The following is a 56,982-nucleotide window of genomic DNA, read 5'->3' on the forward strand; positions in this document are numbered from 1 at the left end:
AGATAGTTCGCGGCTCCAAGACACCGAAGAAGGAGGTCGGGTAGAACATCAATCAGGACCAACCACCTGCGGAATACGTGAACGCGGGCACCGGGAATTGAGTGGACGCTGACATACATCGGTCGCTGGGTGAGGGTGTCGGGGGTACAGAGAGGTGGCGGGGGCCGCGATCGCTGAGCTCTCGCCCGAGCCCCGGGGCACCGCGCTACTTGCCCAGCTTTTTGCCCTCTACCGGGTGCGCGAGGACCGTTTCGGCGCCTTCGCCCACGGCGGACCCGACGACGGGGACGGGACGAATTCGTCGAACCCGAGTCGAGCCGACGTTTCAGCCGATCGACTTCAGCCTCCAGCGCCGCGATCCGCTCAGCCTGCCCGGTGATCTGCCGCGTAGCGCCTCGATCGCCTCGGCCTGACATCAGTAAAGCAGCGGGCTCCGCATACGGCGGGCCGTGATCATCAGGCACCGCAACATGATTCGACAGAGTGTCCCCAACTCGAGCCGACACGCCGTTCACTCAGTGAGTAGCTACGTCCGACGAAGCACCAGTGGGCCTACTGAATCCGAAAAACTCGAGGGATCCGACCAGGCGTCCAGGTGGAGCCTGCTACGCCGAATATGTCGTAAACCTCGGGATCGTGCCCCGGCACGAGACGCTCATGGGCCCCACCGATAAGTGCACGTATTCGATCGTAGGTGTCGTACATCACCGGGAGTTCGGAGAACACCGTGAATGGACGATTCTTGAATACCTCGTCGTAGTAATGCGCAGCATCGGCAGCCAATAGAAGGCCGTCAGCCCCACCCACCTGAAGTCCAATTTGCCCGACGGAATGACCAGGGAGATGTCGGACAGTAATATTTGGCGTGATGACATGCCCTTCTGAAACGAAGTCGACTCGACCAGCTCGGATCGCACGAATGAGTAACAAGATATCATCGAGTTCCACAATCGAGTTGAACTGTTGCCGAGACAGATTCGGCCCAGTCCAGAACTCAATCTCCGCAGGATGGATCGCAATGCGAGCTTCAGGGAAGTCGGTCAACCCTCCCGAGTGATCATAATGCAGATGCGACACAACTACCGTGTCGACATCGGAAATACCAATCCCCAGTTCCCTGATGCCATCCACGACCGAGCCCATGTAGTTGATCCCACGCTTGGCCGCAACGACTTGCGAAGCTCCGGTATCAAATAGGGTGACACCACCGGACTCAATAATCACCCAGGCAAAGAAGACGAGATGACGAGAATTGTCCGACTCATTGTACGTTTTGAACCTATAGAACTGATCGGAGTCCGTACGCACGTCCTCCGCCCAGGCAATCGCATATACTTGCGCGCCTGGTGCCTGGACTCCTTGCATTGCATTCACCTCAGAACGAGACTGCGGGCTTGATTTCGCCTTCAGCTGCCATGGCCGCGATCGCGTCGTTGATTTTCTCGAAAGGTCTCACACTGCTGATCATTCGATCCCAGTCGTACCTGTCCGCATGCTGAGCAAGGAATTGGAGCCCCCGAGCGTAGTGATTGACTGCACCCGAGATCGATCCGATCACCGAGGCTTGCTTCACCACGATCTGGCTCGGGTTGACCGCAATCTGGTTCGCGTGCAACTGTCCGACGAGCACGTACCTTCCACCACGGGCCAACATAGCGAGTCCTTCGGTGAAGGCCGTAGTAGCACCCGATGCCTCGATAACCACGTCTGCACCGCGACCTCCGGTCAGGCTGCGCACCACCGCCGTTCGGTCCTCAGCCGACGGCGTGCTCGCAATATCGATGACATTGTCTGCCCCCCATTCGACTGCCAGCGCAAGGCGAGCCGACGGACCACCGATCACGGTGATAGACGATGCACCGGCCTCGTTCGCGAGTGCCGTAGCGAAAAGACCGAGAGGGCCGGCTCCTTGAATCACTACCGATTGACGCTCCTCGATCCGTCCGAGCCGATCGAATGCGTGCACCATCGTCCGCAGCGCACAGGACGCAGCCGACGCTGCCGCATCCGTGACATTCGACGGGACACGAACACGCCCGGATGTCGGAAACACATACCCGTACTCGGCAAACGTACCGTTCAGGTTCGGGTACTCGTCGGGACCAGCCGCCATGTAGCCGCGACGGCGTTCGCACAATGTGGGCGAATTTTCTACCGTGCATTGCCGGCAACTGCCGCAGAAACCGTGCGTCCAAATTATCCGGTCGCCGACTCCGAGCCGATTGCCAACGGAATCGTATTCGGTACCGTTGAGGTCCACGATCTCCCCAACGGCCTCATGTCCCGCCACGATCGGGAGACACTTTCCGATGCTGGACGATGCCATAGCATGACCGCCACACAGATGCACATCGGTGCCGCACACGGTCGCCACGCGATTCTCGACCAACAACGCATTGCTCTCGAGCGTCGTAGGAACTTGCACCACTTGAATCTCGAGCGGAGCCCCATACTCGACAAGAACGGCAGCTCGGCACTCCAAAGGCTTCGTCATCAGTCGTCCCATACCTTAATTTGAACGCTCTTGGCTCGAGTCATCTCCGTGAACCCGTCAATTCCGCTCACCCGACCGTAGCCGCTCTCACCGTAGCCTCCGAAGGGGTACGCCGGATCCGTTCGGCGGTATTGATTCACCCAGACGGATCCAGCACGAAGATCACGACTGACACGAAATGCGCGACTGAGGTCCCGAGTCCAGACACCCGCCGCGAGTCCGTACGGTGTGTTGTTGGCGATCCGTACCGCGTCAGCCTCGGATGTCGCCGCCAAGCACACAAGCACAGGGCCGAACACCTCCTTTTGCGCAATCTCCGCATCCGGCTCGATATCGGACACAACGGTCGGGGGGTAGAAGTTTCCACCCAGTTCGCGCACGCCACCCGCTTCCACAACACGTGCACCCGAGCACCGCGCCCGGTCAACGAGGCCGGCCACATAATTACACTGGCCCGCACCGATCAAAGGGCCCACATCCGTTCGTGGGTCCCGCGGGTCGCCTACACGTGCTCCGACGACAGCGGACTCCAATCTCTCCGTCATCTCGTCGAAGACATCTACGTGGACAACGGCTCGTGAGCCGGCCACGCAACTCTGACCGCTCGAGCTGGTGATCCCGGCTGCGATAGCTGCGACAGCCCTGTCCAAGTCAGCGTCTGGAAATACCAAGTTTGCGCTCTTGCCGCCGAGCTCGAGTGTCGATGGCACCAAACGCTCGGCCCCCTTACCTGCAACTATCCGCCCAGCTTGCGGGCCGCCTGTAAACGCCAGTTTTGCGACCTGGGGATGGTCGCACAAGGCAGCACCGACGGATACGCCATCGCCCGAAATGATGTTGACGACGCCCGCTGGGAACCCCGCGTCGGAAAACAGCTCCGCCAAAGCCAGGAGCGAACACGGTGCAAGCTCGGACGGCTTGACCACGAGCGTGTTCCCAGCTCCCAGACACATGCTCGCTACCTGGGCAAAGAGCACCGATGGCGAGTTCCACGGAACCTGCACGCCAACCACGCCATATGGCTCGCGCATGGTCACGCTGACGACGGAGGGATCAGCACCACGTGGGCTCGTGAACGGGAAGGTCTCCGCCAGCGACGCAGCGTACCGATACCACTGACTGCTCTTGCCGATCGACCCGGACACCTCACGAATCGGCTTGCCATTGTCAGATGACTCCAGAACGGCGAACTCACGGACATGTGCGTCGATCAAGTCGGCGAAGGACCGCAGACAACGGACACGCAACGCGACATCCATCGCCCACCCGCTCGATTCGAATGCCCGCACCGCCGCGGTCACCGCCAGATCAACGTCTTGACTCGTGCCCGCTGGGTAGGTTCCGACGACAGCACCGGTGTACGGATCCAGCGACTGATCAACCGCTCCCGAGACTGCCGAGACCAGTTTGCCGCCGATCAACATATGGTAAGGGTTCGACGACATACTAGATCACCGTGCTACTCAACGGCATCCCAAAGCGCGTCTGCAAGTTGGGATCATTCGGAGGACCGGGCCAGTCGTCCGAGGACGACAAGACACGACCGCTTCCACTCACGACTTTGAATCCCGGATATCCGCCGTCAGCTACGGTGTCACAGATGATCCGGTAAACGTTGACACCTCCAATATATGCAAGGTAAACGCGAGGTTTCCCTGGAACATTTGCACCGACATACTGTGTATCATCACGCGCGATGAGGGTGCCATTCACGGCCTCGGCAACATGCTTCGTCCAGAGAGTCTCCGCAGCCTCAGCAGCCTCCACCTCTTCGCCACCAGCCAATTCAATTGATGCGACGAAGTCGGCGATCCATTCAACCTGCTGCTCAATCGAGATCAGTACATTGGCCCGGATCGAGGGGCTACCGGGTGCGGCAGTCATGAACATGTTCGGAAAGCCGGAGGTTGCCACCCCGAGATAGCTGTTGTGACCTTCCCGCCATTTCTCCGACAACGGCAGCCCACCTCGCCCCTGAGGGTCGATAGCAAGCAAAGCGCCTGTGCCGGAGTCGAATCCGGTTGCGAGAACGATCATGTCAAGTTCGATCAACCGACCGGACTCGAGAACAACCCCATTCTCAACTACGCGGGCGATAGGGTCCTCTGCGATGTCGACAAGGTGCACATCGTCATCGTTGAACACCTCGAAATAGTGATCTTCATTGAGATGCCGGCGCGAACCAATGAAGTGTGTCTTTGCACAGAGTTTTTCCGCCAGCTCCGGGTCCTTGACCCGCCGACGAATGTCGGCATGCATGTATGCCGCCACCCGACGGTTGGATTGTTCGTCGGTCACGAGGTCCGTGATACCGTTCAAGATCGCTGGGCCACCGATCTTCCACAGTTCGTTCAGCAACTCGACAAGCTCGTCGTCTGCCATGTCCTTGATGGGACCTACCGGAACTTCACACAAAGTTCCCGAGGACGACTTGTGGACCTTGTCCCAGAATTCCGGGTATTCGCGCTTCACCTCCCGCATATCGCCCTCGGAGAGGGGACGGTTCCCAGACGGCAGGGCATAGTTCGGGGTCCGCTGAAAGACGTACATCTCGTCGAACAGTTCGTCAGTGCCGAGCTGCGTCACGACCTGCATGCCGCTCGATCCGGTACCGATCACTCCGATACGCTTGTCCTCGTAGACGACAGCCTCGCTGGGCCATCGGGACGTGAGATACTTCTCGCCTCTGAACGATTCAAGGCCTTCGATAGCCGGTTCGATGGGCTGCGAATACGGTCCGGTAGCCAAAACCAGATACTTTGCCGTATATGTGCGGTCGCCGGCCGCGGAGGACGTGAAGACGCTCCAAAGACGACGGCCCTCGTCGTAAGCTGCACCATTCACACGCGTATCGAAGGTGAACACGCTTCGGACGTCGAGGCGCTCCGCCACGAAGTGTGCATATCTCTCGATCTCGGGCTGTGCGGCGTAACGCTCGGACCAGTTCCAGTTGCCCCAGATTTCCTCCGAGAAAGAAAACGAGTAGTTCACGCTCGGAATATCGCATCGTGCACCAGGATACCGGTTCCAGTACCATGTTCCACCGACATCCGAGCCCTTTTCGATCCCGAACACGGTCAGACCAGTTTCACGGAGCTTGTATGCAGCGTACATTCCTGCCCACCCGGCGCCCACAACTATGGCGCCAAAGTCGGTAGTACTCATTTCCTTGCCCTTTCGGTTCTGTCGATTCGATTCCGACAGGTCAGTTCTTGAACTGGATCAGCTTCTTCTCCAGGAATGTCTCCATCCCTTCGACGTTGCCTTCCCGACCGATGCCCGACTGCTTGAATCCCCCGAAGGGCTCAACCGTGCACATGTCCCAAGAATTCACAGATATCTGACCGGTTCGAATCCGGCGCGCGACACTTTCGGCCAGTTCGTCTTCACTGGCATAGACAGCTCCGGACAGCCCATAGTCGGAATCGTTTGCGATATCGATCGCTTCTTCGATCGAGTCGAACGGGATGATCCCCACCACCGGTCCGAAGATCTCCTCGCGTGCAATGCGCATGGAGTTGTCGACCTGAGCAAAGAGTGTCGGCGTAACAAACCATCCGGTCGGTAAGTCAGCCGGACGGCCTCCGCCCGTGATGAGCTTGGCTCCCTCCTCCTGACCTGTCCGGATGTAGCCTTCAACCCTGTCGCGCTGTCGTTCAGCGATAAGCGGCCCGAGGTGCGTGGCCGAATCACGAGGGTCGCCCACCACAACATTGCGGAATACCTCTGCGAACGCCTCTGTGACCTCGTCGTGACGACGCCGCGGTACGAGGACGCGGGTCAACGCGGCACACACCTGGCCGGAATGGCCGATGCCCGCGAACGCCAGTTGCGGCAACACCCGATCCAAGGGCACGTCATCTGCGATGATTCCGGCCGACTTCCCACCGAGTTCGAGGGTAACCCTGGTGATGTTCTGCCCACAAAGGCTCATCACACGTTTCCCGGCGACCGTGCTGCCCGTGAACGTCACTGCATCGACGGACTTGTGGGAAACGATGTATTCACCCAGTTCCCGACCGCCAGGAATGATGCTGACGACCCCTTCCGGCAGACCCGCAGCCTCGATGGCTTCCGCGAGAATCATTGTACTGACCGGACTCTCAGGAGCTGGCTTCAGCACCACAGTGCACCCGGCGGCGAGCGCCTGGCCCATCTTGCTCGATGCTGAGCAGATGGGTGCGTTCCATGGGATGATGACTGCCGCTACTCCGACCGGTTCTTTGACGAGCACACCATGTCCGCCGGGCCATTCCCGCCGGTCCTCCCATGTGGCGCGCTCGGGCAGGCTTGCTGTGTCGTCCCACATCTCCATCGCGCGGTCGTGAAACGCGGACGAAGTAGCCAAAGGCGCACCAACTTCGGAAACGAACGTGTCCTCGAGCTCAGCCCGGCGCTTTCGAACTTCCTCGCCGATTCTGCGCAGGTAAGTCGCGCGCTCCGCCGGAGCAAGCCTCGGCCATTCACCCTGGTCGAACGCATGGCGCGCGGCACGGATAGCCTGCTCGGCGTCCGCAGGCGAGCCATCGGGAATTCGTGCTATGACACGCTCGGTCACAGGCGAGACAACTTCGATAACGCCGTTGCCTGCAGGCGCCATCCACTGTCCACCAATGAACAGCTTGTCAAAGCTCCTGATGTTTTCCATCTTTCAGATCCTCCGCGTACTTCTTTACAGATCCAGGGTGAGGGTTTCTCCGACAGCCCGGGATACACAGGTAATTATCGTGTCGCCCGACGCTCTCTCGTTCTTTGACAGGACGGAATCCCGATGGTCCGGGACACCGTCGATTACTCCGGTCTCACAACTTCCGCACGTACCTTCGCCGCAGGAGAAGTCGAGGTCGTAACCGGAACTATTCAATGCTGTCAAAATCGAACATTGGGGCCCAACGGTGATCTTTTCACCAGTCGAGGCGATCGTGACGACAAAAGGATGATCACCGTCCCGAGACGAGTCAGCCGTACCACGGAATCGCTCCATATGCAGCTCATCATCAGGTAGGTCTCGCCTGTTGTAGGCTGTTTCGACTGCATCGAGAAGTCCTTCCGGCCCACAGCAATAGACTTGTTCGTCGGCATGCCGACTGGAGAGAAGCCGCTCGATGTCAAGAATTCCGTCACGGTCCTGAGGAACTATCGTAACCTTCTCGCCATAAGTTTCCTGCAGAAAATTTACGAAACTCATGGACGCGATCGATCTTCCTCCATAGTGAAGACGCCACTCGGCGCCAGCCTTTTCCGCCGCCGCTAGCATTGGAATCAGTGGAGTGATTCCAATGCCGCCTCCGACGAACATGTAGCGGTCCGCTTCGACGAACTCGAATCGGTTCACCGGACCGCTGGCCACAAGTTCATCACCGCACTTCAAGCTCCGATGAATGTACCGTGAACCACCACGACTGTCCGGCTCCTCGAGTACGGCGATCTGCCATCGGGAAAAATCAGCTGGATCGCCGCACAGCGAATACTGCCGCTTCCACCGGCCCATGAGGTCGAGTTCGATATGAGCGCCGGGCTGCCATACCGGAAGGTCCCCGGCATCACGCCGAGCCAATTCGATAAGACATACCGACTCTGCAATCATCTCGATGCGAGTCACGACAACGGAAGTCCGCTGTTGCAGCCTGTCGACCATCGCTAGCCTATCGAGCCTCACCCGATCGCACCGTTCCGAGAACGGTGTCGAGGTACTCCTGCAGTCCAGTCAGGCCGGCTCGATACAGCGCAGCGACCATCCCAGCCGTCTCTGCGCTGCTATCTCCTTTGTCGAAGCTAGCGGACCAAGATACTTCCGACTGTCCTGAGCCGGACGGGCTGACAATAATTTGCGACGTGAAGCCAGACATCTCCAGCGGTCCACTGACGTAAGCATAGCTGTAAGTCCGCTGGCGATCATCTGCTGCGGTGATCCGCTCTACAATGACTGCACCGCTTTCCAGCGACACCTCGCGAACACCGTTCTCGAGCTTCGCCGAGACAATGCCCGGATGCCAGAGCTCGATGGACGCTGGATTTTTCATCACCTCCCAGACCGCCGACGCTTCGTGGCTGGTCCGAACCGATTCTGAGATGACTTCCTTATTCGCGAGCATTGTCGCCTCCTTGTAGAGCCGGCGAAACTAGTCGCCGAGGATCGTAATTGCGCCCTCGGGGCACGAATGGGCACCGGTTGTCGCCGTGGCTTCGAGTGCGGGCGGAATGTCCCTGATCTCATCTCGACGATCACAAAATCCATCGCTGTCCGGTTCAAACACTTCAGGCGCACGTGTATAACAACGTCCGTGGCCGCTGCACACGGCGTTTTCGACTCGCAGTTTCATTGCTTTCCTCCCAGACGTTTACTGTCCGCGCTTGTCACCGGGTTCGAAGGTGAGTTGCAGCGACGTCGTGGACCGCAGCTGGCTGGTTTCGGTGACAGGAGCCGTGCCGGCCTTGATGGCGAAGTTCGGAATCCGCTGCAATACACGCTCGAGAGTGACGCGCAGCTCGAGGCGCGCAAGATGCGATCCGATGCACCGATGCGGTCCGTAACCGAACGCGGCGTGCGCCGCTTCCTCTCGGTCGACGTCCAAGATGGACGGATTGGGAACGAGTTCCGGATCACGCGACGCGGCAGCGAAGTTGAGGGCGATCCAGTCCCCCTTCTTGAACTCGACCTCGCCGATCGTCGCGTCCTCGGTCACATAACGAGCGGGAGCGATAACCGGGCTGAAAAGCCGGACGAACTCCTCAACGGCCTTCGGGATGAGACCCGGTTCAGCGACCAGCCGCGCGCGGAGGTCAGAATTCTCAGCAAGGTAAGCCATTGCCGCGGTCATCGCGTGCGTCGTGGTAGCAAGTCCACCGAACACCAGGTCCAAGATGACTGCAACCTTGTCCTCCTCAGAGGACGGCGACCCCTCCGGAGTGTTGACGCCCGCATTGATGATGTCGACGACGTCACCGCGCGGCGGCTCCGCGCGGCGCATCGTCAAATACTCCGCGAGGTAGTCCCCTACGAACTTGAAGTGCTTTGCCCGCTGCTCGATGGGGCCGAACGTCCCTTGGTCGATCCCCTCGAATAGCGCAGGCAAGTCCCGCTCGGGCACGCCCATGATGCACTTGAAGAAGACACGACCCGGAAGATGCGCCGAGAAGTCCGCAACGAAGTCACACTCCCCGCGCTCGATGAAATCGTCGACGAGCTCGTCAGCGACCTCGACGATCGCGTTCTCGAAGCCTGCGACAGTGTCCGGAGACAAGAACGGGTTGAGCACCTTCCGCCAGGCATCGTGGTAGGGCGGGTCGCTCTCTTCGGGGAGGATCAAGGACGACCCCTCGGGGCGATTGACCATATAGCCCTTCGCAGAGCTGAAGGTGCGCCAGTCCTGGGCGGCCTTCTTGACGAGCTGGTACGTGTTCAGGACCTTGTACCCATGGCCGACCTTGCTGTGAGCAACGGGGCAACTCTCGGCGAAAGCGTCGATCACCTCGTCGAATCGCTCGTTGAACTCCGGCGATTCGAAGTCGAAGTCGTTGAACATGTCCCGCTCGAAGGGGCAACCACCTTGTGCTGTCACCGACACTTACCTCCTACTGAATGCCGCCGCGCTGCGGCGAATCGCTCCGATTGCTGCAGTCCGCGCGGAGCGGACTGTTGGGGTCTTGACGAGACCGGCTCTGCGTGAGGACTGGTCCAGTCTCTGTGACTTGAGACACTTGAACCGTACCTAAGTATTATTGTTAATGCAATAGGTCCTTGCCACGTTTTTCGAGGATAGCTCCACGCCCACCGTGCTGGGGTGCTTGCCGGGTACCGAACCGAGCCGATCGACACCTGAGCGCGGCAAGTCCGCGAACGGTAGTGTTGCTCGTTCGTCGATACCGCCGACCTCACCCGGGTACTCCTGCGAACCCGCGGTTGCTGTGTGCGCCTGCTACTACGCGGCCCACAACCCCCATCGCGCTCATACCTCTTGGCTTCAGCCCCCGATGATGTCCACTTCTGCGTGACCGCTGCCGCTGTATCAACACCTCCGCAGCCGACGACTGCTGGAAGATCCGCACCGCACCATCAGGTTGCTCGCCTGGACCAATCCGTGGCACCTCGCCCCGAACAAGCCATACGAACGCACGTCGATCTCTCGCCTCGGAGACCGATCGGACAACCGCAAATGCGCAAAAGTCGACCACCAGCCAGCCCTCCCCACCTCCCGGCCAGGAGCACCAGGATCGTTTGTTATGATCAAGGTACGAATGCGACGGCAGGCGGAGGCCACGTGAACGCGAAGTCACGAATTCCCAGATATTACGCAGTGTGGCGGATCCTCTGGTCTCGTATTACTTCGGGCTACTACGAGGCAGGTGCGCTTCTGGGCACCGAAGCCAAGCTCGCGGAGCAGTTCAAAGTGAGCCGCGTGACCATCCGAGAGGCCCTGTCATTGTTGGAATCCGAAGGTCTCCTCGTGAGGCGACGGTCGCAGGGAACGTTTGTCGCAGACGATGTAAAGGCGCGCGGCGCAGTTCAGTTCACTGGTTACCTCGAGGACGTCATCTACCAGTCCGACTCGGCCAAGACAGTCGAGTTCTCGGCTGAGATCACCGCCGACGTCCCGGAACACGTCAAGTCGATGTTCGGAGGAACATCGGTTGGGGTTGTCCGCCGACTGAGGATGGCGCACGAGGAGCCGCGCCTCTGGCTCATCGACTACGTTCGCGAGGACGCGTTTGCTGAGCTGCCTTCCGAATCCCTGCGTAACGGGTCGTTGCTTACCCTGCTGGACTCACGGGATTCAGCACCTATTCTGTCAGGACATCAGACAATTTATGCCGATCTCGCTACCGCGGAGATTGCAGAGAAGCTGGATATCGAGACCGGTGCTCCTATTCTGTTCTCGACACGGACACTTTCCGACAAACTCGGAACACTGGCCTATGTTGAGATGCACTATCCGGCTTCACGTTTCAGTTTCGAGATCCGACTCAGTCGGGCGAATGGAAGCTCCATCTGAGGTGTTCGGCTCGACACGTAAAGCCCGAGCGCACCCGGCCACCGAGCACATACCCTGCTGACCGCGTACTCACACATCAGCGGCGGTGGGGGCCGGGAAGCCCAACCGGGCCCGCCCCTGACAGGGACACATCGGTCCAGCCCAAGCCACATTCGGCCGCGTTATCGTCACGGTAGACCAGCGGGCCGAGCGCTGGCACACCAACTGTCGGTGTTGCCGCGACGACGGCGGTTGGTGGCCTGATCGACCACGGACCGGGAAGTGACTGTTGACGCCGCGCCAACGCAACCAGTTGTGTTACCGCGCTGGAATACCCCTTGTCCGCCAGCACCCGATCCGGCTGCACCGGCTGCCCGCCCACCCCCTGATTCGGCGACCTCGGGCCCGTCGAATGCGGTCGTGAACGGCGGGCTGCAATCGGCCTGACCGGCGGTGATCACCACCGCCGGTAACCCGGCTGCCCTGCTCCCTAAGATCTAACCACCGCGTGAGCGGCCCAAGAACCGTAAAAGGTCGAAAGTCAACCTTGGTGTGCGCGATTGTGCGTGCCCAGGAAATCCAGATCGCAGGATGTATTCGTGCCAATCGATGCGGCGGGCCGATGGTTTCGTGTGTGCTGGTAGATCACCGTCGTTGGGGAGTATCGTCCTCTTGAGCCCGTGTGGTGCAGCGTGAGTGGCTGAAAGTGAATTCCGATCCATTGAAGACGCAACCTGATCTCGAGGTGGTCACGGAGTTGGCTGCTGCCGGGTTGGAAGGCGCCGAGGAGATCGGGCGCGGCGGGTTCGGTGTGGTGTACCGGTGCGGTCAGCCTGTTCTGGATCGCGTGGTGGCGGTCAAGGTTCTCACCGCAGAGTTGGAGGAGAATCGGGAGCGTTTCTTTCGTGAGCAGCGGGCGATGGGCCGGTTGAGCGGGCATCCGAATATTGTCGGGGTGCTCGAGGTCGGGGAAACCAAGAGTGGTCGGCCGTATCTGGTGATGCCGTACCACCAGAAGGGTTCACTGGAGGCGCAGATCCGCGGCGACGGCCCGTTGTCGGTGGAACAGGTGCTTCGGCTGGGGGTGAAGATGGCGGGTGCGCTGGAGACCGCGCACCGGGCGGAGGTTCTGCATCGGGATGTGAAGCCGGCAAATATTCTGCTCACCGATTACGATGAGCCGGCGTTGGCCGATTTCGGTATCGCCCATCTGGCTGGAGGATTTCGAACGGCGACCGGGGTGGTCACGGGTTCGCCGGCGTTCACCGCGCCGGAGGTGCTGGGTGGGGATCCAACTAGTCGTGGCTCGGATGTGTATGGACTGGGTGCGACATTGTTTTGCGCTTCGACGGGTCATGCGGCGTTCGAGCGCCGCAGTGGTGAGCAGGTGGTCGCGCAGTTTTTGCGGATCACGACGCAGCCGGTTCCGGATCTGCGTGAGCGGGGGATTCCGGAGGATGTATGTGGGGTGATCGAGGCCGCGATGTCGCGTGATCCGGGTGAGCGTCCGACGGCCGTGGCGTTGGGTGAGCAGTTACAGCAGGTGCAGCGCGCGCACGGCTTCGAAGTCGATGAGATGGCGTTGCGGGCCGGATCAGGAGCCGAACAGGCAATGCCGACAAGCCCCGTAACCGCTGGGTGGGCCAGCGTTCCCGGCAGCAGCGGCGTCGGGCTGCGGGATGCTGGAGGGAACCTGCCATTGGAACTGACCAGTTTTGTGAACCGGCGCAGGGAGGTATCGGAGGTGAAGAACCTGCTGTCGGGGTCAAGCTTGGTAACCCTCACGGGAATCGGTGGCGTCGGCAAGTCACGCCTCGCACTACAGGTCGCCAATAAAGTACAGCGAGATTTTGCGGGCGGTGCCTGGCTGGTCGAGTTGGGAGAGCTGCGCGATTCGTCATTAGTGGTCGACGTCGTGGCCGCCACATTCGGAGTGCCGCAGCAGGCTGGCAGGCCGATGCTCGAGGTGCTGATGGAGTTCTTTTCCCCTCGCCCGGTGCTGTTGGTTCTCGACAACTGCGAGCAGGTGATTGAGGCGGTCGCGCAACTGGTCGAGTCATTGCTGCGGGCTTGTCCGCAGCTGCGAATTCTGGCTACCAGCCGCGAGGGTCTTGGCGTTGGTGGGGAATCAGTGCTGCCGGTGCCGCCGCTGAGGTTCCCGGACCTGACAGCGGGACCGTCCCTGCAGGGCGCTGCCGGCTATGACGCGGTGGTGCTGTTCACTGAGCGAGCCGCGGCGGCGGTGCCGGGCTTCCACCTGACAGAGGACAACTGGGCGAGCGTGGCGGGGATATGCGCCAGGCTGGACGGGTTGCCGTTGGCAATCGAACTTGCGGCCGCGCGGCTCCGCACGATGTCGGCCGATCAGATCTTCGTACGACTGAACGACCGGTTCACCGTGTTGACCCGTGGCAGTAGAAGCGCGCCGACGCGCCAGCAAAGATTGGCGTGGTGCATCGGCTGGAGTTATGACCTGTGCACCCCGGCCGAACAGCGCTTATGGGGTCGTTTGTCGGTCTTCGCGGGCAGTTTCGAACTCGACGCCGCTGAGAACGTCTGCGGCACCGACCTGACCGAGCCCGACTTGCTCGATGGGTTGGCCGCGCTGATGGACAAGTCGATCCTGATTCGTGAGGGGGCCGAGGGGCCGGTGCGGTTCCGGATGCTCGAGACCGTGCAGGAATACGGCAAGCAGAAGATCAAGGAAGCCGGCGAGTATGCCGAAGTTCGTCGGCGGCACGCGAATTGGTACGAGCGGTTGGCGCTGGAAGCGGAGGCAGACTGGGTGAGTCCACGTCAGCTCGAGTGGATCGCCCGGATCACCCGTGAACTACCGAATCTGCGCAAAGCGCTGGAGTTCAGCGTGTCGGATGCGGACGCAGCGGGGCTGCGTACCGCCACCGCTCTGAACAGTTTCTGGGCCTCGAGCGGACGGTTCAGCGAGGGGCGACGCTGGGGCGACCGCCTGGTCGCCACTACACCCGACGCACCGGTTATGGACCGAGCTGAAGCCCTTTCCATGATCAGCGTATTTGCCGCGACTTTGGGCGATCTTCCGGCCGCAACCAGACGCATCGACGAGCTTCGCGCCCTTGCCGAGCAGACGGCAGACGACCTCCTTGGTGCCTTGCTCGCCTACGCCGAGGGGTACATCGCGCTCTGCAGTGGCAACCTGGTTCGCGCGGGCATCCGGCTCAACGACGCTATCGAAGTATTCACCGCACGCGGTGAGGTGTTATTGCAACTGAGAGCACTGGTATCGCTGGGTTGGGTATATGTGCTACACGGCGAGATGGCGCGCGCGGTCTCCTGCCTCGAGGAAGTGCTGACCCTCTCTGATTCTCACGGCGAGACTGCGTATCGGTCGTTGGCGCTGAGGCCCATGTCGGTTGCTGTCTGGCAGCAGGGCGAACGTGAACGTGCGGTGCAGCTTTTGGAGGAGGCTCTCCGGTCGGCGCGCCGATTGGTCGATCCGCTTGTCGCCGCAGTCTGCTCGGAGATACTGGCCTGGATCGTGGCCGAGAAGCGAGATGCCCGACGCGCAGCCGTGTTGCTCGGCGTCGCCGCCGGGCTCGGAAGTGCGGTTGGTGGCTCCAGCACCATGTACCCTCATCTACTTGCGTACCATGCTGAATGTGAGCGCGGCACACTCGACATGCTCGGCAGGCAACGATACGAGTCCGCGTACCGGGCGGGCGCCGCGATGAGTTTCGATACGGCGATAAGTTTCGCGCTGGGTGAACAACATCAAATCGTCCCGGCAACCGATCGCATGTCAGCGAGCTTGACCAAGCGTGAGCGTGAGGTCGTCGATCTCATTGCCGAGGGATTGACCAACAAGGCAATCGCGACCCGGCTGGTGATCTCCCAGCGCACAGCGCAAGGGCACGTAGAGCACATCCTCACCAAACTGGGATTCACTCGGAGGGCACAGATCGCGGCCTGGGCCGCGGAGCACTCCCACCACACGACCGAATAAGGTAATCGCAGGCTGCCACCTCGAGCTCTAACTCCCAGTTGGCGATGAGGATGTGAAGCCGAAGCATCGAGGACTTCTTGCCAGGCCCAGGTCAGCGAGTCCATCAAATTGCGTTTCATCGCGTCTCACCGCGCTCACTGTCACCGTGGTCACGACATAGAGGCGGCGTGCCAGCGATCATCCCCTGCACCGAGACCGACGGTCTGCCGCTGATCGGCCGCCGCACATTCGGTGGCCTGGCGATTCGCACAGACCAGGGCGGCGACTGTTCGGAGCGGCGCACAGTGGATGTTCAGGCGGGCGTCTTCGGTCAGCCCGGGGTGCCGCGGGGCGCTCCACTCCGTGACCTCATCGGCCAGGCGGTGCTGATGGCATACCACCACCGCACTGACATGGACACAGCCCTCACCACGGAAATGACAGACCAGTAGCTCAGGACTCAATCTCATGAGCGGAGTAGGGGCAGAGCCTGCTCGCCCCAGAAGATGGCACGCGGGCGTGTGCGACTCGCCAGGCCCACATGCGAGCCCACGGGACGGCCGAAACGCATCCGCAACTTCGGAACAGTCGCCGATCTCCGTTGTAGTCCGCGCCGCACAGCTCATCGGTAACGAGCGGGGCCCGGACGATCTGCCATTGTCCTATAGTCACTACTAAGATACAGTGGGTCCATGCTTGAAGACCTGTTCTCGCCCTCGTCGGTCTGCGTGATAGGCGCGTCGAGCGACCCGGAGAAGTTGTCTGGACGGGCACTCACACGACTCCTGCAGCATCCGTTCACGGGCGAAATTTATGCCGTCAATCCGAATCACGACCGGGTTGGCGGCATCACCGCATACCGGGATGTCGCGGCGATCGGGAAGGCTGTCGATGTTGCACTCATTCTGCTTCCCGCTCTGAGGGTTCCCGATGCCGTCAGAGAGTGCGGCGAGGCCGGCGTGAAATTCGCCGTAATCTGCAGTTCGGGCTTCTCCGAGGATGCGGCCTCCTCTCATCTCGCCGGTGAGCTCGATAAGGCAGCCAAGGAATCGGGCGTTCGGATCGTCGGACCGAACTGCGAAGGCATCTGGTCGGTACCTGAGAATCTGGCATTGACTTTCGGCAGTGCCGCAAATCGTGCACGACTTCTCTCTGGCCCAGTGAGCGTTATCAGTCAGAGCGGCAGCATCGGAGGGGCATGTCTTCGCCAGCTCCAAGACCGAGAGATCGGATGCCGATACTTCGTCAGCACCGGCAACGAGCAAGACCTGACGACACTGGACTATCTGGAATACATGATTGATGAGGGTTCCAGCTCGGTCATCGCCCTATTCGTCGAAGCATTGTCCGATGGCGTGCGTCTCAGAGAGCTCGGCGCCCGCGCGGCGGCCCGGGGTATTCGGCTGGTGGCACTCTGTGCAGGCACCTCAGCTCTGGGCAAGCAAGCGACCGCAACCCACACCGGCCGCCTGTCGGCTCCCTCGTTCGTCTATACGCAAGTACTCAGACGGACCGGCATAGTACAGGTTGGTTCGATCGCAGATCTGATCATGGCCGCCGAGGTCGCCTCCGTAGCTCCCCGTGTCCGACCGAGAGGTCAGGACCGTCAGAGCGGTGGCGTAAGCGTCATCGCGCTCTCCGGCGGCAGCCGAGCCCTTCTGGCCGACTCAGCAGAGGAGCGCGGCGTGCCCATGGCGTCCTTCGATGCTCAATCTGAAACTCGTTTGGAAGAAGTTATTCCGCGATTCGGCTATCACAAGAACCCGATCGACGTAACGGGCGAGGTCGTGGGACGTCCGCAGATGCTGGAAGAAGTCATGGGTATCGTCGGAGCCGACGAGAACACCGACAGCATCATCGTGCAGTATGCAAATGGAGCGGAAAAAATCCTGCGCCAGCATATCCCGACCATCGTTGACCACAGTGATCTCCACTACCGCAAGCCTCTGATCATCAGCACCCTCGGGCGAATCGACGATGAGCTTCGCCGGAGCCTGACCTCGAATGGCCTGCTTCACGCGGAGGATCCGGCGGAGGCAATCAAGATAGCGGGGTGGCTGTACGACTGGGCCGACAATGCCTCGAATTTGTCGGAGCATGGATACCCAGGGACTGTCGCGCAGGCCAGCCCTGCCACCGTCCCGGCGGACTGGCTCGCCAGCATGCAGATGCTGACCAACATCGCAATTCGTACACCACGGTGGTTCATGTGGAAGGGCGACCCGGATCACCCCGAGCTGACGAACCTCACATATCCACTGGTCCTCAAGGCCTCGCCGGACGTTGCTGAACATAAGACGGAGTTGGGCCTGGTTTACGTCGGACTCGACTCGCCACAACGTCTTCAGGAGGCATGGAGCAGATACTCGGAGATCGTGGGTGCCGGAAAGCCGTGCATCGTGCAGGAAATGGCAATTGGAGACGTGGAGATGCTCCTGGCCGCTCGGTGGGACTCGGACTTCGGACCTTTGCTCGTGATCGGTGCGGGAGGAATCTTGACCGAATTCCTGCAGGACATCGCCGTTCTGCCAATTCCATCCACGAAAGAGCAGATCCGCAACGCGCTCTCGGAACTGCGAGTATGGCAGTTGCTGTCAGGGTACCGCAATGCACCTCCGTGTGACATCGATTCTCTAGTGGATAGTGCGGCTGCCCTCGCAGACCACTTCTACAAGATTGGCGGGCCGGGAGCAGAAATCGAAATCAATCCCCTCATTGTCGGGGCGCAAGGGGCAACGGCCGTCGATGTCCTAACGGTTTCACGGGCCCATGAGAGCAACGGAATCAGCGACCTGGAGGATTCCACAGAATTGGTGAGACGGTCATGTTGAACGAGGTGCTTCGGGCCATCGCTACTATACGGTACGACGACTTGCCGGACGAGGTACGCAGTACCGTCACCGACGCCATCACCGACGCGATCGGTGTTGGCATTGCGGGCAGTATTGAACCCGCAAGCGCTTCGATTATAGAAGCCACCGCGGAGTACTGCGGGAATTACCCACTGATCGGAGGACAGGGCCTCCGCCGTGACCGCAGTACCACTGCAATGTTCAACGGCACTGCGATCCATGCGCTGGATTTCGATGATACGAATCATCCCGCATATTCGCATCCCAGCTCCCACCTCGTTCCGACAATCCTGGCCCACCCTGCAGCTTCTGGGAAAGAAGCCGTCAGGGCCTATGCGCTTGGATTGGAGGTCGAGGCGCGCCTCGGCCGATCGATGAACATGGCTCATTACATGCACGGGTGGCACACCACCGGGACGTTCGGGACGGTCGCCAGCACAGTCGCAGCGATTATCCTCAGCGATTGCAGCAATGCGGCAGCCGTGTCGGCGCTGGGTATCGCTGCGTCGATGGCGAGTGGGCTACGAGCGAATTTTGGAACGATGACGAAGCCGCTGCACGCCGGCATGGCCGCGGCGAATGGCATTCGCGCAGTCGAGTTCGCGTCCTGCGGATTTACCGCCTCGGCCAACGCCGTCGACGGAAAGTTCGGTCTTTTCGACGTGCTGGGCACGAGGACAGCGGAGGCACAGGACGAGTGCTGGAGCACTTTCGGCGAGCAGTGGGAAACGATTTCCCCGTTCGGATTGGCTCTGAAACCCTACCCCGCCTGCGGCGCCACACATCCCGCGATCGAAGCGGCGCTCCGCATCTTTCATCGCAATATCGATCGGTGTCGGCCGGAGGCGATCGACAAGGTTCACGTGGAGACGCCGGCTTACTCCGGACTCATTCTGGTGTACAGCCGTCCGCAGTCAGGCCTCGAGGGCAAGTTCAGTATGGAGTACTGCGTCGCCAACGCGCTGACCCGAGGCGTTGTTACTCTCGACTCGTTCACTGACGCCGCTGTATCAGATGCGGACATCCAATCTGTTCTTCCTTCGATCATAATATCGGAATCGCCCGAGGTTGCAGACGACAGCGAGTTTGCCACGCGAGTATCGGTCAAATGGAACGACGGGCATTCTGACACCGAGTTCGTCCCGTTGGCCTCCGGAAAGCGCGCACGCTGGTTCACCCCCGACGAAATTAAAGACAAATTCATGATGTGCTCGAGTCGAGCGATCGATCGGCCATCCGCCGACATCATCTTCGATGCCTGTCGTAGCATCGCCGACCTCGCGTCCATCAGTGAGTTGACCGATCAGTTCTGAGAAGCCTGGAGAGTTGAAGATATGACCGCTTCCATTGTGACCAAGAATCCCGACATAACCGACGAGATGGTGAAAAAGGCGCAATCGCTCGTAGGCGTTTGGCTCAGGCGAGACGTGCACGTCCCATCGTACACCGAGTCGATTGCGCCCGTCGACATTCGCCGTTGGGCCCAATACAGCATGGGTGATGACAATCCACTTTACTCAGATCCCGAGTATGCCGCGCATTCGTTTTGGGGTGGGCAAATTGCACCTCCTACCTTGCTGTACACAATCGACTCGACAATCGTCGCCCCGGGGTTCCGTGGAATTCAATGGATCTACGGAGGCACCAGGTGGCAGAACTACACGCCCATCCGCGTAGGTGACAAGATCACCGCACGCGCGCGTGTCATCGGAATGCATGAAAAGTTCGGAAAGCATGCTAACCGCTTCTTCGTCCAAATCGGCCAGACGGTGTATGAAAACCAGCGCGGAGAGGTCGTTTCGATAGCTGAGAGCGATGTCCTTCGAATCCCGAGAAGCAACTCGGGCAAGAATTCCGGCCTCCGAGGGTTCGAGGACCGCAATAAGCCTCCGACCTACACAGACGAGCAGCTGGAAGCCATCAAACACGCCTATCTCACGGAGGAAAGGCGGGCCACCGAGCCGCGGTACTGGGATGATGTCCAGGTAGGTGACGAACTGGGTCCCTTGGTCAAAGGGCCGCTCACATTGGTAGATGTCATGGCATTCTATTCCGGGCGCAGGAACACCTATCCGCCACTCAAACTTGCCGTCCTCGAGCGGGAGCGGCATCCGGGGAACGTCTACCAGTCCCCGACGACACGCATTCCTATGCACCCGGCCGCCGGCCACATGGACAACGAGATCGCTCGTGAGATCGGCATGCCCCGAGCATATGACCAGGGCTGGCAGCGGGCCAACTGGGGGTGCCACCTGATCACCAACTGGTCGGGTGACATGTCGTTCGTCGAGTCGCTCAGCCACAAACTCCTCGCGCCCAACCTGGTCGGCGATACGACCTGGATGAAGGGCTCGGTCGTCGGCAAGCGGACCATCGGAAATCGACACCTCGTCGATATCGAGTTCCAGGGCATCAACCAAGACGATCGCATCAATGTTGTTGGTACCGCTACCGTGCGCCTGCCATCCAAAGACGTCAACGACCTCTTCCTGCTGTCGGACAGGAGCAAATGATGAGTGACGAATGGGAAGCTCCTCTGGCGGGGATCAAAGTTCTGGACTTCACGCATGGCGTTGCCGGTCCATACGCGTCCATGCTTCTCGGCGATCTGGGCGCAACTATTTGGAAAATTGAGCGGCCGCGGCGCGGCGACCCTACCCGGTACATGAACGTCAGTGACAAATTCGCTTCGGGCGCTGCCGAATTCGGTGGGGACTACTTTCTCGCTATCAACCGAAACAAACAATCGGTCGGCATTGACCTAAGTCTTCCCGATGGAAGGGACCTCGCGCTGCGACTCGCCACCAAGGCCGATATCGTCGTGTCCAACTTCAGGCCGGGCGTGATGGATAGACTCGGACTGGGGGCGGATGCACTGAGGGCTGCCAATCCACAGGTCATCATCGCCGAACTGTCTGCCTATGGCGTTGCCGGCGAGCTTGCCGGTCAGCCTGGGATGGACGTTGCCATCCAAGCAAGATCAGGCGTCATGTCGATTACTGGCTATCCCGATGACACTCGGCCAGTCAAGCCGGGTGCCTCTATTGCCGATTTCGGCGGTGGTGCTCATTTTACCGTCGCGATCGTGGCGGCCCTGCACAAGCGCTCGGTCACGGGAAAGGGTTCCACCGTTCATATCTCTTTGCTGGATGCGATGGTCTCCTTGCTCATGAACTACTCCGTCGCCGTGATCGATGGTGGCGCTGAGATCCAGCCGATGGGCTCCGGGCACCCTCAGCTCGCACCGTTCGCAGCCTTTGATACTGCCGATGGACACATCGTCATCGCGACGGGAACCAATAAGCTATTCCGTACACTTTGCAAGCTCCTGGGGCGGGACGATGTCGCCACCGACCCGAGGTTCGAGACGAACGTTCACCGTGTGCGTAACCGGGCAGCGCTCGAGACGATTCTGAACGAGGAGATGGCAGCAAAGACCACCTCGGAGTGGCAAACAACCTTTGAAGAAGAGGGAATCCCAAGCTCCCCCGTCAATCAGATGGCCGAGGCATTTCGCGAGCCGCAGCTCTGGTCGCAAGGTTTGGTTACCAGCGTCAAGCATGCCCGGTACGGAGAAATTCATCAGATCGCCGCGCCGTATCTCCTTGACGATCACAGGATGCCGATCGAGTGCCCGCCGCCCTCGCTAGGTGCCGACACTTCCACAGTGCTTGCTGGCGAACTCGGCTTGTCAGCGGATGACTTCGAAAAGCTGCGAACCGCTCGAGTGATTTAATGATTCTCACCATGAGAAGAGTTGAAATGCTTTGATCTCGATGGAACGAGAGAGTTTGAATGAGTGTAAGTACTGAATTTTCCGAAGGGCTCGAAGGCGTCACCGCTTTCGCCACCAAGATAGCCGAACCTGACAAGGCCGGCGGAGCACTGCGATACCGCGGTGTGGATGTGAGGGAACTCGTTGCGGAGGGCGTCCACTTCGACGATGTCTGGTCGTTGCTTGTCGATGGTGAATTTGGCGGGCATATCGACATGCGGGCTGCTCCGACTCTTCCCTATACCTCAGCCGACGTACGCATCGACGCGCAGGCGGCTGTCGCTACACTGGCGGCGCGGTACGGCTTCGCACCTCTGCTCGACATCAGCGATCCTGTGGCCGCCGACCACCTCGCAACGGCTACGGCGGCGACATTGTCGTTCGTCGCGCAGTCTGCCCGGGGCTCGGGTCGCTCGCCAGTACCGGCAAAAGCCTTCGAGTCGTGCAGCACTCTCGCGGAACATTTCCTGATGCAGTGGCGAGGCGATGTGAATCCCGATCACGCCGATGCAATCGACACGTATTGGGTTACCGCCGCGGAGCACGGGATGAACGCTTCTACGTTTACTGCACGCGTAATTGCGTCTACCGGTGCCGACGTGGCTGCAGCGATGTCGGGAGCGATCGGCGCTATGTCCGGTCCTCTCCACGGAGGCGCACCCGCGCGGGTCCTTCCGATGCTTGATGCAGTCGAGAAGGCCGGAAGGGCAGACCGGTATGTCAAGGATGTTCTCAATCGTGGCGATCGACTCATGGGTTTCGGACACCGTATTTATCGTGCACAGGATCCCCGTGCCGCGATCCTCCGAGCAACTGCACAGCGGCTCGGTGCTCCACGCTATGAGGTCGCCGTCGAGCTCGAAAATGCCGCGCTCACCGAATTGAAAAAGCGACGACCCGATCGAGCGTTGGCGACGAACGTCGAGTTCTGGGCCGCCGTAGTCCTCGATTTCGCGGAGGTCCCCGCGCCAATGATGCCCGCGATGTTCACTTGTGGACGAACCGCGGGTTGGTCCGCGCACATCCTCGAGCAAAAACGTCTGGGCCGACTGGTCCGCCCATTAGCTCTCTACACAGGTGAGGATCCACGCTCAGTGCACGATGTGGAGAGTTGGCCGAGCGTCAACAGCTTTGCCTCGAGTCGATAAACAACACAAATACGGCAGCATTAAATGGCATAAGTCGGCGACTTGACGTAGCACGAAGTATAACGGTGACGCGCGCCTGCCCCTGCGGAATACAACGTCGCGGGGTTGGCGGCAGCGTTTCAAAACGGTCCTTCGGCACTCACGGACAACGACCATGTCACATTCGCCCCACAACTCGGCGAGAACCTGCACGCTCCGGTCCTCATCCACCCTGGTGGCGATCCGCTCTGGCAGATGACACCCCCGGATAGTCGTATTGGCCGCTGACCGACGGTCAGCGAATAGCTTTGGCGGGCACCGAGATAAAGGTCATCCACACACCGGGACATTCACCGGGGGCGGTGTGCCTACACGTCCCGGAGGCAGAGACCCTGTCTCGGGCGACACACTATTCGCTGGAGGGCCCGGCGCGACAGGAAGATCTTTCTCCGACTTTCCCACCATCATCGGATCCATCCGCGACCGCCTACTCAATCTGCCCGAGCACACCCAGGTCTACAACCCGAATGGATAAGGTCTGCCCCAAGGCATTAGAACTCTCTCAGGCAGTCGCCAGCTCGTACGCTCTGACGATCTCCGCGTGCACACGACCACGCGCAGCTATCTGATGCCCATTCTTCCGTGCCCACTCCCGGATCGCCGCGGTATCTCCCCGCTTGCCCGTCGACCGCGTTGCCCCCTTGGACTTGGGAGCCCGCCCCACCCTCCGGGCCGCTCCGGTCCAAGGCTCGAAAACATCACGCAGCTTGCCGGCGTTTTTCACCGACAGGTCGATCTCGTACTCCACACCATCGAGACTGAACAGCACCGTCTCTTCCGCCGTGGATTTCCCGTCGCAGTCGTCCACCAACTCGACAATGACCCTCTTCGCCACGCCACTTCCCTTCCGTCGACGTCAAACCCCAAAGCAGCAAGCCTAGCCTGGATCCACCGACGTGTTGTTGGTCGGGTGGCCCGGGGGGAATTGCACCCCCGGGCTCCCACAGATCCCGGCGTGACAGTCTCCCCGTCACCGGGCTCTTGTCCTCCTGATCACCAGATGGGCGCGACCGAGGAAGTCCACTGCCAGTGCGCAAACATGCGGGGATGCCGTGCGGTGATCCCCTGCCAGCAGTCGATGGCCTTCTTCTCGGCGCGCAGTCGTTTGTATTTCGTGCGGATCCAGCGCACCAAGTAGGCATCGATGCGCGTCAGGAGCGAATACAGCGCGGAGCGGTAGAACGCCCCGTAGTACTGCATCCAGCCTCGCACAATCGGATTGATCCATCGGGCGAGGTCGGCGAAGGTGCGCCCGATGCGCAGATGCAGCCGCCAGGACCGCACCACCGCACCGATCCGTTTCAGGGCCTGTTTGCTGATCGCGGGCAGAAACACATTGAACTTCTGCCCGTGCCTGTTTCGCGCCGACCGTTGCCGGAACTCGAACCCCAGGAACGTGAACGACGTGTGCTCATGCGAGCCGCGCCGCTGCCCGTCCTGGCAGTACACGATCCGGGTCTTGTCGGGATGCAGCCGTAGCCCGACCTGCTCCATGCGTGCGCCGATCGCGGCCAGCACCTCACGGGCCTGCCGCTCACTGACACAGTGCACGACCGCGTCATCGACGTAGCGTTCGAATGGGACGCCGGGAAACCTCCGAGCCATCGACGCGTCGAATGCATAGTGCAGGAACAGATTCGCGAGCACCGGCGACACTACGCCCCCAACAAGGTTGGCAACTTCTGTTTCGATGTCACGCTGAGCTATCGGCGGTTGGAGCGGCCGCGTCGGGGGCCGGGGACGGTGTGACGTGTCCGGTAGTAGGTTTGTGTCGTGGCCGGAAGTCGTTGCGACGCTGCTGAATTCGCATGTCGTGTCAACGTGGCTGCGGAGTTGGTGGATGGTGGTGTGTCGGTGGCCGATGCTGCGCGCGGGCTGGCGGATCGGTTCGGGTGTTCGCTGCGGCAAGCCCGCCGCTACGTGGATCGCGCCGCCGCGGGTGGTCGGATCCCGGTCGCGGAATCCACGGTGGTATTCAGTGTCAAACTCAAACTCCCTGCGGCACTGGTGGTTCGGGTGCGTGAACACGCAGGGGACTCCGGTAGCACGTTGTCGGAGGTGGTGTCGCAGGCGTTGGCGGATCACCTGGTGCGTGGCCGGGCGCGGCCCGGCTCTCGGTGAACGAGAGGCGGGTCGAGACGGAGTTCGTGTTCGACCGGCACGCGGCCACGAATGTGTCGGCGGCCTACGAGATATTGGTTCCGCAACGTCGAGCCCGCATCGCGCGGGTTCAGGAAGGACTGCCACCACGTGACGAGCGCGGTGATCTACGCCCGGGTGTCCTCGGCCCGGCAGAAGAAGAACGAAACGATCGCATCCCAGATCGCAGCGGTGAAAGCGCACGCCGAACACCTCGGGCTCGAGGTGCCTGAAGAATGGGTGTTCGCTGATGACGGGCACTCCGGCGCCACCCTGGTCCGGCCCGCGCTGGAGCGGCTGCGGGACCTGGTCGCCGGAGTCGGTGTCGATACGGTGCTGTGCTACTCGCCGGACCGGCTGGCCCGAAAGTTCGCCTATCAGGCGTTGTTGATCGAGGAATTCACCCGCGCGGGGACGAGAGTCGAGTTCGTCAACGGCCCGCGGGGTGACTCGCCGGAGGACCAGTTGCTGGTGCAGTTCCAGGGCATGTTCGCCGAATACGAGAAGGCCCAGATCATGGAGCGGTATCGGCGCGGCAAGACTCACCGCGCCAAGGGGGGTCGGTGAACGTGCTCGGCGGTGCCCCGTTCGGCTACCGCTACCTGCGCAAAACCGATCACACCGGTGCGGTTTACGAGATCGTCGAGCAACGAGGCCACACTCGTCGCGGAGCTGTTTCGCCGTTACGCCGACGACGGCGCCTCCATCGCCGACCTTGCCCGCTGGCTCACCGAACAAGGCGTCGTGACCCGCACCGGAAAGTCCCGCTGGGACCGGTCGGTGATCTGGGGCATGCTGCGCAACCCGGCCTACGCCGGTCGCGCGGTGTTCGGCAAAACCAGGGTCGTGCACGAATCCGCGGCCCTGAACCGGGTGGCCCGGTTGCAGGGCCGGTCGGTGCCCAAGGCGTCGAAGACCGTGGACCGCCCGCGCGAGGAGTGGATCGAGATCCCGGTGCCGGCGATCGTCACCGCCGAGACGTTCGAGCGGGTCGCACAAAGACTGGCCGACAACAAACGCTTCGCCACCCGCAACAACAAGACTCCCGCGTCGCTGCTGCAAGGCCTCGCCGCCTGCGCAGCCTGCGGATACGGCTACTACCGCACCTCCACCCGCACCACCAACAAGAAAATCTAATACTACCGATGCCTGGGCTCGGACGACTACCGCTACGAAGGCGGCCGGGTCTGCGCCAACAAACCCGTGCGCGCGGACTACCTCGATACCGTCGTCTGGGACCACATCACCGCCCTGCTGGCCGACCCGTAGCTGATCCGCACCGAGATCGACAAACGACTCGAGACCGCCAAGACATCCGATCCCGTTGTCGCGCAACGCAAACGACTCGACCACACTCGCCAAGGCACGCTCCGGCATCGCGGCGATGATCGAAGCGTTCGGCGAGCATCTGATCACCATCGACGAGCTGCGCTCTCGCATGCCCGACCTGCGCGCACGGGAAACCAACCTGCGCAACCAGATCGAGGCCCTCGACGCCCAGCTCGCCGACCGCCACGCCTACCTCGCCCTGGCCGCCGACCTGCACGGCTTCCTCACCCAACTCAGCACCAACGCCGAAACAGCCACCACCTACGAACGCCACCGCGTGATGAAACTGCTCGTCAAAGACGTCCTCATCGGACCCGAGAAGATCACCATCCGCCACCGAATCCCCATCCGCGAACGCACCGGCGACAGCACCCCCTCGGCCGACAACACCGACCAGGAGGGCGAACATTGCCAACCTTGTTGGGGGCTACTCACCCCGCCTTGGGGCGTGCCCTCATCGGCCGGAGCAAATCCCTTGCCCGCCTCGATAACTCCCGCTTTCAGCCAATCCCGGACCATGTCCCTGGCGGGGAAAGATCCGATGGCATCGAGTAGCCGGGAGTGATCGATTCTGTCGAGCGCCGCCGCCAGATCGGCGTCCAGTGCCCACACCCGCTTGGCTCGTTGGCCTCGGCAGACGGTATAGATCGCCTGAATCGCATCGCGACAGCTGCGCCCCGGCCGGAACCCATAGGATTTGGGCTCGAACCGGGCCTCCCACTCAGGTTCCAGCGCGTTACGAACCCTGCCTTGATGGCAACGGTCCGCGATCACCGGAATCCCGAGCGGCCGCAACTTCGCACGGTTACCCGCCTTGGGGATATACGCCCGCTTGACCGGCCGGGGCTGCCAGGATGCCGCGTCACGGTGCACCTGCACCGCCAGCTGCATCCGGTCGTGAAGAGGTCAGCGCGACCTCGCCATCAATCCCGGCGGTCTTGCGTCCCGCATTGCGCTGCGTCGCCTGCCGCACGCTGATCAGCGTGTTGCTCCAGCTGCGCAGCATCATCTTCTGCAAGTTCCTGACCCTCGCCAGGTTCCCGCTCCGAGTCGCTGTGAAGATCCGCTGCCACAGCCGCCCTACGTTGTCCTCGTGATGCCGCCAGTCGACGACATCCCACGAAAGAGCCACGCCCTCAGGTCCGTTCACCATTCGGTGTCCAACTTGTCCTTCGGTACCGGCGGTTCGAGACCGCATCGCTTCAGCAGCTCACCTATCCACGTCAGCGCCTCTTTCGAGGCCCGAACACATGGCCCGGTATCCGGCCAGTTATCCAGCGACAACGACATGGAGGTGCCGCCACAGCGCGCTGGTTTCCTGTCGGCTTTCCCAATTCTCACATCAGCGGCCGGACGAGGGCATCGAGAATGGCATTGGCCCGCATCGACGTCCTGCGCGACTACTTCGACTGCCCTACCTACTCGAACTCGGCTGCGACCACCAAAGCAAACCGGTGCTCGAACACCACCACGCCGCCGCAGACGCCCGGTCAGTGATCCCTGGGCTATCAGTGACCGCATGACCGAGTATGCCGCTGGCCCGGCTCCACATTCCATCCTCCGCACTGGCGCGCAGCATCCCATCAGTCTAGTTGCCAAATGGTTGCCACGAAGCACGGTTACGTCGGCCCATCCCGTCAGGTCGCGGATCGCGCGGATTGACGAACGGCGCTAATTACCCTACTCTCGGTAGATCAATTAGGCCTAGCCAGGAGAAGCCCGAGGTCTTCCGTGTCCGAGCTATTGCAGAGCGGCGTGCCCGCCCAGGTCGTGACCGCCACCCGGACGGTGGGACGGACGTTCCGACTGGGGGCACGAGCGACCGCGATCACGGTGTTCGATATCGCATCGGGGCGGTTTCCATGGCGAGAGGCACTGGTCCAGGCATGGTTCTTCGTGACCGTGACCGCGGTTCCTGCAGTGTTGCTGTCGGTACCGTTCGGGGTCGTTATCGCGGTGCAGATCGGGTCGCTCACCAAGAGCGTCGGCGCCAACTCGATGGCCGGGGCGATAGGTGGTATCGGCGTTATGCAGCAGGGAGCGCCCCTGGCGGCGGCCCTGTTGGTCGGAGGGGCCGGGGCGTCGGCGGTAGCAGCGGATCTGGGGTCTCGTACGGTCCGCGAAGAGATCGACGCGATGCGCACGATGGGAATCGATCCGCAGCAGCGGCTGGTGGCACCGCGGCTGCTGGCGGTGATGATCGTGGCCCCGATGTTGGCGGTGCTGATCGTGATGATGTCGATCGTGGCGTCGTATCTGGTGGCGATCGTGGGCCAAAACGTCGCCTCGGGGTCGTACTGGCTGTCATTCGGTACGTTCGCATCGGTGTCGGATCTGGTTATCTGCATTGTCAAGGCGATAATCTTCGGATACATCGTGGTAGTGGTCGCTGCCCAGCGTGGGCTCGAAGCGCGCGGCGGACCGCGCGGGGTGGCCGATGGCGTCAACGCGGCAGTGGTGATCGGCGTCGTGAGTTGCGTGGTCGTCAATGTCGCGATCACTCAGTTGGTCGCGATGTTCATTCCACCGAGGTTGTTCTGATGGCCGCGCAGTCGCGGATCCCGACCGGGAACGGCCCCTCGTCGCATCTACCGCAGGGATTGGCGTGGAGCCGTCGGCTGCGAGGAGGCCGATTGTGGGCACCGCTGGACATGATTGGGCATCAGCTGCATTTCGCTGGGCTGGTGATACGTGGCATGTGGATGGCGATCACGACCTATCGGCGCCAAATCGGCGTCACGTTCACCGAACTGGCTTGGGGCCGTGGCGCGTTCGTCGTCGGAGGAGGTGTGGCGCCGGTACTCGTGATACTGGGTGTCGCGGTGGGAGCGATGATCGGCATCCTGGGGCATACCGTGCTCAACGTGCTGGGGCTGGGCCCCATCAGCGGGGTGATCTCCGCCTATGGCGCCACCCGCGAGTTCGCACCGATCACGGCGGCAATCGGGTTCGCGGCCCAAGCCGGTTGCCGCCTGACCGCCGAGATCGGGTCGATGCGGATATCGGAGGAGATCGATGCCCTCGAAGCCCAAGCGGTGCAACCGATTCCGTTCGTCGTATCCACCCGGGTGGTCGCCGGGGTAATCACGATCATCCCGACCTACCTCATCACACTGGCGCTGTCGTATCTGTCGGCGCAGGTGGTGATCACCGTCATTCAGGGCGAAAGCACCGGCGCTTACGGCCACTACTTCCACATGTTCGTCAACGGTCGCGATGTGCTGATGTCACTGATCAAGGTGATCGTCTTCGTGGTGATCGTGATCGTCACGCACTGCTATCAGGGGTATTACGCCTCCGGCGGGCCGGAGGGAGTCGGTATCGCCTCGGGTCGTGCCATCCGGGCGAGCCTGGTGCTGGTGATCGTCGCCGACATGGTCCTGACCATCCTCATGTGGGGTTTCCACTCCACCATCAGCTTCTCGGGGTAGCGCTGTGCCAGTTCCTGTCGATCTGTCCAATCGCGGCCCCGGCCGGTGGGGACTGCGAGCACGCGGGGTCGCCGCGGCAGCGGTTCTGATCGTGGCCGGTGTCGGCGCCCACTCTTTCGGCGAGCCGGACCGGGCGGCGCAAGCTGAGCTGATACTCGACGTACCAAGCATCGGCGACGGTGTCGATACGGCCACACAGGTTCGCATGCACGGGCTAGCAGTGGGCACGGTCCAGCGTATCGCCGCGCGCGGGGCCGACCATCAGGTCGTCACGGTCGCGATCGACCAGGCCCGGTTGCCGGAGTTGTCGTCATCGTTGCAGATCCGGTTCGTGTCTGCCAATGTCTTCGGGACCACGGCCATCGAGCTGATACCGAAACCGGGCGGCACCGCGCTCCGAGACGGATCGAGTCTCGACTATCGCAGCACGGTGGACAACTACACCGTCACCAACGTACTGCGGGGGACGGAGTCGATCCTGCTCGACGTCGTCACACCCCAGCTATCGGACTCGCTGAACAACGCCGCGGATTTGATGGCCGCCCTCGCCCCGGGCTTCGGGGCCGCAGTAGTTACTCTCCGTGCGACCCAGCACGTCGGGTCGCCACCGCTGGACCGTGTGCTGAACACGACCGCCGACGCCTTCGCCCGGACCGGACCGATCGCCGGTGCCGGGGTGAGCGTATTGCACGGGTTCCTCAGCCTCGATCTGCTCGACGTCCCACAGCGGGTGGATTTGGCCCGACGGTTCATGCCCGCGATCATCCGTCTGCTGTTCGGGGAGATCGCCAATCTTGCCGGTGCCGCGGCGCCGCTGTCCCCGGCCATCAACGTGCTCGACGACTACCTCGACCCACTCACACACCAGCTCCGCGCGGTGTCGCCCACGCAATTGGCCGACGTGCTCGACCGACTCGATCGTGCCTTCGCGCGAGGACCCGACGGACGCGTCAGTTTGCACACCGAGGTGCAGATCGGCGGTCCGCCTCCGGCAGCGAACAGCACGCTGCCGGAGGTGGCCGCCCCAGCGCCGCCACAAGAAAGGACACGGTAGATATATGCGTTCGGCTCGTTCGTCAGCACTTCGATTGGCGGGTTTCGCGGTCGTGGTGGCCTTGACGATCGTTCTCATCGTGCAGGCGATCAATCGGCCGGTGTCAGGGGGCACCACCACCTATACGGCCGTGTTCACCGACGTCTTCGGTCTACGCCCCAACGCCGACGTGCGCGTGCGGGGTGTACAGGTCGGCAAGGTCGTCGACATCGGATTGCAGGACAGCACCCGCGCCCGGGTCCGGTTCACTGTCCAGGATTCGCATCGGCTGCTCGTCGCCGACGTCGTTGCCGTCAAATTCCAAAGCCTGACCGGCCAGCGATACTTGGCCGTCCTGCCCGGTGCCGACGCCGCCGCCGCGCCGCAGGATCCGCGCCGACAGATCCCCATCGAACACACCCAACCGTCGTTGGATGTCACCGCGCTGTTCAACGGCCTGCAACCGATTTTGCAGCAGGCCGACCCGGCCATCTACAACCGGCTGACCCACAGCCTGCTGGCGTTACTTCAGGGCGACAACGACGCCGGCGTAGGCCCGATCCTCGACGACATCGCCACGCTGGCCTCTTACGCCGGCGACCGGGCGGCTGTGTTCCGGATCATCCTCGACAACCTCCACCGCACCGCCGGAGTTCTCAGCGGCAACGCGCAGACTTTGGCCACCGGATTGCAGCTGTTCAGCAGGATGTTCACGACGCTGACCGATCAGGTGCAGAAGCTGCTCGGCATGATCAACCAAGGCGCAGCGGAGTTCTCCGGGCTCGACACCTTGCTGTCGACGCTGCAGGTGCTGGTGCTGGGCGGCAGCGATAAACTAAACGAGAGGCTGTACCAGATCCTGCCGGACCCAGCACAGGCGGTGCAGGCGCTGACGGCAGTACCGGCGTTCCTGCAGGGTCTGAGCCGAGCCTTGCCGAACACCGCTGCCGATCTGCGCTGCTCCAAGGGCAATACATCGCTACCAGGATTGGCGAACATCCTGCTGTCCGGACGGCAGGTGGTGTTATGCACACCGTGACACCACCCACAAACAATCCGACCGCCGGAACACCTATCCGCGGAGCAATGCGAAACGCGCGGCCCTGGGCCGGGTTCGGCGCCGAGCAGGCCGACGAGCGCGGCCAGTTGATGTGGGCGAGTCTCGGAATCGGCGCCGTGGTGTCAGTGCTGGTGCTGGCGGGGTGGATGTTTGTGAATCCGCCCGGTGCGCACACCTATCGGGCAGACATGACCGGCACGGGCGGCATTCAGGCCGGAGCCGATGTGCGGATCGCCGGCGTCCCGGTCGGCAAGGTCGCGTCGCTCGTCTTGGAAGGCGACCACGTGGTGATGACCTTCACCGTCGACACCGCCGCCCGCGTCGGCGACCTGTCCAGCATCGAGGTGCGCATGCTCAGCCCGGTCGGCGGCTACTACATCAGCCTGGCACCGTCAGGACCGCGGCCACTCGGCGCGGCGCATATCCCCGCAGACCGGGTACGGCTGCCGTTCCAGATTCCCCAGCTACTGCAGGACATGACCCCGGTCGTGGGCGAGATCGACGCGCAGAACCTGCGTCTCACGATGGACAAGATCGATCGGGCGATCGCCGACGCGCCCGGGGCCGTGCATCAGGTCCTGGACAACACCCGAAACCTCCTGGACGTGTTCACCCAGCAGCACGGGCAACTCACCACGATCCTCGACATGTCCAACGAGTACCTCGGCGTGGTCAACGACAACCGTGCGGTCGTCAAGACACTCATCGACAACCTGATGGCACTGGAACCGCAGCTGCTGGCCAACCGGGACGCCGTGCGAGTCACGGTCGCCGGTATCGCGTCTATCCTGACGAAAGTGCTCGGCGTCATCGCCGGCCCGTACAAGGACCGTCTCGAGCCGCTTGTTTTCCCGCTCGAGCAGGCCTATTCCGACGGCCAGGAACTCACCCGTCGCCTCGACGACGTGCTCAACCAGTTCCGCACAAAGGTCAACACCCTGGCTGAATATCTGGGCCCGGATGGGCAGATCTACATCGACACTGGTCGCGCAAGAATCGATGGGCCGGCCGTGTGCATTCCCATCCCAGGACAGGGGTGTTGACCATGACGGCAACGGCACCAGTCGCGACGGCACGTCGGCGGCGCTACGCCGTTCGGTGGACCGCAGTCGTCGCAGTGATCGCGACGGCCACAGTCACCGCCGTGGTGCTGATGCGAGGGTCGAACACTTCCGGCACCCACGCATTGTGCGCGGAGGTTCATGACTCCCTCGGTCTCTACCAAGGTGCACCGGTCACCATCCGCGGAATCGAGATAGGCACCGTCACTGCCCTGCAGCCCGATGGCGGCCACGTTCGTATCGATATGCGGATCGGGCGCCGCGACCTTCCCGCGGACGTGCACGCGGTGGTGGTGAGTAACTCCATCCTGACCGACCGGCGCGTCGAGCTCGTCGGTGCCGATGCCCGCCCAGGCCCGCTGCTGTCGGCAAACACATGCATCCACCCGCCGATGACGGCGACCCCGGTCGGCATCAACGACGCACTGCAGGCGTTCTCCACACTCGCCACACAGCTGTCCGCCCCCACCGCCGATGGCGGCCGGTCCTTGCGAGACCTGCTGAACCGTCTGGGCCGTGAGCTCGACGGAACCGGGCCAACGATCAACGGTACGCTGACCGACCTGGCCACGGTCACGGCATCACCGCAAGAATTCCTCACGCAACTTCGCCGCATCCTCGACAACTTGGCGACGTTGTCGACCTCGGCGGCCCGCGGCTGGCCGGAACTGAAACTCACGCTACCCGACCTAGGCCCGGCCTTCGCGGTCGCCGCCGACCTGCTGGCTCTATTCCCGCCCCTGATCAGTTCGTTCTCCGCTGCCGACGCACCGCTGACCAGACTCCTCACCGAACACCTGCCCAAACTGACGCCACTGATCGAGGCGGCGATCCCGATCATCGACCAAGTCGACAACCACGTCGAGAACGGCAAACAACTGCTCGACAAGATCCCCACCATCGTCACCCTGCTGCAGAACATGTTCGACAAGCAGGGCGCGATGGCAGTCACCTACGCGCCACCACGATTCACCGTCCACACCCCCTCCCCGAACGCGATATGCGCGCAGCTCAACGCCACCCGGGCGGGAGCGTGCGAGCCGGTTGCGATCGACCGAGCGAGCGTGCCGTTGATCCAAATGGTGCTGTCCGCGATCGGTGGCCACTCATGACCACCGCGCACGGGCGTCGAGGAATCGCCGAGCTGGCACGGCGGGCCGCCACTGCATTGTTCAGTCTCGTAGTCCTGGCCGTGATGTCTGGATGTGGGTTCAACCCCGAGGACTATTCAGTACCCGGATCGGGCGTCGGGGGGCCGACCTACACCCTGAGGATCGACTTCGCCTCGGTGCTCAACCTCCCGGCAGGGGCGAAGGTACTCGCCAACGGCACACAGGTCGGGCAGCTGACCGACCTACAGCTGCACCGCGACTACGCCGTTGCCACTGTCCAGCTGACAACATCACTACACCTGCCAGCCGGCACGGGCGCTGAACTACGCCAAACCACCCTGCTCGGCGACACCTATATCGCACTGGTACCGCCCACCGGCGGGACCGGGCCTGCCCTGATCGACGGCGACACCATCCCGATCACCCGGACCACAGCCGGCCCCCAAGCCGAAGACGTGCTGCAGCGGATGGCGCTGTTGGTCAACGGTGGCAGCCTCACCGCACTGCAGAACGCGGTCGACCGCCTCAACCAGGCGCTCCCCGCAGACCCCGCACAGAGCCGAGACCTGGCCGCCGGTGTCACCGCCGCAATCCATGCCGCCGCCACCGACACCACTGACATAGGCCGGATCATCGACGCCAATCGCACGCTGACCCAGACCCTGGTCGATGACCGGAACAAACTCGCCCTCGTGTTCTCACCAACCGGGAACAACCGGCTCCATACCGCCTTCTACTTCACCGATGGCGTGTTGTACATCATCATCCAGCTCCAGAACCTGACAAACGCACTCACCTGGCTGATCCCCGAACTGCCACACCTCAACGACTTTCTCGGCACTGGCGTACCGCTACTGCGGGCCTCCTCGGCGAGCGCAGTGCAGTTCAACGGAACCATCGGCGCCATGCTCGACTTGGGCAAGAACAAGCTGCTGCCGTTCCTGGCCGACGGCCCCTCGATCGACATCGCCCGGCTACACATCGGCGGCAACGACGTCACCACCGACGCACTCACCCTCCTGCGCGTGATCGGAGCTCTGCCATGAAAAGGCTCGCGCCCTGGCTGTCGGCTCTGGCACTGGTGCTGGTGCTGGTGGCGGGAACCGGGTACCTCATGCTCGGCGTCCTGCAACGGCACCCCTTCACCGCAACCACCACCGTCACCGTCGACATGCCCGACTCCGGCGGCCTCCGCACCGACTCGACGGTGGTGTACCGGGGCGTGAACATCGGCACCGTCGACGCGATCACCAGCATCGACGGCGGCGTTGCCGTCCGATTAACCTTTCAGGCCCGCTACCGGATTCCCGCCGCGTCCACCATGAAGGTCGAAGACTTGTCCGCAATCGGCGAACCGGTATTCGAATTCATTCCCAACTCCACCACCGGCCCCTACCTCCACCACGGCCAGCATCTACACGGCACCCGCGTCCAGATCCCTGCCTCGGCACCCCAGATGCTCGCCGCGACCTCCCAGCTGATCGATCAACTCGACCCCGCAACCCTGCAATCGCTGGTCAACACCCTGACGCGGGCCGTCACCGGCCTCCAGGGCGCCACACCCCTGATCGGGGCCGCCACCACCGAAATCACCGCGACGCTGACCAGCCGCCAGCAGGACTTGAAACGGACTGTCCAGAACTTCATGACCATGATCAACGACGCCGGCTGGCTCGGCCCCGCCCTGGCAGGCGTGCCGGGCCCCTTCACCGACTTCGGCGCGATCGTTCAGGAGGTCTTCGCCAAATTCTTCGACATGTCCGCCCAATTCGACGGCGACAAGGTGATCAACACCTACTTCCCCGAACTGGACGAGCTTATCCGGCTGCTACAGCACCTCGCACCCCCGATCGGCACGATCGCACAAGCACTACGACCGGTCAGCCGGGCCACCGCCCCCCTGCTGAATCGACTCGACTTCGCAGCCCTCCTCGATCGAGCCCTACAAGCGCTGCCGGGCGATCGACTCCGTATCGACCTCACCGTGCCCCCACCGAAATAACACAGACAGCTGAAGCCCCCCGCAGAAGGACCTATATGACGAACAACCGAGTCAGCCCTGAGCCCGCCCCCACGGGTAACCCGACCACCGAGGATCCCGCCGACCCCGGCGACGAGCCTTCGTCCGGCGACGACCCGACAACGCCGCCAGACAACTCGGAACCGGCTCAGGATGTGAACCTGCCGATCGAGCCGAAAGGCACCGACACCACCACGGGGCGCCGGCCCGACACCGAAGCCCCGGTCCATCGCTGGCGCACCACGGTCTTGAAAGTCCTGCTACGTCGCATATCCCCGCGTCCGGGCGCCCTCGTCGTGAGCACCGCCCTGGCCGCAACCACAGTCGGCATGGCCGTGTTCGGGGTCCTGTGGCATGACCGAACGACCGACCTGAACGAGATCCGTGCTCAGCAGGCCGACGATGCGAAAGCCGAGGATATCGCCAGCAAATACGCCGTCGGAGCGTCCAACTTCGACTACCGCGACCTCAGCGGATGGAAGAATGCGCTGAAAACCGGCGTCACCGACCAACTCGAACCGAAGTTCGATTCAGCCATCACCGTCCTCGAACCTCTGCTGCGACAACTGCAATGGGTATCCACCGCCAAACCTATCGCGGCCACGGTCTCCAACCGTGAGAACCACCTGTACACCGTCCAGGTGTTCGTGGACATGAAGTCCACCAGCACACAATTCCCTGATGGAATGTCATCGACGGCCACCTACAGCGTCACCATCGACCCCAAGGCTCAATGGTCGATCACCGACGTCGGCGGAATAGGCGCCGGCCTCGCGACAGACAAACCGACACCATCCGCACCGGTCCCCCGGGGCGCCCTCCCCGGCAACTAGCGCGCCGAACCACCGGGAGCGCCGATTCAGCCGCGTTGGCCGCCGCGCGCTGCTGACGCACCACCGGTGCTTGAACGCCGAAATTTCCGCTCGGAGGATGCATCACCGCGCCGAAGGCTTACCCCGACGAATTCCGTCGTGACGTCGTGGCGGTCGCCCGCAAGGGCCAGGCGCCGTTGACACAGATCACGAGGGATTTCGGATCTCGGAAAGTTGCCTGGCGAACTGGCTGAAGAAAGCCGACATCGAGGACGGCAGTCCCGGTTGTCGGGGAGCTTGCCTGATATCACTTGCTGCGCGTCAGCGCCGCCACGCCGGTGACGACTGCTCCCACATTCATCAGTCCGGTCGCCCAATGCCCCACCGCGCGGGGGGAGCGCAGCGCGGACGCAAAGTGGTTGATCGCGAACAACGCCGAAGTGACGGTGTAGCCGCGGACGAGGCCACGTTTGACCTCCTCGTCGGCATTACGGGCACCCACGAGTCCAACGAGGGTGCCAAGGTTCCAGATCACGATTTCGCGCATCCATCCTGCCCCCGGCCCCCAACTCATCGTGGCAGCAACGGGTTTCGGGGCGGCGGCCATCACTGCGGCCGCACCGCCGAAACCGACGGCGAAGATCGACAACGCTTCGCCCGTTTGCGGTCGCACCAGATCACCGACCGACATCGTCGCGATCGGAGCGGCAAGATCCTCGGCGACCGCCGTGGTCGGTACAGCGGTCTTTCCGGTGTTCTTCGGCATTGGATTCTGCTTTCGGTCGATGGAACGATTCAACGGAGGAGGGCGGCAGCATCGGTGTGCGCGACGGGCACCGCGTCATCGCTGTCGAGCATCAGGCAGTAGCGAGTGCCGAATGCCTTGTACGGGGCGGTGACAAGGTCGGGAATCCACCGATAGCCCTCACTGACGTCGACCAACCGAGGGTTGACGTACAAGTGGCCTGTGCCTCCGTGCCATATCTGCGCACCGCCCGCCGCGAGGACATTTTGCACCCAGTTGCGTTGGTGGCCGTAGGTCATCGCAATGACCGCCTTCCCGGCGTCGGTGCCATAGGCCTGAACGGGAACGGGGTACACCTCCGCGGTCTCGCACTGGCGCACCACCACGATCGCGTAAGGCGGAACAGCCCACGAGAAGGTGCGGAACACCGGGTTGAACAGAATCCGGTTGAGGTCGGCAACGATTTGAGGTAGCGCCATGATTGTCCTTCGACACGCACAGTGGTGAAAGCGGTTCCGGCTCCCGGGTCGGACGTCCTCGGAAGAGTGCGCACCCGGATCGAACCCGACAACTACCTTGCTGCCGGAATCACCCTCCTCCATTTACCCTACTTACGGTAGAAAAATTACCGGAGGACGTCAACCCGACAGGCCACCAGAACCTGGGACGAGATACCACGCCGGTAATGCGACCGTCACCGCGTAGAGGAAGGGCCGGTCAGGACGCCGCATCGAGGGCGGCCAGCGCCATAGCTGTGACCTGCTCGGCGAAGACTCCGCGCGGCGCCCGGTCGTGCTCGAGACTCCACTGTTCGAGAGCGCCGAAGATCATCGCCAGCACCCCGACGACACTGACGTCTGCCAGAGGGCCGTCGAGCCCGACCACCGCCTTGGCGACGGGAGCGAGCATTGTGAACAGAGGCTGGTCGACCAGGCTCCGACTGCCCGGACGCGCGCCGACGACCAGAAACCGATAGACCGCGGTATCGCGTTCGACGACTTCAGCAAACGCGTCGACCGCGGTTCGCAGCCGTTCGGCGAGACTCCCGGTCGAGGCGATGATGGTGGCGAGGGGCTTCTGGAATACGTGGACACTCAAGGCCATCGAGAAGTCCGCCTTGGACCCGCACAGATCGTAGACGACCGGTTTGCTGACGCCGGCCGCAGCAGCGATGTCGTTCATCGACACACCGGGCCCTTTGTCGCGGATCACAACTACGGCCGTGTCGAGAAGCTTTTCGCGCTGCCGCTCGCGCTCCTGCTCCGACTTGTACGGTCGCCCACGTCGCGGAGCGGAGTTCGGCCAGCTCATGATGTCACCGATCATAAAGGCGCTCCGTCTCCACTGTTCGACGGCACCGCTGAACTCTGTGTTTCGCGCTTGACTCTCCACCCGCAATTGACCTACTCTCGGTAGGAAATACACCTCTTCGTAAATGGGAACCGATGACCGCACATACGCAATCGAGCCTGCACGGAGAAACGGCCCGCTACGAGGGCGGTATCCACCAGGTTGCCGACGGATGCCTGGCCTACCTGCAACCCAACGGCGGGCTAGGAGAATCCAACGTCGGGTTGATCATTGGCGACGATGCCACGCTGGTCATCGACACCTGCTGGGACCAGAACCAAGCAAGACGGATGCTCGATGCCGCAGCGCCATGGATCGCCGGCAAGCCGATCACCACAGTGATCAACACTCACAGCAACGGCGACCACTGGTGGGGCAACGCGGCGATGCCGCCGGACGCCACAATCATCACCTCCGACGCTTCCCGCGCCGCAATGGGCCGGGAGAACCGGCTCGCGATCGCCGCGTTCACCACCGCCCTCGACATCGGAGCAAAGCTCCCGCTCCCCCACCCTCTCCGCCGATCGCTGCAGGTCGCCCGGACCGAATTCGCACCGTTCGACTTCTGGGGTATACGCATCCGCTATCCGAACCGGACCTTCACCGGCGCGATGACACTGACCGTCGGCGACCACACGCTCGATCTGGTCGAAGTCGGTCCCGCACACACCCCGGGTGACCTGATGGTGTTCGACCGGGAACGCAGGGTCGTGTACGCCGGCGACATCCTGTTCATCGGCCAGACCCCGGTCATGTGGGATGGGCCGGCCGACAACTGGATCGCAGCATTACAGATGATCATCGACTTCGAACCCGCTGCGATCGTACCCGGCCACGGCCCGCTCGCCAGTATCGACCAGGTCGGCGAGCTGCTGTCGTATTTCCAGTGGATGGATTCGGTCGCGACCGCCATGTCCGCCGCCGGGATCCCCCCGAAGGTCGCCACCTTGAACATGCTCAACTCCCGCAACTTCACCAGCAGCCCCTGGGCGAACTGGGGACGGCCGGAGCTGCTGTTCGCGGGAGTTCAGGCCACCTACCGCCAACGCGCCCGCGAGCATCGGGAAGTCAGTCAACTCCAGATGCTCGCCACCATGCGCGGCATCCAGTCCATCGCCGACACGATCGGCACCAACCGATGAAACTGGCCAGCTTCCACAACGGAAGCCACGTGGCCCTCGGCGAGGTCCGCGACGACACCATCACCGAAATTCGCATCGAAACATCCGACGGCATGGTCGTCAACAGCATGCAGTCCTACCTCGAGACCTTGCCACTCAGCCGCGAATTGGTCGAAGAACAACACAGGCACGACACCCGCGACGGTACGCCGTTGCGCGATGCAACACTGCTGAGCCCGATCCCGCACCCACCGATGCTGCTTGACTGCAGCGTGGCGCCACGGCACCTACGACAGGCCGCGGTGACTCTGCTGTCACGGTCGATGCCGAGACCGATCGCCGTCCTCGCCGGCCCGCTGATCAGGCCGACCGTCAGCTGGGCGCTGGCCCGGCAGGCCCACGGGCGAGTGCTCTACTACAAAGCCCGCACAACCAGCGTCGTCGGCGACTCGGCGGTGATTCCATGGCCTGCCTACACCGCATACCTCGACATCGAGCCCGAACTGGCCGTCGTAGTAGGTGAGGTGCCACTCGGAACACCGCCGTCGCTGGTCGCCGAACGGATCGCCGGATACACCATCTTCAACGACGTCTCCGCCCGCGATGTGCAACTGCGTGAGATGATCGGCGGTGGACCGGCCGCATCCAAAGACATGGACAACGGCAACGTGCTCGGGCCCTGGCTGGTCACCGCCGACGAATTCGGCGACCCACTCGACCACCCGGTACACGTCACGACCGACCGCGGACGAGCCTGGCACGGCACCACCGCCGACTATTCCCACGATCCAATCACCGTTATAGCCGAACTCGCCGAGCGCCAGCACCTTTCGGCGGGAACGGTCATCGGGATGGGCACCGTCGCCGATACCTGCGGACTCGAACGCGACGAATGGATAGAACCCGGCGAACACATCGCCATCACCATTGACGGTATCGGCACCCTGCACCAGCAGATCGGAATACCCGCACAACCACCTACGTCCCCCTGGGCATCGCGGCACCTACAGCCGACACCGCCGCAGCACAACACCACGATGTCGGCACGGCAATCCATCACCCGGTCAGGGTTACGCACCCTTCGAACTTCGACGCCGATCACCCGTCACAATCCCGCAGATTAACCCTACCCTCGGTTGGTAAATAATCTCGACAGGAGGATCGCCATTTTCCCGCATCCTACGGCCGCGTCGCCGGAACCAGCGCCCCGAATCGACACCACCTCGACGCGACTGCTGAACTCCTCGGCCGAGCACTCCTACGATCCCGACGTCGACATCGACTGGGCAGCACCACTCGACCCGGGGTCTGTTTATCAACTGCCGCACCGCAATTCGCTGTACGGGACGGCCCTGTGGGACGCACTCACGCCCGAGCAGCGCAACGAACTGGGCAAACACGAACTGGTCGGGATCTCCTCGCTCGGGATCTACGCCGAGATCGCACTCATGCACCAACTGCTGCGCGTTGCCACCGAAGGTGACCCGATCTCACCGGCAGCGCAGTACGCGCTGACCGAGGTGGCCGACGAATGTCGGCATTCGATCATGTTCGGCAAGGCCATCCGTCACGCAGGACTCGAAGTCTACCGGCGCCCCCGGCTCGCGCTGCGGATCGGCCTGGCCGCCGCCACGTTGTTGCCACTGGGGCCTGCCGTGTACGGCAGCTTGCTGCTGGTGGAAGAACTGCTCGATCAGATGCAGCGCGAAAGCATGGCTTCCGATCAAGTGCAGCCCTATGTTCGCACCGTAAACCGTATCCACGTCATCGAAGAAGCTCGTCACATCAGCTTCGCCCGCCAACTGTTCAAACAAGCCGTCTCCGAATCCGGTCCCCGCACCTTGGCGGCGAGCCGGGTCACCTTGGCGGCGGCGGCCTTGGCGTACTCCCGTCTGTTCGTCGACCCACGCGTATACCGCAGCGTCGGCCTCCAACCGCTCCAGGCGTGGCGGATCGCAGTCAACAACCCACACCATCAACAGTCACTGCAATGGATGGCGCGGCGGCTGGTCGCCTTCTTCGAGGAGCAGAGCATGATCCGCGGACCGTTGACCACCAGGATCTGGCGCCGATCCCATTTGTGGCAGGGATGAACCACCCGTGCCCTCATATCGGCCCCGCCATCTCACGTTGGCATCGCCACGTCTCCTCGAAGAGCCGTGCTCGCGACAAACGCGGGCGGAAACTTGTGCGCAAGGGGAACTCTGTAGTGACGGCTGGGACAGATCCGCACGCGAACGACGGCTACTGCGTGTCGGCTGTCGTGGTAATCCGAGATCGCGAAATCCCAGTTCGCGTTAGATTGAGCGGCCGCTATGAACCGATCGACGGTGTCTACCGCTGGTACGGCCGCATCGGCCCGAACGCCACGCTGACCGAAGCCGTAGGCGCCGAGGGCCGTGTGTACGCCCGGATCCGGACACCGTACAGAGAGTGTGATGCGGTGATCGGCGAAGTCGACCTGTGGGGACGATTCAGAATCACCGGCAGGAGCACGCCCCCGTATCCCGTACCAACCCACCTCGGCGAAATCGAGAGGACAAAGGAAATACAACAATGAGTCGTATTCAGGATCTGGCACAATACAGTGGCTCAACAGGATTCGTGTCCGAATTTTCGTGAATCAGCCGGTCGGGTTACTCACCGACTCAACAGACCTCCGATTCTTCTGACTGTCAAGCGGCAGCATAATTTTGAGGTTCAAGGACCGGGTCGCCGAATTCTTTCGCCGGGTCGTAGGGCTGGTGGATTTGCAGGCAGTGGTAGAGCTGACCGAGCATCTTGTTGAACAGGTGCCGGATCGCGGGTGCGTGGTGATCACCGTGGTCGCAACGGCGCCGGTAGTGCTGTTGGCCGGGCCCGGGAAAGAACGACCATGGTGGTGCCCCAGACCCATCCGACAGCCGCCAGGCGGTCGTTCTTGATCCGCCGATGGCTGATGGAGATGGTCTTGCCGGAGGCTCTGGTGACCGGGGCGGATCCGGCGTATGCCTTCAGCGCGCGGGCGTTGGCGAATCGCTTTCGGTCGTCACCGATCTCGGCGAGCATGCGGAAGCCAGTGAGGTCGGCCAGGCCCGGAAAACTGGTAATGACGGCGTAGTCGGGATGCTTGCGGAATTCCTTCGCCGCGGCGTGAAACTCATCGAGCGCCTCGATCTGTGCGCCAGGGCTACGGCGCGGCGGCGAAACCGGTCGAAGAACTGGCCCCGCATCGGAACTCTTCTTAATACCCACTCGGACCGAATCGCATTTGTGCGATGAACGGCTCGATATCACCGACTCAACTTTGCGTGGCGAACTTGTGCCAGTTCATTTCCGGCGCTGGAATTCTTTTCCGGCTCGGCAGCCGCCATCGACGAGGATGTCCACACCGGGTTGACCAATGCGTCGCCCTGCCCGGCGCGCGAGGAATGCCTGTGCGACGTGGACTGCGCCTGTGCCGTTGATGCGCGCGATCTGTTGAGCCGAGCCCATCTGGGGACTGATGCCGGCCGTGTGTACGACTGCTCGGACGTGGCGGCCCCGGTCTCGGCGCCGTCGAGGAGACGCTCGACGGAGTTGCGGTCGGTGACGTCGCAGATGGTGCCGGATGCGTCGATTCCGCGTTCGGTCAGCTCGGCTACGCACCGATCGATGCGGGATCGGTCGAGGTCGGCGATACGACCCGGTGATCGCGGCCGAGAATCTCGGCGGGCGCAAGACCCATGCCTCCCGTACCTCCGGTGATGACTGCGGTCTGGGTCATTGCGGACTTCCGTTCTCGCGGTCGGGCCCGAACGGTGCGAGCAGCGGTCGCAGGACCTCGCTCCACGCTCGATAGCCCGCGGGGCTCAGGTGAAGGTTGTCGAACGTGTATTCCTTGCGCAGCGCACCGTTCTCGTCGGCGAAGGTCGGCCACAGGTCGACGTAGGTGCTTCCGGTTCGGTCCGCGATCTGTCGATATCGTTCGTTCAACGAGCGGATGCGGGAGGCGAAGTACGCACTGCGTGGTGTCATGCTGTTGACGAACAGAGCCGCGCCGGGTGCGGCGGCGCGGATTGTTTCCGCAGTGGTCTCGACCCGGCGGGCGATGCCGGCGGGGTCCTTGAGTCGCCGGGTGGTGTGCAGGTCATTGGTCCCGATCAGCAGAGATATCGCGGCCGGCCGATCGAAAGCTTCGCCGAGTCGGTCGAGGAGATCTTCGGTGGTGTCGCCGTCGATGCCGCGATTGAGGGTGTCGAGCTCAGGGAACAGTTCATCCCATCGGCCGCGCTGGGTGATGCTGTCGCCCAGGAATACGACCTGGTCGGGAGACGGCAGGGAGGTTCGGAACCCAGCGCGTCTACGTCGCGCGTTCGCGGCGACGAAGGGCCGTATGACGGGGACGACGGCGAGGTAGATGCGGTCGGTATTCATCGATTCTGCTCCGTCGCCATGCTCCAGCTCAATTTCAAGAGCGAATGTCACGTTACTCGGGGAGCGTAGCGGCCTGGAATATATTGGGCAAATGACCGACGATCGCCGCCCTGGCCGACCGCGCAGCGAGCGTGCCCGACAGGCGGTCCTGACAGCGACCGCGGGACTCGTCACGGCGTCCGGCTATGACGTGTTGACCATCGATGCGATCGCCGAGAAAGCGGGAGTCGGCAGGCAGACGATCTACCGGTGGTGGTCGAGCAAGGCCTCGATCATCGCCGAGGCGGTTCTCGACGGAGCGCTCGCGCCGTTCGATGTCTCGGCGTACGACGATCTCGATCCACACAGCCTTTTGCACTCCTGGGTCGAAGCGCTGCGCGTTCCCACGAACGCGGCACTCGTGCGCGCGCTCTCGGCTGCCGCGGCGAGTGACGCTGCCGACTCCGCCGCGCTCTACGAGCACGCCACCCGAGCAAGTCACGCCGCACTGGCTTCAGCGTTGCGGCGCGGTCAGGTGGCCGGAACGATTCGCGCGCACCTCGATGCCGAAACTGTGGCAGATGCTCTCACTGGCGCGCTGCTGTACCGAATCCTCACGCGTGTACCGATGCCGGACGACTACGCCGAGTCGTTGCTGCGACCGTTCGATCCGCGCTCGAGACGCGAATCGTCTCGCCGATAATCTTGCACTGCTGGGTATTTCGCCAATCGACGACGAACGCGCCGTGGTCGGACACGGCGGTGCCCAGGCCTCGCGATTTGTGATTCTGCGACGTGGTGTCGGATTCGAAACGGGCCGAGACGGATTGAACCGTAGATTGGTCGGGTGTTCGGTGGGTCCGGGTTGTGGCTTGTCCGAAGGATCGGTGTTCGGGTTGGAGTCGGTCGCGCTGGAGTCAGTAGTCGCCCCCGATTGCCCTCCCGGGCCCACCAATTCGCGTCAACACAACGCGGCCCCAAAACCAGTGCCGCCTACACAAGCGACGGCACCCCGACCCGCGCATTGGAGGGATTCCTTAACGCCCAGCAGGCCACCGCCGCAGACCTGACCCGGACCGAAGCCAATGGCATCGAATACGTCGCCATGGGCTTCGGCCCGGCGCTCGGTCTGCCTTGGCCGCCGCGGTCGCGCCGAACGCCAGCTGTCGTGTGCTGTTCTGGGTAGTCACTGTGCTGCGCCTCGGTGTCGCGGTACTGATCTGGAGGTTCATTCCCGCCACCGAACGCACCGCCGTGGCAGGGCGTTTCGACTATCTCGGCGCTGTCGGACTCGGCATCGCCCTGGTCTGCCTGCTGCTCGCGGTCTGCAAGGGCGGCCAATGGGAGTGGACGAGCGGGACCACCCTCGGACTGTTCGTGGTCGCCCTGGTGGCGACGGTCGTCTGGGGGGGTGTTCGCCACCGGCAACGGCCGTGGACCGCCCCGGCAGGCCCGGACTGCGGTGGGAGACACCAGCGGACCGTTTCCGGTCGCCGGCTTGGTCAAGACCGGTGCTTGCGATCGAGTGATGATCAAGGGCGCTCACCGCAGAGCTTGAGAACATACATTCTCGTTTTCCGAAAATTATGCTTCTTAATGTGTTACTAGTGGAAGCATGGCGAGAAGAAGAGTCGCGGTGGTGGGCGCAACGCTGTCCGATTGCGGCCGAACCCCCGACAAGACCGCGATCACGTTGATGGCCCAGGCGGCGCGCCGAGCGCTCGACGACGCAGGCTTGAAGAAGGCGGATATCCAGGGGTTCGGTGCACACGGCACGCTACTTCCGCCGATCGACGTGGCCGAGGCGCTCGGCCTCAGCCCATCATGGGTCGATTCGACCAACGTCGGCGGCTCGTCGTGGGAGGTGATCGCCGACCATGCTGCGACAGCGATCGCCGCGGGCGAGATGGAAGTAGCGCTCATCACGTACGGTTCGACCGCACGGTCCGATGTCAAACGCCAACGGCGAGGGTCGACCGCGGCCATGAGTACGGCCGGCAGTATGCAGTTCGAGGCGCCGTACGGTGTCACGCTGATCGCCAAATACGCGATGGTCGCTCGCCGGCACATGATCGAGTTCGGCACCACAGCGGACCAGTTAGCGGAAATCGCTGTTGCCGCACACCAGTGGGCCGCATCGAACGAAGACGCTTTCGACCGCGAAGTTCTATCTATCGCCGATGTGGCGGCCGCGCCCATGGTCGCGGATCCTTTCACGACCAAACATATCTGCCTACGCACCGACGGTGGCGGTGCGATACTGCTGGCCAGCGAAGAGGTCGCTCGGCACTGCGCCAAGGAACCGGTCTGGATCCTCGGCGCCGCCGGTGCGGCATCGCACGTGAGCATGAGCGCTTGGCAGGATCTCACCGTGTCGCCGGCCGCCAGATCTGGGCCGGAGGCATTCGGCAAGGCGGGGGTCACTCCTGCGGATATCGATGTCTGCCAGCTCTACGATTCGTTCACCTCCACCGTCCTATTAACGGTCGAGGACCTCGGCTTCTGCGCGAAAGGCGAGGGTGGCGCATTCATCGAGTCGGGTGTGCTGCGGCCCGGCGGCAAACTCCCCACCAACACCGACGGCGGCGGACTAGCGGCCTGTCACCCGGGCATGCGCGGCATGTTCCTGATGGTCGAGGCGGTCCGCCAATTGCGGGGCGAATGCGGTGATCGACAGGTTGCCGATGCGAGTCTCGCCTGCGTAAATGCAATGGGTGGGTTCTTCAGCCAGAGCGCTACCACGATTCTAGGGAAAAATTGATGACCACCTCGAGCAACTCTCCAGCGACCCCCACGCCCGATATCGAAACCGAACCGTGGTGGTCAGCTCTGCGCGGGCACCGGCTGATGTTCCATCGCTGCAACTCGTGCGCGCGTCCTTCCCTATACGTTCGAGGCTTTTGCCCACATTGCTGGAGCGACGATGTCGCACTGGAACGTGCGGCCGGCCGAGGACGACTTTACGCGTGGACGGTTGTCCATCAAGCACCCCAGCCCTTCTCGGAGCGGCTCCCCTACATTCCCGCCCTCGTCGACCTGCCAGAAGGCCTGCGGCTCATGACGAATATCGAGGATTGCCCGATCGGCGAGCTGCGTGCCGACCTCGACGTGCAGGTTGCCTTCCGAAACAGAGACGACGGCTTTGCGATTCCCGTCTTTGTTCCGGTCGCCTGAAGCGACTGAAACTACGCATCCGCTCCGAGGAGCGGCAACCTCACCTCTGTGTCGGAGACTTCGCATCCGCCGTCACAGTCAGCCCACGAACCACAAAGGTCGACACCAGGTCGGCGAGTTCTGCACCGTTCAATTCACGCTGCGGCCGGAACCACCGATTGACCCAGTTCAACGCACCCATGACGATGATGGTGGCGGCTTGCGTGGACCGGACTTCCACAGCATTCTCGGCAATTGCCTGATCGAGTATCGAATGCAGCGCATCCGCATAGCGCCTGTTCAGTTCACGTAAATCGACGAACCTGGGCTCGGCCTCGAGCGTACGGTCGTCCTCCATAGCAAAAACGGAAACCGCGGGATGCTGCTCGAACGACAGCACCGACTCGCGAACAAGCGTCTCAAGACGTTCCAGGGACGGCATAGCCGAGTCGCGAATGGCTTCTGCCCGCAGAACGTTCGCCTCGACCGCATCGAAAACAAGAGCATGAAAAAGGTCCGGTTTCCCTGAAAAGTAGTAATAAAGACTGGCTCGGTCGCCACCGAGCAGCTTACTGATTTGCGCCAGCCTGGTGCCGCGGTAGCCGTTCCGTTGAAATACTTCGATGGCCGCTTCCAAAACCTTGCGACGCCGCGCCTCGTAGTCCGGGTTACCCGTGGTACGGGCCTCGCGACGCCTACGCCCAATGGCGCTGCCAGTCTCGGTAACGTCCGTCTCATCAGTGACATGCTGCCCCGGCACCACAGGGCTCGTCTTCTTCGCGGCCATATGAACATTATTACCCAAAGCCCGCGCAATGGCCGCCACAGCTGCAGTCAACACATCTGTTGACCTATGGTAGACGAGCATATATCGTGATAGTGCGGCCCCTCGCCGATATTCCGTCAGGACCTGTGCCGGTATCCCCAAATGCACGAAAGCCGAGGAACATGATGAGCCTGCGAGCTGGATTACGCCTGCGGTCGCTGAATTCGGGGTGCGAAGTGATCGTCGTCCGCCCGCCCCATACAGCGGGAACCCTCGCGTGCGCGGGCGAGGAGATGGTCGACGGCCCTACGTCATTCGATGGCGCCGAAAATCCCGGCGCTCCCAGAATCGAGCTCGGCAAGCGGCTGCACGATGAAGAGTCAGGCCTGGAGGTGCTATGTGTCCAGGCCGGACAAGGCCCGCTGACGTTCGACGGCCGCAATCTGAAACTGCGTGTCGCCAAAGCACTTCCCGCATCGGACTGATCGCCGTGAGGGCGGCTGCCCTCGCCCTCACGGCACCGATTCAGCGGGATCCGAGCAGCCCGACATGTCAGCCGCTCAAGCGCGCGCCGGCATCGAAGCCCCAAATGGCCAGAGTCATCAACAGGTTGACGAAGACCATGACAGTGATGCTGGCACGCATAGCGCGCCCGGCCGCCACACCGACACCTTCCGGGCCGCCGGCGGAGTAGTAGCCGAAGTAGCACTGGATCGTCGTCGTTATCATCACAAAGATAATCGCCTTCAGCAACGAATAGACGACATCACTGACGCTGAGCACCATTCGAAAGTAATGTTCGTATGTTCCCGGTGATTGGCTGCCGGCTATTCCGATAGCGAATTTCACCGCAATATAGTTAGCTGCGAGACATACTACATACAGTGGGATAACGGCTGTTATGGAGGCCATCAGGCGTGTGGTGACCAGATAAGCGATCGACCTGATACCCAGCGCCTCCATGGCATCGATCTCTTCCGCGATCCGCATGGCGCCCAGTTGGGCGGTGAACCTGCACCCCGCCTGCGCGGCGAACGCAATGGAGGCCATGATGGGGGCCAGCTCCCGAGTCGATGCCGTCGCGGATACGAGCCCCGTCGCCGGCCCGATCCCCAGCAACTTCAAGGCGCTGTAGCCTTCGATCCCGACAAGCGCTCCCGTACAGGCGCCCAGGATCACAACGATGCCAGCAGTTCCCCCGCCGACTATGATCGAGCCGTTCCCCCAGGTCACCATCGAGACCAGACGAAAGAATTCTTTCCTATAAGACCTCGAGACTATAGGCACGGATGCCAAGGCACGGAGTAGGAAGAAGCCCATGTGCCCGAAACGCATGACCGCTTTGCCAGGTATCGCCACTGCCCGTGTCACAGCCCGCACCACAGGGCCGAACCCGAGTGGATAGTACGCCGAGGCCACGTCAGAGCGCCTGCTTCGGAAATATCATCGTGTACAACTGAGTGAACGCCACGTTGACGATCATGAGAAGTACGATCGAGGCGACCACAGTGGCATTCACAGAGCTCGCGACACCACTGGGACCTCCTTTCGTGCTCAACCCCTTCTGGCAGGCCACGACCGTCACAATCAAACCGAAAACCACCGCCTTTACCATCGCTAAATACATATCTCCAACCGCAGCGAACGAGGAGAAAGTAGCGATAAAACTGCCAGGCGTCCCACCTTGTACATATACGTTGAACAAGTAACCAGCCAGAAAGCCGACGTATGCACTCAATCCGGTCAAACCGATGGCTATGACGATTCCCGCGGCGACCCGCGGTACCACCATTCTTCGCAGCACCGACACACCCATAACCTCCATCGCGTCTATCTCTTCACGGATAGTGCGGGAGCCCAGATCGGCGCACACTGCCGAACCAACCGCCGCAGCGAGCAGCATGGCCGTAACCACCGGCGCCGCTTGGCGAATGACCGCGAGGCCGCTCGCGGCGCCGGCGAGGGACGTGGCTCCGACCTGACCGGCGACCAATCCGAATTGAATCGACAGCGTCGCGCTTATCGGCAGGGCCACAGCTATCGTCGGCAATGTCGATGTCTTGATCATGAATGCGGCCTGGCGAACGAACTCGTGGAAAGCGAACTTTCCGGTAGCGATATCGACGAACATATATCCCAAGGCGGATACTCCCATGATGGCCTGCTGCCCCGCCGTGTCCATCGAAGCGATCGGATGCCGCCGAAGATAGCCGGACACCCATCTCGAGATTGCCGTACCCGGTCTTGGGGGTATTGCCTCATTCCGCGGATGTTCGACAGTCACCATCGGTACTCACCACCGTTCGAGAATGATCGTGCTGGATCTGCTCATACCATCTCGACCTCACTGGCCAGCCAACGGCCACCGATCTTGTCCATGGTCATGACGATCCGACTGCGATCGACCCGTGGATCCGGGCTCGTGGAGTTCGTCACCGTCTGATCGACGAACAACAGCACTACTACACGAGTCTTCGTGGCAGATTTTGTGCTGGAGTCAACGACTTTCCCCTGACTCGACGCATGGCTCTGTACGAGCATGGACTTCAATTGCTCGCTCGAATCGGAGTACATATCCTTGAATTTCCCGGTTGCACCCGCGAGTACCTCGGTGAAGTTCTGATCGAGATGCTGGGAATCGATGCTGGTGAGTGTGACCGCGTAGGCCGACGCCGTGGCAGTCGCTTGCTGCGCTGCCGTGTCGATACTGTCGCGATCGTTCAACTTATTACCGAAGACAACCGCGAAGGTCGATGCGGTGATCAGTGCGGCGACGACTACAAGACCCAGCAACCCCCAGGCCCAGCGCCGCCGACTCCGCCAGTGCGTGTGATCGCCTTCCGCAGTATCCGAAACAGAATCCTCCGTTTCGGACCGCACTTCCACCGATGGGGATTCCTGATCGGCAACGCTGATGTTCTCGGTGTCTTCCGGGCTCTCGATTACCTGTACGCCCGCTTTGCCCGTCCCATTGCTCGAGTCATTCATGACATCTCCTCTTCGGCATAATCTCTCTGGTTCACTTCGGCGGCACATAGGAGGGCGCCGGAGCGCCGCCGAACGGCATCGGAATCGACAATCGGTCGTGTGGCGTCGGATCGGCCGTCGCGCGCGGGTCGACACCGTGCGGCCGATGCGCGGTGTCGTCTCCCGGCGGCCTGGGGGCGTTCCGCGCCCCTCGGGGCAGAAGTGCCGGATCCTGGTCGTCACAGTCGGCGTACAGAAACGGTTCCGGGAAGCTGGGTTCGGTGATGGGAGGATTCGGCAAGTTGTAGTCGCATTCCTTCCGGGGATAGATACTGGCCAACGCCCATACCCCGCCGTCGTGGAATACCGACCTGACTGCATCCGCCGCCGAACCCTGACGTTGTTTCGGGAAGAACAGCTCGCGCATAGCAGGCGCGTGCAGGTAGGCCATTTGTGTCACAGTGACGAGATTTCCGAGTAGTTGAACCATGGTCGGCGAGTTGTCCGCGATGATCTGGTCCATCGCGGTCAGTGTCGACGGAGTGATATCGACGAGTCTCTTGAAACCGCCGGTCCGCGCCTCAACCCCGGCGAGGGTACGGTCGAGTTCGCCAGCGGTCGCCCGGAGCCCCGGGCCCAGATCATGAACGGTATCGAGAACAATCTCGCTGTTGTGCAACAGGCTTACCGTTTGCGGCAGCACCGATCCCAGGGTTGTGATCAGGAAAACACCGCCGTCGATAATAGATGCCAGCTTCTCCGGCGCCGCGGAACCGGCACCGAGTTCGTGGACTATGCTTTCGATTTTCGCCGGGTCCACCTGGACGATCGTGCCGTTGAGATCGTCGAGCAGTTGCGCGAGCGTGACCGGGGTCGATGTCTGGGTTGTTCCGATTACCGAGCCGTCGCGCAGGTAGGGGCCGCGCGTGCTGGTCGGCGAGAAATCGAGATACTGTTCGCCTGCGGCCGACAACGCGGCAACGTAAACACTGGATCGCTCGGAAATCCTGGTGCCCCCATCGATCGCCGCCACCGCGACAACGCCGCCGCCGGCGGTGAGCTCGACAGAGACAACCCGTCCTACCCGCTGGCCGCGGACAGTGACATCGCGACCGGCCAGAAGACCGCCCGACTGCGCCAGATGGACCTGAACCCGGTATTGCGATACCAAGGGATTGATCTCCAGCGCTCCGAATACCAGATATGAGGCACCCAGTATCAGAGTGAGAAAGAGCGCTGCCCACGACACCGCGATCCGATGCCGGAAGAGCCGGGTAACCACCGTGACCACTAATCCGAGGACATGTTCCAGCACACCGGTGGTGGCCCGCGGGCGGCTGGACGCGCCCCTCATCGTCTCGGTCCGATCACTCGGTCGTGGAGCCGGTTCAACGAATATTCGAGCGACCCGACGAAGTTCACCCAATCGGTCGGGTCCGGCACCTTGGCTGCCGGGTTGCCTGGAAAGTTGAGATCCGGTATCGCGCCTGCGGCGATCTGCCGTACGTCGACATCGACATCCCCTCCTGTCGAGGCCGACAGTTTGGTGAGGATCGAGAGCGTGTCGTTGAGCGAATCCAGATTCGCGTTCGGGTTGGCGCTGGCCGCGCTCATCCCCGCGGCGAGGTGGTCTACATCGGCAAGCAGGCTTCGCCGAGAGGTTCCGTTGACGGAGGGAAACTTCTCGAGTTGCCGCGCGATCTCGTTCACCTCGGCGATGAGATCGGTGATGTTCCGAGTATCGCTGCTCACGACGGTAAGCGCGGGACCGGCAGCGGCGATGATGTCGGTCAACGTCGACTGTTGTGCGGCCAGTGTCGCCGTCAACGCACCGGCTTTTTCGTCGACATCATGAATTTGCTGAGATCGCGCCGACAACTTCTCGACCAGTGTGGTCGTATTGGCGATCAATGTCGCGAGGTTGTCGCCCTTTCCGGCCAGTTGCTTTCCCAGGCCGTTGAGCACCTGGGTGAGATCACGAATCGCGCCGCCGTCGACCAGCAGCGCCGCCCTGGACAGGACGTCCTCGATGGTCGCCGAGGCCGAGGTCGACGCGAGTGGGATCGAGTCGCCGTCGTGCAGCACCCCTCCCCCGGGTAATGGGCTCGCCGGCGGCGACAACGCCACGAATACGTCTCCAAGCGGGGTCGCCGACCGAAGTTCCGCGGTCGTACCAACCGGCAACGACACAGTGGACTCGATGTGCATGGCCACTACCGCCGTATAGTCACGAGCCGTCATCGAAGCGACCTCACCGACCACGTCACCGCTCTCCTGCACCTTGGCTTTCGCAGGAAGGTTCAGCGCATTGGCGAAACTCGCGGTGAGGGTATAGAAATGGGAACCGACCGAAGGAGCGGGCAACGGCACGCTTTCTACACCCGCCGAGCATCCCGCCACACCCAAGCACGAGACAGTGACCAGTATCGTCATCATCGCTTTGCGCTGGATCATTTGGGCAGACCCGCAATCCCCGCCAGCATGGATACGATTCCGAAGTCCGGCCCCATATCCGAAAGACGCCCGGTATCGCAGCCCAGCTGTTTCATATGAAGCAGATTGCATACTTCCTTCACCATCTGCCCATCCAGGACAATCTTGTCCAGATCGGCGTGCACCCGGACCGCGCCGACATTTTGGTCGACCACTGCGTAAGCGTTGTCGGTAGCCAGTGGAAACACGTCCAGGAATTCCGCGATACTGCGGTTGTAATCCGACAGCGTTTTGGCCACTACATTCGACTGAGACACCGTTGACCCCAGATTCCCGCGATTTTTCTGCAATATGTCGGTGGCTTGCGCCAGAATTTGCTCTAGCATGGCTCCGGTATTGCCGGTTCCGAAATTCTGGTCTGCGAGCAGATCGCTGAGCTGCCGGACACCTGTCGCGAAATCACGTATCGTGCGGTCGTTCTGTGCAGCAGCCGTCGCCATTGTATCCAGATTGTCAATCACCTTGGTGAGCGCATCGCGGGTGAGCGCGCGTTGGCCGTCGTTCATCTGCAGCGCCTTCGCGAGCTGGTCCAAAGAGCTCTTGATATCGTCACCGTTATGGTTGGTGATTGCTGCGCCGATATTCACCATATTCGCTATCGGGCCATGCCCGGCGCCATCGCCACCGAGCGATTTCGACAGCCTGTCCACCATTGCCAGTACGCTGTCGAATTCCACCGGAGTCCGTGTGTGATTCAGTCCTATCACAGCTCCGTTTGCCAGTGCCGAACCACCATTGTAAGCCGGGGTGAGCTCGATATGACGATCGGTAAGCACAGAATCGGATACAATCACCGCCATCGCGTCGGCTGGAATCGCGACGGTCTTGTCGAGGCTCATTCCGACATCTACCTCGTCGCCCTTCTGAACGATACTGGTTACTTTTCCGAGACGCATGCCGAGTACCGAAACCGAATTTCCGGCATACAGACCCGCCACACTGTCGAACTGCGCGGTGATATTGATTTCATTGTCGTCCAACCGCACAAGAGGTACTCCGGAACAACCTACCAGGCCGAACAGAAAGACGACGATGGCGAAGAGTTTCGCTGAACGGGGTACTCGCCTCATTTGCAGTCCTTGAAATAGGGCGGGAGATCGGCCTGCGCCGACCGTGCGCTCAGCGCGCACATGAACGAGTCCACGAATGCTCCGGCCGGCACGTTCGCGTCGAGTTCGGGACCGCTACCCGTCAGATTCGCCCACGTTCGCCAGGGCACCGGAAGTATCTGCAGTACATTTCGCAGCAGGTCATCGTGCCTGCTCAGCATGCCGAGCATGGCATTCAGGTTGTCGAGCAAGCCTTGCACCTGCGAGCGGTCGTCCACCGCTATCGGCTTCAATTCCCGGACCACGGCACTGGTGGCACTGATCATCAGCTCGATCGAATGCCGCCGGGCCTGAATTTCCTGCAGCAGATCCCTTCCCTGGGTGAACAGGACACCGAGATTCGCTTGCTGATCCCTGATCACCGTCGTCAACCGGCTCGTCGTGGTGAGTAACGAGCCGATCTGCCCACGCCGGTTCGCGATAACCACGGACAGCGTGCGAATATTCTGCATCACGGGGGTTATCAGCTGCGGTAACCCGCCGAGCTGGCTGGACAGCTTCGTCAGCGCGTCGCCTACCTTATCGGCATCGACCTGGTCGAAGGTCGTGGTGGCGCCGGCCAGTGCGGACTGCAGATCGTACGGAACGCTGGTGTGCGCCAACGGAACCCTGCCGCCTGGCAAAGAACCCGATCCCGCCGGAACCAGGTCGACGTAGCGCGAGCCGAGTAGTGTCGTCAGCTTGATCGACGCGCTCGTATCCGCGCCCAGTTCGATGTCGTCGGCGAGGCTCATCGTGACGACCACATGGTTGCCCGCGAGGCGTATACCGACGACATGCCCTGCGGATACGCCCGCTACGGTCACCCGGTCCCCCGCCTCGAGCTGGGCCGCCTGAGCGAAGTCGGCTTCCACGCTGCGTTGTCCGACGTTCAGCGAAGAGACGACAAGAACGATCGTCACCGCCACGACGAGCACCGCCACAGCCGCTGAGCCCAGCCACGCGTTCCGGTCACGCTGCATACTGCGAAATGTCGCATGTCTCAGCTGCGACGATGCCGCGGTCATGCCTTTCGGAAATACGTTCGAACGCACCACTGCCTTCTCACCTACATCTCGGGGAGTGCTCGGCGTTGCCGCCGGGGGTCGCGGCATCGACGATTTCCGGGATCAACGGCGCCATACCGGGAACCAGCGACAGTCGTACGTCGCAGACGTACGCATCGACATAACTTCCGCTCTGTGCCATGCGGGCGAGCCCTTTCAGCAGGAGCGGCAGGTTGAAGCTGAAATATTCGAACTTGTACTTATTGTCCACGAAATGCTGGGTGAACCCCGGCTTCCGACCCAGCATGCCGTTCAGTTCGGGCTCGACGCCGGAAAGAACCGTGGACGCCTTCCCGACCACATCGGAGATCCGATCCATCGAATCGAATAAGTCTTTGCGATTACTCTCCAGACCGGTCATTATCGAGCGCGTCTGCGCTATCACCGTCGTCAGGTTGGCGCTCTGGTTCGCAAGAGCGCCGACGACGCTGTCCAGGTTGGTAATGACCTGGCCGAGGATCTCGTCCGGGCCCGCGAACGACCGCGCGAGCTGCGCCACGTCCGCAACCAGTACGGTGATCGCCCCGTTATTTCCCTGCAGAGCCTTGATCAGCGCATCCGATATATTGTCTATCGCATTACGGTCGAGCGTGCTGAACAACGGCTCGAAACCGTTCAGCAGA

Annotated in this window: 57 protein-coding genes and 3 pseudogenes (1 of these 60 only partly in view); 32 read left to right on the forward strand and 28 right to left on the reverse strand. The window is 62.0% G+C overall.

Annotation, left to right across the window (positions count from 1 at the left end):
- Positions 1–552 precede the first annotated feature (552 nt).
- Genes NV1_RS11480 through NV1_RS11510 form a run of 9 tightly spaced genes read right to left on the reverse strand, consistent with a single transcriptional unit; the run spans position 553 to position 10,056 of the window.
- Entirely contained in the window at positions 553–1,365 is an 813-nt protein-coding gene (locus NV1_RS11480; RefSeq protein ID WP_067889311.1) for an N-acyl homoserine lactonase family protein, read from the reverse strand.
- Positions 1,366–1,375: 10 nt separating this feature from the next.
- Positions 1,376–2,494, reverse strand: a complete 1,119-nt coding sequence (locus NV1_RS11485) for a zinc-binding dehydrogenase (RefSeq protein ID WP_067889314.1) — start codon at positions 2,492–2,494, stop codon at positions 1,376–1,378.
- On the reverse strand, positions 2,494–3,918 hold the full coding sequence (locus NV1_RS11490) for an aldehyde dehydrogenase family protein (protein ID WP_169813316.1): 1,425 nt from the start codon (positions 3,916–3,918) through the stop codon (positions 2,494–2,496). The genes NV1_RS11485 and NV1_RS11490 overlap by 1 nt, the downstream gene beginning before the upstream one ends.
- Positions 3,919–3,940: 22 nt before the next feature.
- Positions 3,941–5,659, reverse strand: a complete 1,719-nt coding sequence (locus NV1_RS11495; RefSeq protein ID WP_084525289.1) for a flavin-containing monooxygenase — start codon at positions 5,657–5,659, stop codon at positions 3,941–3,943.
- 40 nt (positions 5,660–5,699) lie between these two features.
- Entirely contained in the window at positions 5,700–7,142 is a 1,443-nt protein-coding gene (locus tag NV1_RS11500; RefSeq protein WP_067889323.1) for an aldehyde dehydrogenase, read from the reverse strand.
- A 24-nt stretch (positions 7,143–7,166) separates the two neighbouring features.
- On the reverse strand, positions 7,167–8,132 hold the full coding sequence (locus tag NV1_RS42035) for a PDR/VanB family oxidoreductase (RefSeq protein ID WP_084525304.1): 966 nt from the start codon (positions 8,130–8,132) through the stop codon (positions 7,167–7,169).
- Positions 8,133–8,139: 7 nt separating this feature from the next.
- The gene (locus tag NV1_RS11505; protein WP_067889325.1) at positions 8,140–8,589 is read right to left on the reverse strand and encodes an SRPBCC family protein; all 450 of its coding nucleotides are present in this window, start codon (positions 8,587–8,589) and stop codon (positions 8,140–8,142) included.
- Between the two features lie 27 nt (positions 8,590–8,616).
- Positions 8,617–8,817 (reverse strand): ferredoxin, encoded by a 201-nt coding sequence (locus tag NV1_RS46755; protein WP_084525290.1) that lies wholly within the window; start codon positions 8,815–8,817, stop codon positions 8,617–8,619.
- A gap of 18 nt (positions 8,818–8,835) precedes the next feature.
- Complete coding sequence (locus NV1_RS11510) at positions 8,836–10,056, reverse strand: cytochrome P450 (RefSeq protein WP_245713662.1); 1,221 nt, start codon at positions 10,054–10,056, stop codon at positions 8,836–8,838.
- Between the two features lie 699 nt (positions 10,057–10,755).
- Here NV1_RS11510 and NV1_RS11515 point away from each other — a divergent pair.
- From NV1_RS11515 to NV1_RS45605, 9 genes and pseudogenes are all read left to right on the forward strand, one after another.
- Positions 10,756–11,487: a GntR family transcriptional regulator gene (locus NV1_RS11515; protein ID WP_169813317.1), complete on the forward strand. Its 732-nt coding sequence runs from the start codon at positions 10,756–10,758 to the stop codon at positions 11,485–11,487.
- A 661-nt stretch (positions 11,488–12,148) separates the two neighbouring features.
- Positions 12,149–15,445, forward strand: a complete 3,297-nt coding sequence (locus NV1_RS11520) for a protein kinase domain-containing protein (protein WP_307628758.1) — start codon at positions 12,149–12,151, stop codon at positions 15,443–15,445.
- Positions 15,446–15,612: 167 nt separating this feature from the next.
- Entirely contained in the window at positions 15,613–15,876 is a 264-nt protein-coding gene (locus NV1_RS11525; protein WP_067889334.1) for a hypothetical protein, read from the forward strand.
- 240 nt (positions 15,877–16,116) lie between these two features.
- The gene (locus NV1_RS11530; RefSeq protein ID WP_084525293.1) at positions 16,117–18,255 is read left to right on the forward strand and encodes an acetate--CoA ligase family protein; all 2,139 of its coding nucleotides are present in this window, start codon (positions 16,117–16,119) and stop codon (positions 18,253–18,255) included.
- A complete protein-coding gene (locus NV1_RS11535) occupies positions 18,249–19,589 on the forward strand; it encodes an MmgE/PrpD family protein (protein ID WP_067889340.1) in 1,341 nt (446 codons plus the stop codon). Before NV1_RS11530 ends, NV1_RS11535 begins: the two co-directional genes overlap by 7 nt.
- Before the next feature lie 21 nt (positions 19,590–19,610).
- The gene (locus NV1_RS11540) at positions 19,611–20,789 is read left to right on the forward strand and encodes an FAS1-like dehydratase domain-containing protein (RefSeq protein ID WP_067889343.1); all 1,179 of its coding nucleotides are present in this window, start codon (positions 19,611–19,613) and stop codon (positions 20,787–20,789) included.
- A complete protein-coding gene (locus NV1_RS11545) occupies positions 20,789–22,012 on the forward strand; it encodes a CaiB/BaiF CoA transferase family protein (RefSeq protein WP_067889484.1) in 1,224 nt (407 codons plus the stop codon). The genes NV1_RS11540 and NV1_RS11545 overlap by 1 nt, the downstream gene beginning before the upstream one ends.
- Before the next feature lie 59 nt (positions 22,013–22,071).
- Entirely contained in the window at positions 22,072–23,199 is a 1,128-nt protein-coding gene (locus NV1_RS11550; protein WP_067889346.1) for a citrate synthase 2, read from the forward strand.
- A 147-nt stretch (positions 23,200–23,346) separates the two neighbouring features.
- Positions 23,347–23,713, forward strand: a pseudogene (locus tag NV1_RS45605) (MBL fold metallo-hydrolase); the annotation flags it as partial.
- A 27-nt stretch (positions 23,714–23,740) separates the two neighbouring features.
- Here the strand turns inward: NV1_RS45605 and NV1_RS11555 are convergent.
- Both NV1_RS11555 and NV1_RS11560 read right to left on the reverse strand, forming a co-directional pair.
- Positions 23,741–24,073, reverse strand: coding sequence for a histone-like nucleoid-structuring protein Lsr2 (locus NV1_RS11555; RefSeq protein ID WP_067889349.1), 333 nt, complete (start codon positions 24,071–24,073; stop codon positions 23,741–23,743).
- 158 nt (positions 24,074–24,231) lie between these two features.
- Positions 24,232–24,894: a group II intron maturase-specific domain-containing protein gene (locus tag NV1_RS11560; RefSeq protein WP_281181819.1), complete on the reverse strand. Its 663-nt coding sequence runs from the start codon at positions 24,892–24,894 to the stop codon at positions 24,232–24,234.
- A 165-nt stretch (positions 24,895–25,059) separates the two neighbouring features.
- On the opposite strand from NV1_RS11560, the gene NV1_RS11565 reads away from it, so the two are divergent.
- The 3 genes from NV1_RS11565 (at position 25,060) to NV1_RS45075 (ending at position 26,514) form a co-directional block, all read left to right on the forward strand.
- Positions 25,060–25,359 (forward strand): hypothetical protein, encoded by a 300-nt coding sequence (locus NV1_RS11565; protein WP_218026956.1) that lies wholly within the window; start codon positions 25,060–25,062, stop codon positions 25,357–25,359.
- A 129-nt stretch (positions 25,360–25,488) separates the two neighbouring features.
- On the forward strand, positions 25,489–25,944 hold the full coding sequence (locus NV1_RS45070; RefSeq protein ID WP_067889354.1) for a recombinase family protein: 456 nt from the start codon (positions 25,489–25,491) through the stop codon (positions 25,942–25,944).
- Positions 25,945–26,001: 57 nt separating this feature from the next.
- Positions 26,002–26,514 carry a recombinase family protein gene (locus NV1_RS45075; RefSeq protein ID WP_067889356.1) on the forward strand — a complete coding sequence of 171 codons (513 nt, stop codon included), beginning with the start codon at positions 26,002–26,004 and terminating at the stop codon, positions 26,512–26,514.
- 453 nt (positions 26,515–26,967) lie between these two features.
- Here NV1_RS45075 and NV1_RS42055 read toward each other — a convergent pair whose 3' ends face one another.
- Together NV1_RS42055 and NV1_RS45610 are read right to left on the reverse strand one after the other, a co-directional pair.
- Positions 26,968–27,597: a reverse transcriptase domain-containing protein gene (locus tag NV1_RS42055; RefSeq protein WP_245713664.1), complete on the reverse strand. Its 630-nt coding sequence runs from the start codon at positions 27,595–27,597 to the stop codon at positions 26,968–26,970.
- A complete protein-coding gene (locus NV1_RS45610) occupies positions 27,569–27,904 on the reverse strand; it encodes a reverse transcriptase N-terminal domain-containing protein (protein WP_307628766.1) in 336 nt (111 codons plus the stop codon). The genes NV1_RS42055 and NV1_RS45610 overlap by 29 nt, the downstream gene beginning before the upstream one ends.
- A gap of 533 nt (positions 27,905–28,437) precedes the next feature.
- Between NV1_RS45610 and NV1_RS11590 the strand changes: the two genes are divergently transcribed.
- The 11 genes and pseudogenes from NV1_RS11590 to NV1_RS45625 all read left to right on the forward strand — a co-directional run.
- Positions 28,438–29,247 (forward strand): MlaE family ABC transporter permease, encoded by an 810-nt coding sequence (locus tag NV1_RS11590; RefSeq protein WP_174557432.1) that lies wholly within the window; start codon positions 28,438–28,440, stop codon positions 29,245–29,247.
- The gene (locus NV1_RS11595; protein WP_067889364.1) at positions 29,247–30,137 is read left to right on the forward strand and encodes an MlaE family ABC transporter permease; all 891 of its coding nucleotides are present in this window, start codon (positions 29,247–29,249) and stop codon (positions 30,135–30,137) included. The genes NV1_RS11590 and NV1_RS11595 overlap by 1 nt, the downstream gene beginning before the upstream one ends.
- A 4-nt stretch (positions 30,138–30,141) precedes the next feature.
- The gene (locus tag NV1_RS11600; RefSeq protein ID WP_067889366.1) at positions 30,142–31,191 is read left to right on the forward strand and encodes an MlaD family protein; all 1,050 of its coding nucleotides are present in this window, start codon (positions 30,142–30,144) and stop codon (positions 31,189–31,191) included.
- A gap of 4 nt (positions 31,192–31,195) precedes the next feature.
- Positions 31,196–31,474 (forward strand): annotated as a pseudogene (locus tag NV1_RS46760) (MlaD family protein); the annotation flags it as partial.
- A 126-nt stretch (positions 31,475–31,600) separates the two neighbouring features.
- Complete coding sequence (locus tag NV1_RS45620; RefSeq protein ID WP_245713666.1) at positions 31,601–32,209, forward strand: Mce/MlaD family protein; 609 nt, start codon at positions 31,601–31,603, stop codon at positions 32,207–32,209.
- 47 nt (positions 32,210–32,256) lie between these two features.
- Positions 32,257–33,273, forward strand: coding sequence for an MlaD family protein (locus tag NV1_RS11610; protein ID WP_067889374.1), 1,017 nt, complete (start codon positions 32,257–32,259; stop codon positions 33,271–33,273).
- A gap of 2 nt (positions 33,274–33,275) precedes the next feature.
- Positions 33,276–34,403, forward strand: a complete 1,128-nt coding sequence (locus NV1_RS11615) for an MCE family protein (RefSeq protein WP_084525296.1) — start codon at positions 33,276–33,278, stop codon at positions 34,401–34,403.
- Positions 34,400–35,449, forward strand: a complete 1,050-nt coding sequence (locus tag NV1_RS11620) for an MlaD family protein (protein ID WP_067889380.1) — start codon at positions 34,400–34,402, stop codon at positions 35,447–35,449. Before NV1_RS11615 ends, NV1_RS11620 begins: the two co-directional genes overlap by 4 nt.
- Positions 35,446–36,405, forward strand: a complete 960-nt coding sequence (locus NV1_RS11625) for an MlaD family protein (protein WP_067889383.1) — start codon at positions 35,446–35,448, stop codon at positions 36,403–36,405. Before NV1_RS11620 ends, NV1_RS11625 begins: the two co-directional genes overlap by 4 nt.
- Positions 36,406–36,440: 35 nt before the next feature.
- Positions 36,441–37,256 carry a hypothetical protein gene (locus NV1_RS11630; protein WP_157116810.1) on the forward strand — a complete coding sequence of 272 codons (816 nt, stop codon included), beginning with the start codon at positions 36,441–36,443 and terminating at the stop codon, positions 37,254–37,256.
- Positions 37,257–37,357: 101 nt separating this feature from the next.
- Positions 37,358–37,512: pseudogene (locus NV1_RS45625) on the forward strand (transposase); the annotation flags it as partial.
- Positions 37,513–37,542: 30 nt separating this feature from the next.
- Here NV1_RS45625 and NV1_RS11635 read toward each other — a convergent pair.
- The 3 genes from NV1_RS11635 to NV1_RS11645 all read right to left on the reverse strand — a co-directional run bounded on the left by NV1_RS11635 (position 37,543) and on the right by NV1_RS11645 (position 39,306).
- Positions 37,543–38,001 carry a hypothetical protein gene (locus NV1_RS11635; protein WP_067889388.1) on the reverse strand — a complete coding sequence of 153 codons (459 nt, stop codon included), beginning with the start codon at positions 37,999–38,001 and terminating at the stop codon, positions 37,543–37,545.
- 29 nt (positions 38,002–38,030) lie between these two features.
- Complete coding sequence (locus tag NV1_RS11640) at positions 38,031–38,459, reverse strand: PNPOx family protein (protein WP_067889391.1); 429 nt, start codon at positions 38,457–38,459, stop codon at positions 38,031–38,033.
- A 238-nt stretch (positions 38,460–38,697) separates the two neighbouring features.
- Complete coding sequence (locus NV1_RS11645; protein WP_067889394.1) at positions 38,698–39,306, reverse strand: TetR/AcrR family transcriptional regulator; 609 nt, start codon at positions 39,304–39,306, stop codon at positions 38,698–38,700.
- Between the two features lie 119 nt (positions 39,307–39,425).
- Between NV1_RS11645 and NV1_RS11650 the strand changes: the two genes are divergently transcribed.
- Genes NV1_RS11650 through NV1_RS11665 form a run of 4 tightly spaced genes read left to right on the forward strand, consistent with a single transcriptional unit; the run spans position 39,426 to position 43,011 of the window.
- Complete coding sequence (locus NV1_RS11650) at positions 39,426–40,472, forward strand: MBL fold metallo-hydrolase (RefSeq protein ID WP_067889397.1); 1,047 nt, start codon at positions 39,426–39,428, stop codon at positions 40,470–40,472.
- Positions 40,469–41,575, forward strand: coding sequence for a fumarylacetoacetate hydrolase family protein (locus NV1_RS11655; RefSeq protein ID WP_067889400.1), 1,107 nt, complete (start codon positions 40,469–40,471; stop codon positions 41,573–41,575). Before NV1_RS11650 ends, NV1_RS11655 begins: the two co-directional genes overlap by 4 nt.
- Before the next feature lie 12 nt (positions 41,576–41,587).
- Positions 41,588–42,544, forward strand: coding sequence for an AurF N-oxygenase family protein (locus tag NV1_RS11660; protein WP_218026957.1), 957 nt, complete (start codon positions 41,588–41,590; stop codon positions 42,542–42,544).
- Positions 42,541–43,011 carry a DUF4873 domain-containing protein gene (locus NV1_RS11665; protein ID WP_084525298.1) on the forward strand — a complete coding sequence of 157 codons (471 nt, stop codon included), beginning with the start codon at positions 42,541–42,543 and terminating at the stop codon, positions 43,009–43,011. The genes NV1_RS11660 and NV1_RS11665 overlap by 4 nt, the downstream gene beginning before the upstream one ends.
- 257 nt (positions 43,012–43,268) lie before the next feature.
- Here NV1_RS11665 and NV1_RS11670 read toward each other — a convergent pair whose 3' ends face one another.
- The 3 genes from NV1_RS11670 to NV1_RS11675 all read right to left on the reverse strand — a co-directional run bounded on the left by NV1_RS11670 (position 43,269) and on the right by NV1_RS11675 (position 44,846).
- On the reverse strand, positions 43,269–43,685 hold the full coding sequence (locus NV1_RS11670; RefSeq protein ID WP_067889403.1) for a transposase: 417 nt from the start codon (positions 43,683–43,685) through the stop codon (positions 43,269–43,271).
- A 385-nt stretch (positions 43,686–44,070) separates the two neighbouring features.
- Positions 44,071–44,196 (reverse strand): hypothetical protein, encoded by a 126-nt coding sequence (locus tag NV1_RS46340; RefSeq protein WP_281181820.1) that lies wholly within the window; start codon positions 44,194–44,196, stop codon positions 44,071–44,073.
- Entirely contained in the window at positions 44,193–44,846 is a 654-nt protein-coding gene (locus tag NV1_RS11675; RefSeq protein ID WP_067889406.1) for a GDSL-type esterase/lipase family protein, read from the reverse strand. Before NV1_RS11675 ends, NV1_RS46340 begins: the two co-directional genes overlap by 4 nt.
- A gap of 91 nt (positions 44,847–44,937) precedes the next feature.
- Here NV1_RS11675 and NV1_RS11680 point away from each other — a divergent pair, with 91 nt between their 5' ends.
- The 4 genes from NV1_RS11680 (at position 44,938) to NV1_RS11695 (ending at position 47,999) form a co-directional block, all read left to right on the forward strand.
- Positions 44,938–45,528: a TetR/AcrR family transcriptional regulator gene (locus NV1_RS11680; RefSeq protein ID WP_067889409.1), complete on the forward strand. Its 591-nt coding sequence runs from the start codon at positions 44,938–44,940 to the stop codon at positions 45,526–45,528.
- A 144-nt stretch (positions 45,529–45,672) separates the two neighbouring features.
- Entirely contained in the window at positions 45,673–46,011 is a 339-nt protein-coding gene (locus NV1_RS46765; RefSeq protein ID WP_373864603.1) for a glycine--tRNA ligase subunit beta, read from the forward strand.
- 429 nt (positions 46,012–46,440) lie between these two features.
- Positions 46,441–47,586 (forward strand): acetyl-CoA acetyltransferase, encoded by a 1,146-nt coding sequence (locus NV1_RS11690; protein WP_067889416.1) that lies wholly within the window; start codon positions 46,441–46,443, stop codon positions 47,584–47,586.
- Positions 47,586–47,999, forward strand: coding sequence for a Zn-ribbon domain-containing OB-fold protein (locus NV1_RS11695; RefSeq protein ID WP_067889419.1), 414 nt, complete (start codon positions 47,586–47,588; stop codon positions 47,997–47,999). The genes NV1_RS11690 and NV1_RS11695 overlap by 1 nt, the downstream gene beginning before the upstream one ends.
- A gap of 40 nt (positions 48,000–48,039) precedes the next feature.
- On the opposite strand, the gene NV1_RS11700 is transcribed toward NV1_RS11695, so the two are convergent.
- Complete coding sequence (locus tag NV1_RS11700; protein ID WP_169813318.1) at positions 48,040–48,765, reverse strand: TetR/AcrR family transcriptional regulator; 726 nt, start codon at positions 48,763–48,765, stop codon at positions 48,040–48,042.
- Positions 48,766–49,037: 272 nt separating this feature from the next.
- Between NV1_RS11700 and NV1_RS45080 the strand changes: the two genes are divergently transcribed.
- Positions 49,038–49,229 carry a hypothetical protein gene (locus tag NV1_RS45080; RefSeq protein WP_218026958.1) on the forward strand — a complete coding sequence of 64 codons (192 nt, stop codon included), beginning with the start codon at positions 49,038–49,040 and terminating at the stop codon, positions 49,227–49,229.
- 67 nt (positions 49,230–49,296) lie between these two features.
- Here NV1_RS45080 and NV1_RS11710 read toward each other — a convergent pair whose 3' ends face one another.
- From NV1_RS11710 to NV1_RS11745, 8 genes are all read right to left on the reverse strand, one after another.
- The gene (locus NV1_RS11710) at positions 49,297–50,163 is read right to left on the reverse strand and encodes an ABC transporter permease (RefSeq protein WP_067889425.1); all 867 of its coding nucleotides are present in this window, start codon (positions 50,161–50,163) and stop codon (positions 49,297–49,299) included.
- Position 50,164: 1 nt separating this feature from the next.
- Complete coding sequence (locus NV1_RS11715; RefSeq protein ID WP_067889428.1) at positions 50,165–51,031, reverse strand: MlaE family ABC transporter permease; 867 nt, start codon at positions 51,029–51,031, stop codon at positions 50,165–50,167.
- Between the two features lie 41 nt (positions 51,032–51,072).
- Positions 51,073–51,732, reverse strand: a complete 660-nt coding sequence (locus NV1_RS11720) for an Rv1363c family protein (protein ID WP_067889431.1) — start codon at positions 51,730–51,732, stop codon at positions 51,073–51,075.
- A gap of 31 nt (positions 51,733–51,763) precedes the next feature.
- Entirely contained in the window at positions 51,764–53,065 is a 1,302-nt protein-coding gene (locus NV1_RS11725) for an MlaD family protein (protein ID WP_084525301.1), read from the reverse strand.
- Positions 53,062–54,081, reverse strand: coding sequence for an MlaD family protein (locus NV1_RS11730; RefSeq protein ID WP_245713668.1), 1,020 nt, complete (start codon positions 54,079–54,081; stop codon positions 53,062–53,064). Before NV1_RS11730 ends, NV1_RS11725 begins: the two co-directional genes overlap by 4 nt.
- Positions 54,082–54,161: 80 nt before the next feature.
- Complete coding sequence (locus NV1_RS11735; RefSeq protein ID WP_067889437.1) at positions 54,162–55,274, reverse strand: MCE family protein; 1,113 nt, start codon at positions 55,272–55,274, stop codon at positions 54,162–54,164.
- Positions 55,271–56,275: an MCE family protein gene (locus NV1_RS11740; RefSeq protein WP_084525310.1), complete on the reverse strand. Its 1,005-nt coding sequence runs from the start codon at positions 56,273–56,275 to the stop codon at positions 55,271–55,273. The genes NV1_RS11735 and NV1_RS11740 overlap by 4 nt, the downstream gene beginning before the upstream one ends.
- An 82-nt stretch (positions 56,276–56,357) precedes the next feature.
- Positions 56,358–56,982, reverse strand: the 3' portion of a protein-coding gene (locus NV1_RS11745; protein ID WP_067889443.1) for an MCE family protein. It continues 413 nt past the right edge of the window; 625 of the gene's 1,038 nt are visible here — the last part of the coding sequence; the start codon falls outside the window, past its right edge; its stop codon occupies positions 56,358–56,360.

Origin of the sequence: Nocardia vaccinii NBRC 15922, from assembly GCF_001613305.1 — a bacterium.
GTDB classification, from domain to species: Bacteria; Actinomycetota; Actinomycetes; order Mycobacteriales; family Mycobacteriaceae; genus Nocardia; species Nocardia vaccinii.

What these genes read in the sequence shown, in the direction of transcription:
- NV1_RS11480 (WP_067889311.1), bottom strand. Translation starts at nt 1,365, where the DNA reads ATGCAAGGAGTCCAGGCACCAGGCGCGCAAGTATATGCGATTGCCTGG.
- NV1_RS11485 (WP_067889314.1), bottom strand. Translation starts at nt 2,494, where the DNA reads ATGACGAAGCCTTTGGAGTGCCGAGCTGCCGTTCTTGTCGAGTATGGG.
- NV1_RS11490 (WP_169813316.1), bottom strand. Translation starts at nt 3,918, where the DNA reads ATGTTGATCGGCGGCAAACTGGTCTCGGCAGTCTCGGGAGCGGTTGAT.
- NV1_RS11495 (WP_084525289.1), bottom strand. Translation starts at nt 5,659, where the DNA reads ATGAGTACTACCGACTTTGGCGCCATAGTTGTGGGCGCCGGGTGGGCA.
- NV1_RS11500 (WP_067889323.1), bottom strand. Translation starts at nt 7,142, where the DNA reads ATGGAAAACATCAGGAGCTTTGACAAGCTGTTCATTGGTGGACAGTGG.
- NV1_RS42035 (WP_084525304.1), bottom strand. Translation starts at nt 8,132, where the DNA reads ATGGTCGACAGGCTGCAACAGCGGACTTCCGTTGTCGTGACTCGCATC.
- NV1_RS11505 (WP_067889325.1), bottom strand. Translation starts at nt 8,589, where the DNA reads ATGCTCGCGAATAAGGAAGTCATCTCAGAATCGGTTCGGACCAGCCAC.
- NV1_RS46755 (WP_084525290.1), bottom strand. Translation starts at nt 8,817, where the DNA reads ATGAAACTGCGAGTCGAAAACGCCGTGTGCAGCGGCCACGGACGTTGT.
- NV1_RS11530 (WP_084525293.1), top strand. Translation starts at nt 16,117, where the DNA reads ATGCTTGAAGACCTGTTCTCGCCCTCGTCGGTCTGCGTGATAGGCGCG.
- NV1_RS11535 (WP_067889340.1), top strand. Translation starts at nt 18,249, where the DNA reads ATGTTGAACGAGGTGCTTCGGGCCATCGCTACTATACGGTACGACGAC.
- NV1_RS11540 (WP_067889343.1), top strand. Translation starts at nt 19,611, where the DNA reads ATGACCGCTTCCATTGTGACCAAGAATCCCGACATAACCGACGAGATG.
- NV1_RS11545 (WP_067889484.1), top strand. Translation starts at nt 20,789, where the DNA reads ATGAGTGACGAATGGGAAGCTCCTCTGGCGGGGATCAAAGTTCTGGAC.
- NV1_RS11550 (WP_067889346.1), top strand. Translation starts at nt 22,072, where the DNA reads ATGAGTGTAAGTACTGAATTTTCCGAAGGGCTCGAAGGCGTCACCGCT.
- NV1_RS42055 (WP_245713664.1), bottom strand. Translation starts at nt 27,597, where the DNA reads ATGCAGCTGGCGGTGCAGGTGCACCGTGACGCGGCATCCTGGCAGCCC.
- NV1_RS45610 (WP_307628766.1), bottom strand. Translation starts at nt 27,904, where the DNA reads ATGCGGTCTCGAACCGCCGGTACCGAAGGACAAGTTGGACACCGAATG.
- NV1_RS11595 (WP_067889364.1), top strand. Translation starts at nt 29,247, where the DNA reads ATGGCCGCGCAGTCGCGGATCCCGACCGGGAACGGCCCCTCGTCGCAT.
- NV1_RS11610 (WP_067889374.1), top strand. Translation starts at nt 32,257, where the DNA reads ATGCGAAACGCGCGGCCCTGGGCCGGGTTCGGCGCCGAGCAGGCCGAC.
- NV1_RS11615 (WP_084525296.1), top strand. Translation starts at nt 33,276, where the DNA reads ATGACGGCAACGGCACCAGTCGCGACGGCACGTCGGCGGCGCTACGCC.
- NV1_RS11620 (WP_067889380.1), top strand. Translation starts at nt 34,400, where the DNA reads ATGACCACCGCGCACGGGCGTCGAGGAATCGCCGAGCTGGCACGGCGG.
- NV1_RS11625 (WP_067889383.1), top strand. Translation starts at nt 35,446, where the DNA reads ATGAAAAGGCTCGCGCCCTGGCTGTCGGCTCTGGCACTGGTGCTGGTG.
- NV1_RS11630 (WP_157116810.1), top strand. Translation starts at nt 36,441, where the DNA reads ATGACGAACAACCGAGTCAGCCCTGAGCCCGCCCCCACGGGTAACCCG.
- NV1_RS11635 (WP_067889388.1), bottom strand. Translation starts at nt 38,001, where the DNA reads ATGCCGAAGAACACCGGAAAGACCGCTGTACCGACCACGGCGGTCGCC.
- NV1_RS11640 (WP_067889391.1), bottom strand. Translation starts at nt 38,459, where the DNA reads ATGGCGCTACCTCAAATCGTTGCCGACCTCAACCGGATTCTGTTCAAC.
- NV1_RS11645 (WP_067889394.1), bottom strand. Translation starts at nt 39,306, where the DNA reads ATGATCGGTGACATCATGAGCTGGCCGAACTCCGCTCCGCGACGTGGG.
- NV1_RS11650 (WP_067889397.1), top strand. Translation starts at nt 39,426, where the DNA reads ATGACCGCACATACGCAATCGAGCCTGCACGGAGAAACGGCCCGCTAC.
- NV1_RS11655 (WP_067889400.1), top strand. Translation starts at nt 40,469, where the DNA reads ATGAAACTGGCCAGCTTCCACAACGGAAGCCACGTGGCCCTCGGCGAG.
- NV1_RS11665 (WP_084525298.1), top strand. Translation starts at nt 42,541, where the DNA reads ATGAACCACCCGTGCCCTCATATCGGCCCCGCCATCTCACGTTGGCAT.
- NV1_RS46340 (WP_281181820.1), bottom strand. Translation starts at nt 44,196, where the DNA reads ATGACCCAGACCGCAGTCATCACCGGAGGTACGGGAGGCATGGGTCTT.
- NV1_RS11675 (WP_067889406.1), bottom strand. Translation starts at nt 44,846, where the DNA reads ATGAATACCGACCGCATCTACCTCGCCGTCGTCCCCGTCATACGGCCC.
- NV1_RS11680 (WP_067889409.1), top strand. Translation starts at nt 44,938, where the DNA reads ATGACCGACGATCGCCGCCCTGGCCGACCGCGCAGCGAGCGTGCCCGA.
- NV1_RS11690 (WP_067889416.1), top strand. Translation starts at nt 46,441, where the DNA reads ATGGCGAGAAGAAGAGTCGCGGTGGTGGGCGCAACGCTGTCCGATTGC.
- NV1_RS11695 (WP_067889419.1), top strand. Translation starts at nt 47,586, where the DNA reads ATGACCACCTCGAGCAACTCTCCAGCGACCCCCACGCCCGATATCGAA.
- NV1_RS11700 (WP_169813318.1), bottom strand. Translation starts at nt 48,765, where the DNA reads ATGGCCGCGAAGAAGACGAGCCCTGTGGTGCCGGGGCAGCATGTCACT.
- NV1_RS45080 (WP_218026958.1), top strand. Translation starts at nt 49,038, where the DNA reads ATGGTCGACGGCCCTACGTCATTCGATGGCGCCGAAAATCCCGGCGCT.
- NV1_RS11715 (WP_067889428.1), bottom strand. Translation starts at nt 51,031, where the DNA reads ATGGTGACTGTCGAACATCCGCGGAATGAGGCAATACCCCCAAGACCG.
- NV1_RS11720 (WP_067889431.1), bottom strand. Translation starts at nt 51,732, where the DNA reads ATGAATGACTCGAGCAATGGGACGGGCAAAGCGGGCGTACAGGTAATC.
- NV1_RS11725 (WP_084525301.1), bottom strand. Translation starts at nt 53,065, where the DNA reads ATGAGGGGCGCGTCCAGCCGCCCGCGGGCCACCACCGGTGTGCTGGAA.
- NV1_RS11735 (WP_067889437.1), bottom strand. Translation starts at nt 55,274, where the DNA reads ATGAGGCGAGTACCCCGTTCAGCGAAACTCTTCGCCATCGTCGTCTTT.
- NV1_RS11740 (WP_084525310.1), bottom strand. Translation starts at nt 56,275, where the DNA reads ATGCAGCGTGACCGGAACGCGTGGCTGGGCTCAGCGGCTGTGGCGGTG.